Here is a 56,184-nt window from a genome sequence, read left to right as displayed (position 1 = left end):
GATCGATGGTCTCGCGGTTGATGCGCATATGGCCCGCCTCGATCTTCGACATGTCGAGAATATCGTTGATGACGTTGAGCAGGTGTTTGCCGCTATCGTGAATATCGCGGGCATATTCGGAATATTTCGGCGAGCCGACCGGTCCGAACATTTCGTTCTGCAGGATGTCGGAAAAGCCGAGGATGGCGTTGAGCGGCGTGCGCAGCTCATGGCTCATATTGGCGAGGAATTCGGATTTCGCCCGGTTGGCGGCCTGCGCGCGTTCTTTTTCGGCGAGATAATTGGCGTTGGCGTCGGAAAGCTCCGTCTTCTGCCGCTCCAGCTTGTGCTGCGAGGCGGAGAGATCGCCGATGGTGGCCATCAGCCGGCGCTCGGAATCGCGCAGCCGTTCCTGATGGCGCTTCAGAAGGGTGATATCGGTGCCGACCGAGACGAGGCCGCCATCGCGGGTGCGGCGTTCGTTGATCTGCAGCCAGCGGTCATCGGCAAGCTGCACTTCCGTGGTGCGCGACAGACCGGACTGGTCCGGATCGGCAACGCGACGTTCAACGACGGGACGGGCGGCCGCGGCATAGACGGTGCTTTTTTCCGTGCCGGCCACCAGCACGCTGTCTGGCAGGCCATAGGCCTTCTGGTAGTGGGTATTGCACATCACCAGACGGTCGTTCTTGTCCCACAGCACGAAGGCTTCCGAGGTGGATTCGATGGCGTCGGCAAGGCGCTGGTCGGCCTCGGCGTAGCGTTGTGCAAGGCGGTGCTGCTCGGTCACATCCATGGCGATGCCGATGACGCGCGGGCCGTTATTGGTGCGGATGACCTGGGCGCGGGCGCGCAGCCAGACATAATGGCCCTTGGCATGGCGCATGCGGAAGATTTGATCGATCTGGCGCAGGTTGCCGCAGCCGACGGCGCGGGCAAGCTCATAGAGATTGCCGTCTTCGGAATGCATCATCCGCGCCGCGTCGGAGAAGGAGAGCGGTGCGGCCTTCGGCGGCAGCCCGAGAATTTCGTAAAGCGAACCGGACCAGAACATGCGCCGGGTGGAAAGATCGAAATCCCACAACCCGCAGCGGCCGCGAGACAGCGCGGTCTCAACCCGCAGGTTGGATTCGGCGAAGATATCGTCGGCGTCGCGGGCGCGCTTCACCTGCATGTAATAAGCATAGAGCACGACGAGCAGGATCGAGGAGATGCCAGCGAACAGCGTCACGTTCATGGCGATTTCGCTGCGCCAGAAGGAACGGATCGGCTGCAGCGAGCGGGCTGCGATCACCATCGCGCCATCGTCGCCGAAGGGGATCATCGTCGCATAATGCTGCTGGCCGTCAATATTGGTCTCGATGGTGCCGGGCGCGCCGGGGAAGCGCTGCACGATGGCGATTTCCGGAAGCAATGCCGGCAGCGACGTGCCGATATAAAGCATCGCTTCCTTGCCGGCGCCGGCGAAAATGCGGCCATTGCTGCCCGAAAGAAGCACCATCGTACCGTCGGCGAGGCTGCCGGACGGCAGCGCCGCGACGAGGTTGGCTTCGGCACGGGCGCGATCCTGCGCGGTGAAGACGGTATCGTTGTTGAGAAGGGCAGCTTTGGCCGTCAGCGCCGTCAGCGCCGTGGAATGGCGGGCGGCCTCTTCCATGCGGCTATATTCGGCAACGATGCCCAGCATGCGCGAGGCCGCGACGACGACGAGAAAGGCGAGGATGAGAATGGGGATCAGGCGTTTCAGCAGGGTCTCGACCTGCGGCATCGGGCGGTCGGAGCCATTCATCAAACCCATCAGGTCGCTGGAAAGCCTTTCGCCCCAGGCCGCAAGATCAGAAAATTTGGCATACGGCCGCTCATCGCCCGCAGTCGCCCGCCGCACGTTCGTCATTGTCCCGCCTTCAAGATGTCCCCAGTGATTCGAAGCGCCGCCGCTCGAATATGACTAGTGAATCAAATGCGATTCGCCGTGTCCAGAGGCAAAAGTTAAAAGAATTTTAACCCCTTGAACCGACTCCGTATTTTTTCGGGACGGTCTGTTTCCGCTTTGGCGGAGGCGGGAATTATGAACGAAATCAGTGAGCCGGCAATCCGATCCGGTTGTTGCGGAACGCGGGAGAAACAGGCTTCATGCTCCGTCGAAGACGGTAAGAGCGGGGCCAAGCGCGCTGATCACGCCATTGCCCGCAGCGGGAAGACCGGTCAGCACCGCGCTGATGATATCGTCACGGCTTGCGCCCCGCACCTTGGCTTCCATCACGTGAAAGGCGAGGCCGCTTTCCAGACGCAGGGCGGCAAGAATGCCGATATAGATCAGGCTCTGCGTCTTCACGTCGAGCGTGGACGCCGCCCCTAGACCCTGCACGGCCTGAAACCATGCCGCCTTGTGGGCCGGAGCATCGGTCATGAAGCGCTGAAACGAAGCGCTGGTCTTGGACATGTCCGTCATCTGAAATTCCTTTCCGGTCTTCAGCCGTTCCCGGCCTCTCGCGCACCATCATGTCGCGCAACGCAATACGCCGCCTTGATGGCGATCAAGACGGCGTATCGGCATTGTCCGGAGTTTTGGCGGGGCGGTCAGCCCTTCAGGATGCGCCCGACGATGTCGCTTACATCCGTCGACAGTCCCTTGGCGTCGGCGATCGTCGAAAGCGCCGCCTTGGCGTGTTCGGCGCGGCTTGCCTCCAGCGACCGCCAGGAGCGCATGGATGTGAGAATGCGGGCGGCAAGCTGCGGATTGCGCTTGTCGATGGCGATGATCTGCTCGGCCAGGAACCGGTAGGCCGCGCCATCGGCGCGGTGGAAACCGGTCGGGTTGGCAAAGGCAAGCGTGCCGACGAGCGAGCGTACCCGGTTCGGATTGGTGGCGATGAAATGTTTCGATTTCATCAGCGCCTTGATCCGGTCGAGCGCACCGTCGCCCGGAATGGCGGCCTGCAGCGAGAACCACTTGTCGAGTACCAGCGCATTGTCGGCAAAGCGCGTTTCGAAGGCGGCAAGCGCTTCCTTTGTTTCCGTGCTTTCCGGGAAACGCTGGGTCAGCACGCTGAGCGCATGCGCAAGATCGGTCATGTTGGTGGCGTCGGCAAAAGCCTTTGCCGCGCGGGCCGGCGTTTCCTCGGCAAAGGCGAGGAAGGTCAGCGCACCGTTACGCAGCGAACGGCGTCCCGCACTTGCCGCATCCGGGCTGTAGGCCTCGCCGTCAGCCGTGCTGTCGGCAAGCCGCCGCAGCGTTTCGAGCCCGGCTGTCGCAATGGCCTTGATGGTGGCGTTGCGCGCCTTGTGGATGGCGTCCGGATTGTTGTCGCCGCCCATTTCACGGGCGATATCCGTTTCGCTCGGCAAGGCGAGAGCCTGCGCCCGGAAGGCGGGCTCAAGCGCGTCGTTGCCGATGATTTCGATGAGCGTTGCGGTCAGTTCCGCATCCGTTTGAACATCCTTGCCACCCTGAACGGCCCTGGTGGCGGCAATCAGCGCCGGCAGGGCAAGATCGGTCAGCGCCTGGAAGCGGGCGAACATATCCGTCTCATGCCGCGCGATCTGCACCAGATCGGCCGCATTCTGCTCGAAATCCAGATTGATCGGTGCCGAGAAGCTGCGGTTGATCGACAGCACCGGCCGCGAGGAAATGCCGGAGAAAGAGAATGTCTGGTTGCGTTCGGTCAGGTGCAGCACGCCGTCGCGATAGTCGCCACCTTCGACGGTCTGCGGTTCGGCGATCTGGCCATTGTCGAGGATCAGCGCCAGCGACAGCGGAATATGACGCGGCTGTTTCACCGGCTGGCCGGGTGTCGGCGCGGTCGTCTGTTCCAGAGTGAGTTTGAATGTGGACTTGCCCGCATCATAAGCCGAGGAGACGGAGACGAGCGGCGTGCCCGCCTCGGTGTACCACAGCGAAAACTGCGAAAGGTCACGGCCGCTGGCGTCCGCGAAGCTCTTGACGAAATCCTCGACGGTGGCGGCTTCGCCGTCATGGCGCTCGAAATACAGGTCCATGCCCTTCTTGAAGTCGTCCGCGCCGAGGATCGTGGCGATCATGCGGGTGACTTCGGCACCCTTTTCATAAACGGTCGTCGTGTAGAAATTGTTGATTTCACGATAGGTATCGGGGCGCGGCGGATGCGCCAGCGGGCCGGAATCCTCGGGAAACTGCTCCGATTTCAGATGGCGCACATCGGCGATGCGCTTGACCGGGCGCGAGCGCATGTCGGCGGAAAATTCCTGATCGCGATAAACCGTCAGGCCTTCCTTCAGGCAGAGCTGGAACCAGTCGCGGCAGGTGATGCGGTTGCCGGTCCAGTTGTGGAAATATTCATGCGCGATGATGCGCTCGATATTGGCGTAATCCGCGTCGGAGGCGGTTTCCGGGTCGGCCAGCACGAATTTGTCGTTGAAGACGTTGAGACCCTTATTCTCCATCGCGCCCATGTTGAAATCAGACACGGCGACGATCATGAAAATATCGAGGTCGTATTCGCGGCCGAAGCGCTCTTCGTCCCACTTCATCGAACGCTTCAGCGCGTCCATGGCATAGGCCGCACGCGGCTCCTTGCCGTGCTCGACGTAAATCTTCAGCGCCACGTCGCGGCCGGATATGGTGGTGAAGGTATCTTCCACCACGCCGAGATCGCCGGCGACGAGTGCGAAGAGATAGCTGGGCTTCGGATGCGGATCGAACCATGCCGCGAAGTGACGGCCTTCGTCGTAATTGCCGCCGCCGAGGAAATTGCCGTTCGAGAGCAGCAGGGGATTGCCTTCCTTCGCCGCGATGATCGTCACCGTATAGGGCGCCAGAACATCCGGCCGGTCGGGGAAATAGGTGATGCGGCGGAAACCTTCCGCCTCGCATTGGGTGCAATAGACGCCATTGGTGCGGTAAAGCCCCATAAGCTGCGTATTGACCTGCGGATTGATATAATTGGTGACGCAGATTTCGAAGGGCGCCTCCGCCGGCAGGTCGCGGATGGTCAGGCTCTCCGGCGTTGCCTCATATTGACCGGCGGGAAGTTCCACCTGGTCGAGCAGCAGGCTGGAAAGCTTCAGCTCGTCGCCATCCAGAACCAGCGGCGCCTGCCGCTCAGCACCTTCGCGCCGGTGAAAGATCAGACGGGCTTCGACCTTGGTATTCTTAGGGTCGAGTTCGAAGGTGAGATCCACCCGCTCCAGAACGAAATCGGTGGGGCGGTAATCTGCCAGGTGAACGATCTGGCCCGTGTCTGTTCGCATGACTGTCCCTGAATAACTTTGCGTGGTCTTCCCGGCATCATGTCGTCATAAGGCCCGGATGTAAAATGGGTAGAATATTCGTCACGTTCATGTGCGCGTCGGAGGACGTTCTGTCCCGCCATGGAAGGCTTTGCCGGCCATGCAGACAATCCTCCCGCCGCCGGACCTGTGGACCATGGCAGCAAATGTTGAACGATTGCTGAAATTATATTTTATTTTCTTCAAATTTTAGCGCGCGTCGCTTTTGGTTTGCATCATTTCCGCAGCCACGAAAACAATACCTCCCCAAATCAACGGAATTCACGGGTAAATCACATTTTTTGTTGTAAAGCGCCGGGGGAATGCTCTAGCCTTGCGCAAATCCAATTCCCCTGCGTCGTCCTCCCCGCATGAAAAATCTTCCGATGGCGTGTTTGCGCAGCCGATATGAGTAGTTGCCAATGAACGCCGAACCGATGAATCCCTTTCGCGGGATTAGCCTGAAGCTGATTTCGGTCGGCTTTTTTCTTGTCATGCAGACCTGTATCAAGGCCGCAGGCGATGTGCCTGCCGGCCAGATCACCTTCTTCCGTTCTGCTTTCGCCATTCTCCCGATTGTCGTCTATCTGGCGTGGCTGCATGCGCTGACCAGCGCGCTGCACACCAATAATCTTTTCGGCCATTTCAAGCGCGGTTTTCTGGGCATCCTGTCCATGGCCTGCGGCTTTTACGGGCTGACCATGCTGCCGCTGCCGGAATTCATCGCCATCGGTTATGCCTCGCCGCTTCTCGCGGTCGTTTTTGCCGCCGTCATCCTGCATGAAAAGGTGCGCATCTATCGTTGGAGCGCGGTCTTCGTCGGTATGACGGGCGTGCTGGTGATTCTCTGGCCGAAGATGACGCTGCTGAGGGAAGGCGGTTTTGCCGCCGGTGAGGGGCTGGGGGCCATTGCCGTATTGTGCGGTGCGGCGCTCGGCGGTCTGGCGATGATCCAGGTGCGGCAACTGGTGGAGACGGAAAAGACGCCGACCATCGTGCTCTATTTTTCGCTCACCGCCACCCTGCTGTCGCTCGTCAGCGTGCCCTTCGGCTGGAGCGCGCTGAGCATGCCGCAGGCCATGCTGCTGATCACCAGCGGCATCTGCGGCGGGGTTGCGCAAATCTTCCTGACGGAGAGTTATCGGCACGCCGAAGTCTCGGTCATCGCGCCCTTCGAATACAGCTCCATCATCTTCGGCATCGCCGTCTCCTACATTCTGTTCGGAGATATTCCCACGGTGACGATGCTGATCGGCACGGCGATCGTTATCCTCGCCGGCATCTTCATCATCTTTCGCGAGCATCAGCTGGGTCTGGCAAGACGAGCGGCCCGCAAGGCCTCGACGCCGCAGGGGTGAGGGAACCCAAATCTGCGTGTCTTGCCTGTTTCCAGGACAAGCGCGCGGCATTCTCAACCACCGAATTTCACGAAAAATGCTTCTCCTCCGTCATTCCGGCCTTGAGCCGGGATCCAGCCGATGCGGCTCTCACGCGGCGAGAAGAGTCTTTTCAGCCCAAGGACTTGGGCTGGCTGGATTCCGGCTCAAGGCCGGAATGACGGATTGGATGACGCATGGTGGAAGACAAGATTGAGCGTGCCGTTTTTCGCCTCAACCGGCGTTAACGGAAGAAGGGGCGGCTGGGCGCGCACTACAACCTTGTGACTCGGTTCAAGACTTCGTCGCAGCCTTTCGTAAAAAAACCACGCAAAAGCAAAAGGCGCCTTCCCGAAGAAAGACGCCAGCGCGCAATCATATCTGTGGACCAGCGCTAGACTGGCCTGAGTACTTCTCAGCGCTCGCGGAAATCCGCGAAGACTGCCGAGGGACGCGTCACGCGGACCTGCTGCATGGCAGCGCGTGCGGTCATCTGTTCGTTTGCGGCAGCGCCGAAACGATGGTAGCCCTGACTGGAGCGAGGGCCGAGGCCCGCCAGGCGGAGCGTTTCAAAGCCGGAATGTACCGGACGGAAGCGAGTGGTCATTGCCTTGGTTCCTTAAACCTATTCCTCCCAAGACATGGGGCCTATATCGCAGCGCAGCATGGATTCGGCAAGCTGAGCAAATGCGCCGCTGTTATGCGCATTGTGCATGGCTTTTTTCATAATTCATTTACATTGAGCAAGAATAAGGCAATCAGCCTTCGGCAATCTTTGCCTGAAAAGCCGATAAATCCTGCCATGCCAATGACTTGCTGGCCGGCGCATTCAAAAGTTCCTGCGGATGCAGGCTGGCCAAAGCGGGCAAAATCAGGTGTCCGGCTGCGACATCACGCCACTGTCCGCGCAGCGTATGGATCGTGCCGGTGCCGCCAAAGAAGAAACGTGCGGTAAAGTTGCCGAGAAGCAACAGGTGTTTCGGCTCCGCAAGGGCGATCTGACGCTCGATGAAGGGGCGGCAGATATCCATTTCGGCCTGAGTCGGCGGGCGGTTGCCCGGCGGCCGCCAGGGCACGACATTGCCGAGCATGATGGTACTGCGCTCAAGGCCGATGGCTGCCAGCATGCGGTCGAGCAACAGCCCGGTCTTGCCGGCGAAGGGCAGGCCCTCGCGGTCGTCATCGGCATCCGGCATCGGGCCGATGACCATGATGGCGGAGGCGGGGTCGCCTTCGGTAAAGATCGTATTGCGCGCGCTGTTCTTGAGGTTGCAGCCGCTGAAACTGTCGAGTGCGGTTTTCAGCTCGGCAAGCGACCGCGCGCTTTCGGCTGCAAAACGCGCCGCCGCCACGGCCTGCTCGTCCGGCATGGCGACATTCTGCTGAATGGCGGGGGCCGCCGGTGCGCCGCGCGCCGGGGCGTTGCGCGTCGCCGCCTGCCGCTGAGGCGCATCGGCACGGTGGTCCGCCGGCCTTTCCATCTGGCGCGAAGCTGCTGCGGCCTCCTGCGCAGGCGCGGATCGGGCCGGGCGGGCGGCGGCAAATTCGGCGAAACGATCAACCGGCTGGTCCTCCAGCAACCAGTCCACGCCCGCATCCGCATGGAAATGCAGGAGGGCGGCGAGTTCGGCCGGGGAGAGGTCGTGAGCGGCGATCATGGGCGGAAATTACCCCATGTTCCCCGCCCGGGAAACCCGCAAATCACACTGTCCAGCGCTGAATGTCGCCGCTTTCGCCGATCATGGCGAGACCATGGGCAATCGAGAGCAACTCGCCGCCGCTTTCGATGCGGTCGGCGTCGAAACGGCGGGTGAAAAGCTCCCGAACCGCCGGCACGAAGGAGGTGCCGCCGGTCAGGAACACCTTGTCGATGGCATCGGGCGCGACTTTCGTCTTTTCCAGAACCTCGTCGAGCGCTTCTTCTATCTTGGCGAGGTCTTCGGCGATCCAGTTGTTGAAATCGCTGCGCTTCACCATCTTGCGGCCGGCCTTGCCCAATGGCGCGAAGTTGAATTCCGCTTCTTCCGCCGAGGAGAGCGCCATCTTGGTGGCGGAAATCGCCTGATAGAGCGGGTAACCCTCGTCATGTTCGACCAGATCGATGAAGAGTTCGAGCTTTTCCGGCTCCAGCGCCGAGCGCACCAGCGATTTGAGGTCGGTGAACTCCTTCGAGGTCTTGAAGATCGACAGCTGGTTCCAGCGGCCGAAATTCACGTAATAGCCGGAGGGCACGTCCAGTACCTTGTCGAAGCTCTTGAACTTGCTGCCCTTGCCGATTTCCGGCGAGACCAGATTGTCGATCATGCGGAAGTCGAAATGATCGCCCGCCACGCCGACGCCGGAATGGCCGATGGGGGTGGCGGAAAGCTTGCCGGCATGGGTTTCGAAGCGGATCAGCGAATAGTCCGTGGTGCCGCCGCCGAAATCCGCCACCAGCACATTGGCGTCCTTCTTCAGGCTCTGGGCGAAATAATAGGCGGCCGCCACCGGCTCATAGACATAGTGGATTTCCGGGAAACCAGCGCGGGTGAGCGCCTCGTTGTAACGGGCGAGCGCCAGTGTTTCATCCGGATTGCTGCCGGCGAAACGCACCGGCCGGCCGGCGATGACGGTGGAGACGTCCCCCGGCCATTCCTCGCCCGCATAGGCCTTCAGCTTGCGCAGGAACACGTCCATCAGATCCTCGAAGCTCTGGCGCTTGGCGAAGATCAGCGTGCCCTGAAACAGCGGCGAGGCGGCGAATGTCTTGATCGATTGCAGGAAACGGCAGTCACCGGCATTGTCGATGAATTGCCGGATGGCGGCATGGCCGGCTTCCACATGCAGGGCGGCCGCACCAAGGCCGGCATCCTTCATGAAGGAGAGCGCCGTGCGCATGCTGTCATCCGTGCCCGCGCTGCTGGTGAAGCGCATGGAACGGCTGGCGCCGCCCGTGTCGGAAAGAGCCATGACCGTGTTGGTCGTGCCGAAATCGAGGCCGAGAGCCCGCTTTTGCGTCATCGCCATATCCTTGTTGCCGATAGAAACACCCGCCCGGCCTGAAAGGCGGCCCGGCGTGAAAATAAGGGATGCCTTTGGCACCCCGATGTCAGAGGAGGGCGGTTGATTGCACAGGGCAGACGGAATGGCAAGCGTCGCCGGTCTTTTTTAAGCGCTCGCCGGCAACCGCCACGCAGGCCGCAACGTTGCGGCAATCTTGGCGGTTGACGGTAAATGGCAAGATCATTCTCTCATAAAGGGCGATAATGCCGTGTGGCGGCTTTAAGCCATTTTGTGCCGCGCCTTAATTCGACTTCGCCGCGCCGCCATCCACCCGCAGCATCGTGCCGGTGATATAGCTTGCCGGAACCGAGCAGAGGAAAGCGCCGGCGGCGCCGAATTCCTCGACCGTGCCGAGACGGCCGGCCGGAATGCTCTTGACGGAAGCCTCGCGAATTTCCTCGACGCTTTTGCCCAGACGCTTGGCGTTGGCGCCATCGAGTTCATCGATGCGGTCGGTATGGATACGGCCGGGCAGCAGCAGGTTGGAGGTGATGCCGAAGGAGGCCACTTCGGAGGACAGCGTCTTGCTCCAGCCGACCAGTGCGCCACGCAGCGTATTGGACAGCGCCAGATTGGCGATCGGCTCGAACACGCCGGAGGAGGCGACGGTCAGGATGCGGCCGAAACCCTGTTCCTTCATCTGCGGCAAAAGCGCATTGGTAAGCGTGATGACGCGCATCACCATCGACTGGAAGAAGGTATCCAGCTTGTCGGCCGTCATCTCCTGCGCAAGGCCCGGCGTCGGGCCGCCGGTATTGTTGACGAGAATATCGATGCCGCCGAGCTTTTCCCTGACGGCCTGAACCATGGCCTCGACGAAATTGTCCTCGGCCAGATCGCCCCAGACCCAGTCGGCCTTGCCCTTGCCGAGCGCATTGATCGCCTTGCAATTCGCTTCCAGCTTTTCGCCGCTTCTGCCGACAAGAAGGACATGTGCGCCTTCTTTCGCCAGCGCGGTGGCAATGCCCAGCCCAAGGCCGCGAGAGGAGGCGAGAACGAGGGCGCGTTTGCCGGAAATGCCGAGATCCATGGGTTTTGTCCTGTCTTGTGAGTGCTCAATGTGCTGTTTATAGAGCATTTCCAAGAAAAGTGGACCCCGGTTTTCCGCCTGGAAATGCTACAAAACAAAGAGTTAGAGCGTTTTCTCGATTCGAGGAAATTCGAGGAAAAGAGAAAACGCTTCGAGCAAGGCAGCGTCCGGTTTCGAAGGTAAAATACACGTCATGACAGAACAATCCCTGCTCAAATTCTCCATTGCCGTCACGGTTCTGCTGGCGCTCTTCGGCATCGGCGCAGGCCTGTTCTCCGGCTCCTTCGCCGTGGTTTTCGATGGTATCTATGCGCTGACGGATGCTTTCATGACGGTGCTGGCGCTGCTTGTCGCACGGCTGATCGCCGCTTCCGCCGCGCCCAAACCCGGCGGTCGGCTGGTGGAGCGTTTCACCATGGGCTTCTGGCATCTGGAGCCGATGGTGCTCGGGCTTAACGGCACGCTCCTGATGGGGGCGGCGATCTACGCCCTCATCAATGCCGTCGACAGCCTGATGGATGGCGGCAGATCGATCGAGTTCGATTACGCCATCGTCGTCACCTTCGTCAGCTTCGCCGTCTCGCTCGCCATGGCATGGTTCGTCAAACGGCAGAACCGCCGGCTGAAATCCGCCTTTGTGGCGCTGGACGCCAAAAGCTGGCTGATGAGCGCGCTTCTGAGCATGGCGCTCTTCGTCGCCTTCGCCGTGGGCTATGGGCTTACGGGAACGGCGCAGGCATGGCTCGCACCCTATATCGACCCGGCCGTGCTGGCGCTGGTCTGCCTCGTCATCATTCCCATGCCGCTCGGCAATGTGAAACAGGCGCTCGCGGACATTCTTCTGGTCACCCCGCTGGAATTCAAGCAGCATGTGGACCGGGTGGCGGCCGAGACGGTGGAGAAATTCGGCTTCTCTTCCCACTACTCCTATGTCGCCCGTGTCGGCCGCGGCCGTCAGATCGAACTCTTTTTCATCGTCCCGAAGAACTGGCCGCCCCGGCGTCTGGAGGAATGGGACGCGATCCGCGACGAGATCGGCGATGCGCTGGGCGGCGAGGGGAGCGACCGCTGGCTGACGATTGTGTTCACGACGGATGAGGAATGGGCGGTTTGAGTGGGGAATTCTGAGGGGCGGGGTTGCAGCCCCTTTGCGTCAACCGGGTATGAGCAGCTACCGATCCATCGCGCAAAGCCCGTCGCAATTCTGGTTCATGAAGAGCGATTTCAGCGCCTGCGCCTTATCGCGTTCAAGCCCGGACAGTTCCGGCAAAATCGTGTCGATCTGGGTGGCCATGGCGGTTCGGTCGGCAAGGGAGGTCGCGGCGACCACGGGAATGGCGCTGGCATTGAGGGCGTTCAGCAAAATGAGCCGGTTCTCGGATCGCAAATTCGGTGAGCGCAGCATAAGGGTCAGTCCGGTAAACTGCTCCATGATGCCAAGGCGCATCTGGTGCAGGCCATCGCGGCGCGCCTTGTTCATCTGATCGGCAGGAAGCACGGCGACAAAATCGGCAATCGCCTCCAGCTGAGCCGCCTGGACATGTAATAGATAGGCTCCGGCGCGTGCGATTTCGTCCTGGTATTTGAACGTATTTGCCGCTGTGTCCGGAAGACTGCCGTTCTGTGGGGTAAACAGTGCATAGGTTTTAAGAACGGCGCCCGCATTCGCGCCGATGGCGATGAGCGCCGGAACATCGGCGGACCGGTATGGCTGCCTGCCAAGGGTCCCCTCCACATTCCAGAGCCGGTCCAGCACCTTCGCATGAGCGGGGTTGGACAATCGCGGTAAATCTCCCTGCGCGCGCGTTTCCCGTGCGAGCGTGTCGAGGCCCTGAAATGCTGCGGCCGATTCGTTTTGATTGGCGGAAGAGACATCGGCCTTTGCCACCAAGGGCATCGCGCCAAACCATGACAATAGCAACAGCGCGGGAATCAATCGCTTCAAGGTGGCGTTCTCCTCAATTGAACTGACGTTCTTTTTCATGGTGCATGACAGGTTTTATGGTGCCCGCAACTCGAGCGCAACATCAGGTAGCAATTCCGACGGCCTGCCGGCCGGTTATCGTGGCCTGTTTTGCCGCTATAGAAGTTCGACAAAGGCGTCCTGCTTTATGAGGACAGGATCCGGTAACTGCGATGTGGCGAATGGCTTGCGCCCCTTGCTGCGAATCGCGCAACCCGCTAGCTTTCAACCACAGGCTAGACCCAAGCCTCCCCCCTCCTTTCGGGAAAGCATCGCACATGCAGGGTGACGCCAAATCATCGAACCATCTGTTCGAGCATCGCATGAGGAGGGGTTGCGTTTCGGCTCGCAATGGAGGTCTTTGATGAAACTTTCTGCACCGATATTTCAGCTTAAACGCCGTGCAAAGCTCATGGCGCGAAACAATGATGTTCCACTGAACGAAGCGCTGGATCAGATCGCGCAAGAAGAGGGCTTTGCAAGGTGGAGCATGCTGTCGTCCCGGATGTCTTCCGGGCCACTTTCCGAAACGGTACTTTCCCGTCTCGATGCCGGCGACCTGTTATTGCTCGCCGGCCGACCGGGGCAGGGCAAGACCATGCTTGGTCTTCAGCTTCTGATCGATGCGGCCCGGGACGGCCGCAAGGCGTTTCTGTTTACGTTGGAATTGACCGAAAAACAGGCGGGAAAATATCTCCAATCGCTTGAAAGGGAGACTGGCGGCTTCGCCAACCAGGTTCAGATTGTCACTTCCGATGAAATTAGTGCGGACTATATCATCGATCGGATGTCGGGGTCGCGACCGGGAACAGTCGCGGTGATCGACTATCTCCAGGCGCTGGATCAACAGCGGAGCAAGCCCGTTCTTTCCGAGCAGCTACGAGCCCTCGGTGATTTTGCGCGACGGTCAGGTTGCGTTCTGGGCTTCATTTCGCAAATCGACAGATCGTTCGATCCGGAAAGCAAGCGGCTTCCCGACATCCGCGATATTCGTCTTCCCAACTTCGTCGATCTCGGCCTTTTTAACAGGGCGTGCTTCCTCCACGACGGCGAAGCGCAACTTCAGGACGTCGCCTGATTGCCTGCCGCGACTTGACGGGTCGCGGCAGTCACTCTCCTGAAATCTGGTTGCGACATAGCGCGGACAGGTACGTGAAACGATGAGAAGACGGCAGCAAAATGCCACGTCGCTGTAGAAGCAATGTGAAACAGGCGCTGGCGGGCATACTTCTGATGGCCCGCTGGAATTCAGGCAGCATGTGGACCGGGTGGCGGCCGAGACGGTGGAGAAATTCGGCTTCTCCTCCCACTATTCCTATGTCGCCCGCGTCAGCCGCGGCCGTCAGATCGAACTCTTTTTCATCGTGCCGAAGAAATGGCCGCCCCGGCGTCTGGAGGAATGGGACACGGTCCGCGACGAGATCGGCGATGCGCTGGACGGGAGGGGAGCGACCGCTGGCTGACGATCGTGTTCACGACGGATGAGGAATGGGCGATCTAGCAGAAGTATGGGTTGGTTAAATTTATCAAAGACTAAATGCGGCCCCCCCTGATTTCAGTGCTTTGGAAGAAGCGCACAATTCAATCAGGGCAGCAAAAGCAGTCGTTAAACCGCAATCAGTCTAAAAAATTTCGTATCCTTGCCTAGTGCTGATAATATCTCAAAAAGTGTATCGCCAAACTCATATGATTTTTGAACCCAATCTTTGCTGTTGCTTTCAAAAAGCTCTTTGAGCTTTTCCTTTGGCTGATCCATTCTCTTTAAAAAGTCACCGTATTTTTCAAGAAGATCCGAAATCTTATCATGGACGTCACTGAAAGATTGCTCCTGTAGAAGCCATTGCAAACGATCAGTGGGTGTCATTTTCGTCATTTCTTTGGCTCGTTCCGGAGAAACTGTGCCATCCAATTTATATACTGCTAGAAGAAAAAGTAGTGCAGAGTAGCACGTTAACATTCGACTATGTTTTAGCTTGTGGTTCTTGATTTTTGCGTTGCCCTTCTGCGAGCGGCGGCCGGATTCGTAGTTAACGCAGAAAGTTCGCCAGAGTCGGAGGATATCATTTGTAAGAAAAGCGGGAATGAAATCAGAGGAATGATCTCCGTAGTCACCCCAATATGCAGCGATCACTTCATCGATGATTTCCTCATACACTTCTTCACCAATAAGGGGGCGACTCTCGAGGAAAAGAAGCAATCGTCCAGTTAGGGTGTTGCGATAGTCGTCTTCTGCCGTACCCAGATGCGCTTTGAGATCATGGATCGAATGACTTGCGAGATATTTTCCGTCTGCATCGAATTTCGGCATATTTAGCGTATTGATAGCCTTAATAAGTTCGGCCTTCACAAGAATAGTATCAAGATTAGACAGCTGATTAAACATAAGCTTTTTGTCGTCTCGATCAATTTCTGCCGTCTTACTCACTATGAAAACATCTAAGTCGCTTTGCTCACCTGCTTCGAGGCGGCCAAAAGAGCCTGTAGCATAGACACAGGCGGTCCCCGATAATATTTCACTCGCTTTCGTCAGATGTGTCTGTAGTTCGGTGAAGCGTTCTACTGTGGCTTTTTTTCTTTCGCTAATATAACTCATTCGTTTCCACTCTCGAAAATATTTGCAAATATCTCTGCCTGCTCTATCGCGTCATCGACGGCGTGGTGGGTATGCGGTCGATCGGAAGTGAAGCGAATGGGAAGCTTTGTTCTGCTGGATGAGCTAATGGTTCGACCGGTTTTGATGGCAACCGCAGTTTTTAGATCGAAACAGCGCGAATGCCCAAAAGGCGAGCCGCGCTTAGAATATCGAATAAAATACCAATAGAGCCACGTCCAGTCGAAGGAGAGTGGATAGGCTACCAGCACCGGCTTTCCTGCACCGGAGAATTCCTGAATCCAATCAAAAGCTTCATCCATCGCTTTATCGGGTGACGCGCCATGTAGTAAAAGTTGTGTTCGATCAAGGCCATTGATCGCTAAGGCTTCGGGGTCGAAAGCGTCTGAAATGGGTTTAAGTTCGCGATAGAAGGAGCGCGTAAATTCTTGGGGGCGGGAGAACGTGTTGCCGTCATACGTCCCGGCGTAAACTAAGGCGAAAGACAACATAGAATAGGGACCAGGAATGGCGCCATCTGTTTCAACGTCTGCCGAAAAGAAAACATCCACCATATTATCCTATCAATCTGTTGCAAAGATTAGGGCGTGCCCATTAGGTGCCTGTCTGACGTTCCCGACTGATGAATCATCAGTGCGCTTTGGACCTTGCCCAAGCCTTACATACAGGCTGGCCCAAATCTGTCTACCCTTTCCAGATTGCAGGGCGCGCCATGGTCTCGGTCTTCAAGCCAAAGAATGCATAGAGTAATCCGGGCCTGTTTCTGACCGTAAATGGAAGTTCTGATTGATATTGGAAAACGCTCTCAATACGGGGTCACTATTTAATATCGAATACAGACGCGGCCCCAAATATCCACAACCCTTGACGCTTTTCTTTCCCAGTTATATTATAAATCTTACGTGAACGTAAAAGTAATAAAGCAATCATCAGGTTGTCTGACAATTGACTGGCGTGCGACATGTTTTGCCGCTATAGAAGCTCGACAAAGGCGTCCTGCTTTGCGAAGACAGGCGCTGGGATGCGGTGTCGCGGATGGTTTTTTGACTGGCGCGGGCGATGCGCCGGGAATGCCGGAAAGCGGATATAACAACAGCCGGATGGGACCGGCGATGCGGAGAGGATGAGATGACGGAAGCGATGGAACTGCCCGAACGCGAAGCGATGGAATTCGACGTTGTGATCGTTGGCGCGGGTCCCGCGGGCCTTGCCGCCGCGATCCGGCTGAAGCAGGTGGAGCCGGAGCTTTCGGTCGTCGTTCTCGAAAAGGGTGCCGAAGTCGGCGCGCATATTCTCTCCGGTGCGGTGGTCGATCCGATCGGCATCGACAGGCTGCTGCCGGGCTGGCGCGAAGAGGAGGGGCATCCCTTCAAGACCGAGGTCAAGGACGACCAGTTCATGTTCTTAGGCCCGGCCGGCTCCATCCGCCTGCCGAATTTCATGATGCCGCCGCTCATGAACAATCACGGCAATTACATCGTCTCGCTTGGGCTGGTCTGTCGCTGGCTGGCGGAAAAGGCGGAAGGGCTCGGCGTCGAGATCTATCCGGGATTTGCCGCAACTGAAGTGCTCTATAATGACGAGGGCGCCGTCATCGGTGTCGCCACCGGCGATATGGGCATCGAGAAGAACGGCGAGCCGGGCCCGAACTTCACCCGCGGCATGGAGCTGCACGGCAAATATGTGCTGATCGGCGAGGGCGTGCGCGGTTCGCTCGCCAAGCAGCTGATTTCCAAATTCGATTTGTCCAGGGATCGCGAGCCGCAGAAATTCGGCATCGGCATCAAGGAACTCTGGCAGGTCAAGCCGGAGAAGCACAGACAGGGTCTCGTGCAGCATTCCTTCGGCTGGCCGCTCGGTTTCAAGACCGGCGGCGGTTCCTTCCTCTATCATCTCGAGGATAACCTTGTCGCCGTCGGCTTCGTGGTGCACCTCAACTACAAGAACCCCTATCTTTATCCCTTCGAGGAATTCCAGCGCTTCAAAACGCATCCGGCCATCCGCGAGACCTTCGAGGGCGGCAAGCGCATTTCCTATGGTGCGCGCGCCATCACCGAAGGCGGCTACCAGTCGGTACCGAAGCTGACTTTCCCCGGCGGCGCGCTGATCGGCTGTTCCGCCGGTTTCGTCAACGTGCCGCGCATCAAGGGCAGCCATAATGCGGTGCTGTCGGGCATGCTGGCGGCGGAAAAGATCGCCGCAGCGATTTCCGCCGGCCGCGCCCATGACGAGGTGGCGGAGATCGAGGCGGAATGGCGCGACGGCGATATCGGCAAGGATTTGAAGCGGGTCAGAAACGTCAAGCCGCTGTGGTCGAAGTTCGGCACGCTCATCGGCGTCGGTCTCGGCGGTCTCGACATGTGGACGAACCAGCTGTTCGGCTTCTCCTTCTTCGGCACGCTGAAGCATGGCAAGACGGATGCGGAGAGCCTTGAGCCGGCCGCAAAGCACAAGCCGATCGCCTATCCGAAACCGGATGGTGTGTTGACCTTCGACCGGCTGTCGTCGGTGTTCCTGTCCTCCACCAACCATGAGGAGGACCAGCCGGTGCATCTTCAGGTGAAGGACATGGCGCTGCAAAAACTGTCTGAGCACGATGTCTTTGCCGGTCCTTCGACGCGTTATTGTCCGGCCGGCGTTTACGAATGGGTGGAGAAGGACGGCGAAGAAGTCTACGTCATCAACGCCCAGAACTGCGTGCACTGCAAGACCTGCGACATCAAGGACCCCAACCAGAACATCAACTGGGTACCGCCGCAGGGTGGCGAAGGGCCGGTTTACGCCAATATGTGATGGCGATTACGGGCGGAGCCTTCTCTTCCGTCATGCTCGGGCCTGTCCCGAGCATCTGCAACGGATTGATTTTACGATACGTGGATAGATCCTCGGGACAGGCCCGAGGATGATGCCGAGCGTGGGAAGATCGCTCGCAATCACTCTCAGCCATTGTGTCATGCGGCCGGGAGTGACGACATGTGCGGAACGGGCAGACTTCTGATCGAAGGGCTCATTTCACACGACGCAGACGCGCCGTTGCCGGTTGCCGGGTCAAACCCGACATGAGGAAGAGCAGCGTCCAGAGCCCGTCTCCCCGTCAGTATTTGTGGATTGCTCTTCGATTTCTTACATATAGGATGTTGGGGTGTTGCATGGTCGCGTGGCCCGTGGATTGTGGTTCAGCGATGCGGTAACGCCTTGAATGTGCATATGGTCCTAAGTGCCGTCGCCCGACGACAGGGAGTGAAGGAATGTCCGGCTTTCAAAGGCTGAATATCGTGCGGAAGACAGGGTTCGTTGCCGGTGTGGCGGCGCTTGCGATGATTGCCGTTTCTTTCAGCGGCGGTCCGCTGGTGGCTGCAAGCTGCCGTACCGATGCCATGGCCGGCATCGACTGGCGCGAATGCAACAAGCGTCTGCTGATGCTGGGCGGCAGCAATCTCGATTCGGCAATGCTTTACGGCACGGATTTCACCTATACCGACCTGCGCGGTTCGTCGCTGAAGGGCGCCAATCTCGAGAAGGCCAAGCTCATCCGCACGGCTCTTGGCGAGGCGAACCTGCAGGGCGCCAATCTGACCAAGGTGGAAGCCTATCGCAGCGATTTTTCCGCCGCCGACGCCACCAACGCCAAATTCGTCAATGCTGAAATGCAGCGGACCAAATTCGAAAACACCAAGCTGGACGGCACGGATTTCACCAAGGCCGAACTCGGCCGCGCCGATTTCGAGGGCGCGACGCTGAACGGCTCGAAATTCTCGCTGACCAATCTGTCACGCGCCCGTTTCGGCGGCGCCAAGCTCGGCGGTCCGGTGGATTTCACCAGCGCATTCCTGCTGCTGACGAGGATCGAAGGACTCGATCTTTCCATGGCCACCGGCCTTGATCAGAAGCAGATCGACATTGCCTGCGGCGACGCCAAGACCAAATTGCCGAACGGCCTCACCGCGCCGGCCTCCTGGCCGTGCCCGGAAGATCCGGACGACGACTGACAGGAATAGCCGCGCGGTCTTGCGCTCGGCCCAAACATCTCCATAAGCGGAAGAGAAGCGTCCGCGATGCGGACGCCTCACCGGCGATCAGAAGCCCGAAAGCACGATCTTGCCCTTGGCCCTGTTGCTCTCGATCAGCGCATGCGCCTTGATGAGATTTGCGGCATTGATGGTGCCGAAAACCTCCGTCAGCGTCGTCTTGATCTTGCCGGCATCGACTAGTTGCGCGACATGGTTCAGCAGCCTGTGCTGCTCGATCATGTCAGGCGTCTGGAAGACGGCGCGGGCGAACATCATTTCCCAATGGATCGATACGCATTTGCGCTTGAAGGCCATGACGTCGAAGCCGCCGGCCGGATCGTCGATCAGCGCGAAACGACCCTGCGGCGCGATGGTCGCCACGCTGTCGGCGGCATGAATGTCGCTATGGGTGGTGGAGAAGACAAAGCCCGGCGCACCGAGGCCGAGCGCTTCCACCTGCGGGGCTATCGGCTTGCTGTGATCGATGACGTGATGTGCGCCGAGTTCCTTCACCCACGCAATCGTCTCGGGCCGTGAAGCGGTGGCAATGACGGTGAGGTCGGTCAGCGCCCGCAGAAGCTGGACGGCGATGGAGCCGACGCCGCCCGCGCCGCCGATGACCAGAATGGCGTTGGCCGCGCCCGGAACCGGCTCCTTCACCCGCAGCCGGTCGAACAGCGTCTCGTAAGCGGTGATGGCGGTCAGCGGCAGCGCGGCGGCCTCCTCGAAATTCAGGGATTTCGGCTTTGCACCCACAATGCGTTCATCGACCAGATGGAACTCACTGTTGGAGCCGGGGCGGTTGATGACACCGGCGTAAAACACCTCGTCGCCCGGCTTGAACAGCGAGACCTTGTCGCCGACGGCCTTCACCACGCCCGCCGCATCGAAGCCGAGCACGCGGGGTTCGCCGTTTTCCGGCGACTGGTTGCGGCGCACCTTGGTATCGACGGGGTTGACCGAAACGGCCTTCACTTCCACCAGAATATCATGCCCCTTCGCTTCCGGCTGGGGCAGGTCGATATCGACGAGGGCGTCTTTCGCGGTGATGGGCTGGCTGGTCCTGTAACCGATGGCGCGCATGAACAGTCTCCTTTGCTTGTTTGCGTGCCTCTTACTTGATACATATGAACATCGATCGCAAGAATGCACATTTTGTGATGATACATACAAAAAGGATACTGTGATGTCGCGACCGCGCGCCAAGCTCACCGGCAACTTTCCCGGCTGCCCGGTGGAATCGGCTTTAAGTTTCCTCGATGGCAAATGGAAGGGCGTGATCCTCTATCACCTCATCAATGAGGGCACGCTGCGCTTTAACGAGCTGCGCCGCCATATTCCCAGCGTCACCCAGCGCATGCTCACCAAGCAGCTGCGCGAACTGGAAGAGGCCGGCCTGATTTCCCGCACCGTCTTTCCGGTGGTGCCGCCGCGCGTGGATTATGCGCTGACGCCGCTCGGCGAGACGATGATACCGGTGATTTCGGCGCTGAAAAGCTGGGGCGACGCCCATGTCGTGTGCAAGAACGGCGAGAAATATACCCGCCTTCCCGAGGCGAAGGAAAAGGCCGCCTGAAAAATCACGGGTAAAAGCGCACCCCTTCGCGCGCCTTTTTCATGGTGCGATGCAACATGTATTTGCCCCGATTGATGCATAATGCTGCGATCTCGATTCGCAGCAGGGACATCAGGACACATGAGCATCGGTTGGTTGGAGGCCGCATTTCTCGGCTTTTTGCAAGGGCTTACGGAATTTCTTCCGATTTCTTCAAGCGCGCATCTGAGGATCGCCGGGGAGTTCCTGCCCTCCGGTGCGGATCCGGGAGCCGCCTTCACCGCGATTACGCAGATCGGCACCGAAGCGGCCGTGCTGGTTTATTTCTGGTCGGATATCATGCGCATTGCCATCGCCTGGCTCCGGCAGAACTTTCGCCTCGGCGAGTATAACAAGGCTGATGCCCGGCTCGGCTGGCTCATCATCATCGGTTCCGTGCCGATCGTCTTTCTTGGCCTGTTCTTCAAGGATGCCATCGAGCACTCGCTGCGCAACCTCTACATCACCGCCGTGATGCTGATCGTCTTCGGCATCGTTCTCGGCGTTGCCGATAAAATCGGTGAGAAGCGTTACAAGCTGAACCAGCTTATCTGGCGCGATGGCATCCTGTTCGGTTTCGCGCAGGCCATGGCGCTCATCCCCGGCGTTTCGCGCTCGGGCGGCACCATCAGTGCCGGCCTGCTTTTAGGCTATACCCGCGAGGCGGCGGCGCGTTACTCCTTCCTGCTCGCCGTTCCCGCCGTCTTCGGCTCCGGTTTCTACCAGCTTTTCAAGAGCATCGGCGAGGACAATCCGGTCGGTTGGGGACCGACGGGGCTCGCGACACTGATCGCCTTCGTGGTCGGCTATGCCGTGATCGTCGTGTTCCTCAAGCTCGTCTCCACCAAGAGCTACATGCCCTTCGTCTGGTACCGCGTGGTCATTGGCGTCATTCTTTTGGGGCTGCTGGGAACGGGCGTGATCAACGCGGGTGGGTGATTAGGGCTTTGTCGATTGAAACGACGCTTTTGGCAAAGTTGCATCATCCGCACTCCGTCACCCCCGACTTGATCCGGGGTCCAGCGCGATCAAGTCTTTGATCGCAATAGACTCGTTTCTCACGGCGCAGACGCGCCGTGGCTGGATGCCGGATCAAGTCCGGCATGACGGAGGAGAGATTATTCTGTGCCCTAAAAAGTTGAAGGCCCGCTCTTCCGAGCGGGCCTTTCGTCTTTTAGAGCAACGTACCGCTCAAGATCACCAGCGCCACCGAGAAGTAGATGATGAGCCCGCTGACATCCACCAGCGTCGCGACGAAGGGGGCAGAGGCGCTGGCGGGATCGAGCCGCAGGCGCTGCAGCACGAAGGGCAGCATGGAACCGGCGAGCGAACCGAAGGTGACGATGCCGACAAGCGCCGCAAAGACGGTTGCCCCCACCAGCAGCCAGTGCTCGCCATAGTCATAAAAGCCCGCCTGCTGCCAGACCGTCAGACGCAGGAAGCCGATAGCGCCCAGAATGCAGCCGAGCGTCAAGCCCGTCGGGATTTCCCGGAGCAGTACCCGCCACCAGTCGGAAAGCTTCAGCTCGCCAAGCGCCAGCGCCCGGATGATGAGCGAGGTGGCCTGCGAACCGGAGTTGCCGCCCGACGACATGATGAGCGGAATGAAAAGCGTCAGCACCACTGCCTTTTCCAGCTCGCCCTCGAAATGCTGCATGGCGCTGGCCGTCAGCATTTCGCCGAGGAAGAGCGCTGCGAGCCAGCCGGCGCGCTTGCGGATCATGTCCGGAAAGCCGATCGTCATATAGGGCTTGCCCAGCGCTTCCATCCCGCCGAACTTGTGGGCGTCTTCCGTCGTGTCGGCGATCATGGTGTCGATCACGTCGTCAACGGTGACGATGCCGAGAATATGCGAACGGTCATCGACGACGGGCAGGGCCAGAAGGTCGTGCTTGCGGATCAGCCGGGCGACATCCTCCTGCGACATCAAGGGGCTGGCGCAGACGATGCCTTCCTTCGATGCGACGGAGAGGATGGAGGCGCCGGCTTCGCCGGTCAGCAGGCGGCGCAGCGTCACGACGGTGGAAAGCGTTCCGTCCTCAGCCAGCACATAGATGGCATAGACCGTTTCACGCGACCGCTCGACGACGCGGATGTGCGAAAGGGTCTGTTCCACCGTCCAATTGTCCGGCACGCTGACGAATTCCGTGGTCATGATCGAGCCGGCGGTACGCGGCGGATAACCCATCAGATGCTGGATGGAGAGCGCCGTCGTGCGGTCCAGCCGGGAAAACAGCTTTGCCCGCGGTTCTTCCGCCATTTCCGCCATGACGTCGGCAACACGGTCGTCGGACATCAGGTTGACGAGGCGGGCGGCCTGTTCGACCGGAATATCGGCGATGATGGCGGCTGCGCCATGCAGTTCGGGCCGGTCGAGAATGGCGACGGCCTTTGCCTGCGGCATGGCGAGGAGGGCGGTTACGGCCTCGGCGACATCCAGCGTGTTGAGGTGCTCGACGCGTTCGGCAATGGTGGTGGAGGAACCGGCGTTTCCGCTACGAAGAAGACGTGCGGCCTTGCTGGCCCTCTGGGAGAGGTTGTGGAAGTTCATGATTGCTCACCTTTCCGTCGATTCGCCGATCACGGCGAACGCGGTGGTGAGCCGACAGCGGTCGGATCAGTTCACGTTCGCCGGTCTCGGCAAAGGCAATCGACTGCTACTGTCGCTAGACATCCAATGATGCTCCGTTGAAATCCGCGCCGTGCCGGTTGGCCTGCGCGTAAGGCCGTGTTGCGCCTGAAACCGAAAAGAGTCAAGCACCCGATCATGAAATTTATGCAAGGTTCTGCACCGTGGCGAGGGGCGGCGGCGCAGGCTGTAAAAAAGGCGGCTTCAAGCCGCCTTTTCGCGCCGTTCGACGGTGACGGAAACAAGGAAAACGCCAAGCCCGAGAAGGGAAAGAACCGCGCCGACATAACCGGTGGAGGCGTAACCGAAACCCATGGCGATGACGAGGCCGCCGAGCCAGGCGCCGAGCGCATTGGCGATGTTGAAGGCCGAATGGTTGGAGGCGGCGGCCAGCGTCTGCGCATCCTGCGCCACATCCATCAGCCGCGTCTGCACGGCCGGACAGGCGGCGAAACCGCAGCCGATCAGGAAGACGCAGAGGCAGAGCATGAAAGGATTGTCCGCCGTCATGCCGAACACGGTCATGACAAGCACGTTGAAGGCCAGCATGCCGCCAATCGTGCCGTTGAGCGAGATATCGGCCAGCCGCGAGCCGACCACATTGCCGACATTCATGCCGATGCCGAACAGCGCCAGCACCATGGAGACGGTGGAAACCGGCATCATCGCCACATCGGTGGTGGTCTTGGCGATATAGCTGAAGACCGAGAACATGCCGCCGAAGCCGACAGCGGCGATGGCGAGCGTCAGCCATACCTGCACGCGGCGGAAAGCGCCGAGTTCGCGCCAGACGCTCGCGCCTTCCTCCACCCTGTCACGCGGCTGGAAAAACCAGAGCAGAGCCACCGTCAGAAGCGCGATGCCGCCAACCAGCATGAAGGCCGCGCGCCAGGAAAGCAGCTGGCCGAAGAAGGTGGCGAGCGGGGTGCCTAGCAGGGTGGCGATGGTGAGGCCGAGCATGACGCGGCCAACGGCGCGGGCGCGCTTGTGGATCGGCGCCATGGAGGCCGCCACCAGCGCCGCAACCCCGAAATAAGCTCCATGCGGCAGGCCGGTGATGAAGCGCAGGACGGTGAAGCTCAGGAAATCCGGTGCGACGGCGCTCAAGATATTACCGGCCGCAAAAAGCCCCATCAGGCCGAGAAGCAGGGTGCGGCGCGTCATGCGCGCGGCGAGAACCGCGATGATCGGCGCGCCGATGACGACGCCGAGCGCATAGGCCGTGATGACATAACCCGCCTGCGGAACGGTGACGCCATAGGTGGTGGCGACGTCAGGAAGCAGGCCCATGATGGCGAATTCGCCAGTGCCGATGCCGAAGCCGCCGGCGGCAAGCGCCAGTTCGATGAGCGCGATGGCAAGCGGGGAGAGGGCCACGGCAGGTGCGGCCGTGTAAACGGTTTCATTCTCCGCGCCAGGGCGGGCTTCGGAAATATTCGACTGGCTCATCGTGACCTGAAAAACGGGAAGGGCCCACAGAAAAAAGGGCAAGACCGTATGGGAGCGGTCTGCCCTGACTGGAGATGCGCGGTCATGAAAATGACCTTAAGTGATCCCTAACATGAAATGATGCGTTGCGGTAGAGCGATTCTCGGCAAAAGAGCATCTTCACGCGATGGTGTTCGGAACCCTATATAGGGTCAGGCATTTACGCGCGGCTGCCTCACTGGATCGGGTTGGAAACATGAAGCTCATTGCAATTTTCAATCGTGACGGCGGCACGTTTCGCACCACCGACATGGAGGCCTATTGCGACCATGCCCGCGAGGTCTTCACCCGCGCCGGCCACGCCATCGATTGCCGTCTCGTCTCCGGAAAGGATATCGTCGAGGAAATGGAGCGCGCCGCCGATGAGCCGGGCATTGAAGGCATCATTGCCGGCGGCGGTGACGGCACGATTTCCGCAGCAGCCGCCATCGCCTGGAAACACGGCATCGCGCTCGGCATCGTTCCGGCCGGCACCATGAACCTCTTCGCCCGCTCGCTGAAGCTGCCGCTCGATATTCGCCAGGCGCTGGAAACGCTGGCGAATGGCGAGATTGCCAGTGTCGACATTGCCAGCGCCAATGGCCGGCTCTTCGTCCACCAGTTTTCCGCGGGCCTGCATTCGCGCATGGTGCGCTATCGCAACAATCTCGCTTTTGCCTCCCGCCTCGGCAAGATCAAGGCGAGCATCCGCGCCGCCATCAGCGTCATCCTCAATCCGCCGGTCTTCGAGGTGGAATATACCGTTAACGGCAAAACGCAGCACCGCAAGGTCTCGGCCATTTCCGTCTCCAACAATGAATTCGGCCAGAGCGCATTGATGGTCGCGGACAATGTCTCGGGCGGCCATCTCGGTTTTTATCTCGCCGATCCGTTGCGTCCTTCCGGCGTCGCGAAACTCGCTTTTGATATTCTGCGCGGCAGGCTGAAAGAAAACGCCGCCGTAACCGCCATGACCGTAACGGATGTGGAGCTGCATTTTCCGAAGAAACGCCATGACCTGCGCTGCGTCATCGATGGCGAATTGCTGCCCATGGAGCGGGATGTGGCGCTGGAGGTTCACGCCGGCGAATTGAAGGTGCTGGTGGGGCGGTCGTTTTTCGCATAGCGCAACTGACTGCGAATTGGCGGTTGCCGCTTGTTTCTTCTCCCCGAGGGGGAGAAGTCCGCGGCAGCGGGATGAGGGGGCAAGCGTCGAGATATTCGGAGAGCTAGCCCCCTCATCCGACCCTTCGGGCCACCTTGTCCCCGGCGGGGAGAAGAAACAAGCGGCGATGTCGCGCCCTCAATACCCCCTAAAAAACGCCAGCCTTGCCAAATCGAAGCCGCCCGGCCATGTTCGGCAGGCGCGGCAGCGTGAGCGCCGTCGCCTTTATGGGAGTGCGATCTGTCATGAATGAAGTCTCCAAGCCGATGTCCAATCTCGCCGCCATCGATGCCGCCCATCACCTTCACCCCTTTTCCGACATGGGCAAGCTGAATGCTGCCGGCACCCGCATCATCGAGCGCGCGGAAGGGGTTTTCATCTATGACAGCACCGGCAGGAAATATCTCGACGCCTTTGCCGGCCTCTGGTGCGTGAATATCGGTTACGGACGCCGCGAGATTGCCGATGTCGTGCAGCGCCAGATGAACGAGCTGCCCTACTACAACGCGTTTTTCGGCACCACCACGCCGCCCGCGACGCTTCTGGCGCAGAAGATCGCCTCGCGCGCCGGGCCGAAGATGAACCATGTCTTCTTCACCAATTCCGGTTCGGAAGCCACCGACACCTGGTTCCGCATGGCGCGCGTTTACTGGAAGGCGCTCGGCCATCCGACGAAAACCAAGGTGATTGCCCGCCGCAACGGCTATCACGGCTCGACGGTGGCCGGTGCATCGCTCGGCGGCATGAAATGGATGCATGAGCAGGGGAACCTGCCGATCGAGGGCGTGGCCCATATCGGCCAGCCCTATTGGTATGCCGAGGGCGGCGATCTTTCGCCGGCCGAATTCGGCCTGAAGGTGGCGCGCGAACTGGAAGCGAAGATCGATGAACTCGGCGAGGAAAATATCGCCGCTTTCGTGGCCGAACCCATTCAGGGCGCGGGCGGCGTCATCGTGCCGCCGGAAACCTACTGGCCGGAAATCGCCCGCATCTGCAAGGCGCGCAACATCTTGCTCGTCTCCGATGAGGTGATCTGCGGTTTCGGCCGTCTCGGCTCCTGGTTCGGTTACCAGCATTTCGGCGTGGAGCCGGATTTTGCGCCCGTCGCCAAGGGCCTGTCTTCCGGTTACCTGCCGATTGGCGGCGTCATCGTCTCGGATCGGGTGGCGGAAGTGATGTTGTCCGAGGTCGGTGACTTCAACCACGGTTTCACCTATTCCGGCCATCCCGTCTGCGCTGCCGCCGCCCTGGAAAACCTCCGCATCATCGAGGAGGATGGACTGGTGGAACGGGTGCGCGACGATATCGGCCCTTATTTTTCCGAGGGCTGGAAAAGCCTGACGGATCACGAACTGGTCGGCGAGGCGGTGAATGTCGGCCTGATGGGCGGCCTGCAGATAACGGCCGACAAGGCGACGCGCCGGCGTTTCGCCAAGCCGGACGACATCGGAACCGCCGTGCGCAACCATTGCCTGGCAGATGGCCTTGTGATGCGCGCCACCGGCGACCGCATGCTGGCCTCACCGGCGCTGACGATCAGCCGCTCGGAGGTGGACCAGATCATAGAAACGCTGCGCAAGGGGCTCGATCACTTGCGCGATACGCGAGAGCATTTCTAGGAAAAGTGGACACCGGTTTTCCGTTAGAGAATGCGAAAAAAGTTTCCAAGGGAGGAATAATCAGATGGCAGGACAGGAACATCATTACGCCGTGCAGGTGAAATGGACCGGCAATCGCGGCAAGGGCACATCCGGCTACCGCGATTATGAACGCGACTACACGATTTCCACTTCGGGAAAGGCTGACATCGCCGGCTCCTCCGACCCCGCCTTCCGCGGCGATCCCTCCCGCTGGAACCCGGAAGACCTGCTGGTCGCCTCGCTCTCGGCCTGCCACAAGCTGTGGTACCTGCATTTCTGCTCGGTCAATGGCATCATCGTCGAAGACTATGTCGACAATGCCGAAGGCACGCTGGTGATGGAAAAGGATGGTGCGGGGCAATTCAGCGAAGTGGTGCTGAAACCGGTCATCACCATTTCGAAAGGCGATCCGGCCAGAGCGGATGAGCTGCACCATGATGCACACGAAAAATGCTTCATCGCACGCTCGGTGAATTTTCCCATCCGCGTGGAGGGGACGGTGAAGGTGGTTTGAGGCGGATGTGGCGCGCGATCCGCGCGAGCGGACCGCGGCGGGCGACTTCGCAAAGAGCATCTCCAGTAAAAATGCGTAGCAGTCTTACTGGAGATGCGTAAAAATAAAGAGATGGAGCGCTTCCAAAGATCTCGTTTTTGCCTGAAGCACTATAGGCTCAGGCATAATCGTTGCTGTCCGCTAAATGCGCTATTTTGCTATGGTCGTCTGTTTTCTCCCCGTCATTCCGGCCTTGAGCCGGAATCCAGTCAGCCCAAGTCCTTGGGCTGAAAAGACTCTTCTCGCCGCGCAGACGCGCGTAGGCTGGATTCCGGCTCAAGGCCGGAATGACGGAGGTTATGTTCTTTGATGGCAATGAGAGCATTGAGTGCGTCGATTAGGACTCATCCGTTCTCCAGCTATCGCGGACTCCACTGAGATTGCCTTCCCGGCCGAGGCCCCGTAGCTCCCGGTGTCTCCGGATAAATTCTCTCAGGGCCATTTCAACCGCTGCTTCTGCGTTGGAAACTCCAGTAATTTCTATGACCTCTGCGATCAGCTCGTCATCAAGGCCGATCGTCACACGCATTCCGATGCCTCAAGGTGTATGAGCCAACATCAGCACCTTGAGGGCGAAGATGCGCGATCTTACTGGAACGCCGTCTCGTAAAAGCTTCGAAGCTTGCGCGAGTGCAGCGTCTCCGTCGGCATGGCGGCCAGCTTCTGCACGGCGCGGATGCCGATCTGCAGATGCTGGGCGACCTGGGTGCGGTAGAACTCCGTCGCCATGCCCGGAAGTTTCAGTTCGCCATGCAGCGGCTTGTCGGAAACGCAGAGCAGGGTGCCGTAGGGCACGCGGAAGCGGAAACCGTTGGCGGCGATGGTGGCCGATTCCATGTCGAGCGCTATGGCGCGCGATTGCGACAGACGCTTGACGGGGCCTGCCTGATCGCGAAGTTCCCAGTTGCGGTTGTCGATGGTGGCGACGGTGCCGGTGCGCATGATGCGCTTCAGCTCGAAGCCCTCGTAGCCGGTAACTTCCGCGACGGCGCCTTCCAGCGCCACTTGCACTTCGGCCAGAGCCGGGATCGGCACCCAGACGGGCAGGTCGTCATCAAGGACGTGATCTTCGCGCACATAGGCATGCGCCAGAACATAGTCGCCAAGCCGCTGGCTGTTGCGCAGGCCGGCGCAGTGGCCAACCATCAGCCAGGCATGCGGGCGCAACACGGCGATGTGGTCGGTGATCGTCTTGGCGTTGGAGGGGCCGACGCCGATATTGACGAGCGTGATGCCGGCATGGCCCTTCTTCTTCAGGTGATAGGCGGGCATTTGCGGCAGGCGCGCGAGCACGGCATCCGTTTCCGGCTTGTCGCAACCGGCAGGGGTGACGATATTGCCCGGCTCCACGAAAGCGGTGTAACCCTCGCCGCCATTCTTCATCAACTGCCGCGCCCATGCGGCGAATTCATCGATATAGAACTGGTAGTTGGTGAACAGCACGAAGTTCTGGAAATGGCTGGCGCTCGTTGCCGTATAGTGGCTGAGGCGGGCCAGCGAATAATCGATGCGCTGCGCGGTAAAGGGCGCGAGCGGTGCCGGTTCGCCCGGCACCTGATCGTATTCGCCATTGGCGATGAGATCGTCGGTATTGTTGAGGTCGGGCGTATCGAACAGATCGCGCAGCGGCACGTCGGACAGCGAAGAAGCCGCCGCCGCCTCGACATAGGCGCCTTCGCCGAAAGCGAAATGCAGCGGAATGGGCGTGGCCGATTCCGACACCGTGACCGGAACGCCGTGGTTCTTCATCAGAAGCCCGAGCTGTTCCTTGAGGTAATGGCGGAAAAGCTCCGGCCGGGTGATGGTCGTCGTGTAAACGCCGGGGGCGGTGACATGGCCGTAGGAGAGACGCGAATCGACATGGCCGAAGGTGGCGGTCTCAAGGCTCACCTGCGGATAGCAGGCGCGGTAACGGCCAGCAATCGGCGCGCCCTTGGCAAGCTCGGTGAAGGAATTGATCAGGAACGCCGTATTGCGTTCGTAAAGCGCGGTCAAAGCCGCCACAGCTTGTTTCGGGTCCGTGAATGTCTGCGGCGCGAAAGGCTCAGGAGTGACGAAGGTGAGGGGCGGAATCGTTGGTTTTGCTATTGTCATGGCCCATTATAAGAGGGCAATTTCGACAGGCAAGCGACAGAAATACGAAGAAACTGAAAAGAAACGCAAAAAGGCAGTTCGAATAACAGCGGGTCGGCGGAAATTTCAGCCGAGCGCGCCACGCTGCAGGCTCATCAAAAGCACGAAGCCGGCGCCCTTGGAGGCGGGGCGGGGATCGGCCTTGTAAACCGCAAGTCCCGCGACCGGACCGAGAAAGATCGAGGCCATCAGCACCAGCCGCAGCGCGGAAAACAGGCCGTTGGAAAAACTTGTCGTCATCGGCCTGTCCTCACAACACGACGGGGCAATTGGCGGCGGGCGAGGGGCTATGCTGGCAGGCGATTGCCGCGCCGGCATTCACCCGCTGGAAACTGCGGTTCGGATTAACGACGAGCGAGGCGAAGGACATGGCGAAGATCGCCATGAGAAACGCGAAGATTGCCAGTCGGCTGATCAGCTTTGCCATGTCCATTCCCCTTATTGGAGTTGATGGACAGAGTTTTGCCACACTCGGACTGAACGGACCCTGAGACCCCGGTTCATATGGCATTCAGGGATGTTAACGGGTGGTGACATGACAGATTGATGCCGCAATGGCGCCGGGCATCTCGCGGGCCACCCGCTTTTCGATCAGGACAGAGGGGCTTCCGCACGTGCCGCAAGATCGGTCACGAGGGTCTCGAACGCCTGAGGCTGCGTCACATCGACAACCGGCACGCGGTGCTCCTGCGCGGATGCCAGCATGTCCGTGTTTTCCCGCAACGAACGCTCGATGAAGGCGTCGATGATCCGCCGCCTCTCAGCCGCTGCATCTTCATAGCGGGCGTGAGAGCGCATTCTCTCGAGAAGAAAATCATTGCCGGCATGGAGAAAGACACCGGCGACCTCGCCGCCAAGCAGGGGCGAAATCAATTCCGGCCGCAGGGCCGCGCCCTCGAAGATTGTGGAACCGCCGGCGCCGGACCTGCTGTCGATCATCGTGCGGATCAGCGGCCAGATGTTCTGATGATGTATCTTCAGGAACCAGTGGATCGTTTCCGCCGAGAGCCGTGCGTAGTATTCTTCCACCGGTGCCGGAATGCCCGGCCATGGCCTGCCCGGATGGCGGGCGAGACTGTCGGTCGATATTGCCTCGCAGCGCAGCCTTTCGCTCAGCAGGCCGGCAAGGGTGCTCTTGCCGACATGCGAGGTGCCCGCAATCAGGACTGTGGAAAGGGTGGGGCGCATGCGTCGCTCTCGTTGGTGTTGGGCGCAACGATACATCAACGGATATATGGCTTCCATGCGGCGTGCGCCCGCAGTCTCGGAGGCAATCCTTGGCAGCGCACCGTGGCCGTCAGGTGCGGGACCGCAGGCGGCAGGACAGAAGCCCGCCCGCCGCCCTGTCGATTAAAGCCGTGTCCAGGTCTGCGATTTGCACAGAACCTTCAGCACGCAGCCCTTCATGCTCAGCGAGTTGCCGGAAACGGTGCCGGAGCCGCTATAGGTCTTGTCATTGGCGGGATCGGTGATTTCACCCGAATAGCTGTTTCCCTTGCCGGAAAGCTTGCCGATCTGTTTTCCGGCGTGTTTGCCGGTCTTCAGCGTCACGCAGAAGGCGCCGCCGCAGGGGCCGATCACGGCGGTTTCGCCACTGGCGGTCTTCCAGTTGCCTTCGATTGCCTCGGCGGCGAAGGCAAGGTTGCCGCTCAGCATGAGGGCGGCGGCAATCGTCATTATACGCTTCATAAAATTCCTCCCGAAATTCGCGCAGGCTTTCTGGAGCCAGCGGCCCAAAGACGCGATGCGCAGATCAAACCCTTTTGGCGTGCGAATGCGCCATCTCTGGCCCAAGCCGCCTGCGGCGCAACGATTGCTCCTTGCACCGCGCTATCCTGTGCCCGTTTCATCCTCATGACGGGCAGGGCGGATAGTATTTGACGTTCACGTAAAAGGAAACAGAAATTTGCGGCCTCGGCGCGGCATTTGCAGCGACGGGGGGAGCGAAAGAGGGAGAATTGGAAAATCGCTGTTTTGATCGTGGTGAAGGAAGGGTTTAAATCCAATTCTAAACTTTTCGTAAAATTCGCCGCAAAGTCCTTAATTTCCGCGGCTCGTGATATTTAACGAAAACCCAATTTTACCAATCGTTTGCAGTTTGTTTGCGGCGCATTAATCATGCCTTTTAAGCGACCGTTGAAGGCCCCGTGGCATAGTGAACTCATCAAAAGCGCAGGGAAAACCTGCCGGACGAAAGGACAAAAAAGCCGCAAAAGACGGCAGGTCCGGACGATGGCCTCGACAAGAAGGCGAATGATGAAACAGGCAGAAGGACAGGGATTAAAACAATGGCACGCTTTGAAATTCGCGATATCGAAATGGCTGCCGGTGGCGAAACCCGCGCCGACACTCTTTGCAATCTCGGCCTGGTCTATGCGACCGGCCGGGGCTGCAAGGTGGACCTGATCGCCGCCCATAAATGGCTCAACATCGCCGCGATCCGCGGATCGGAAAGAGCCGCTTCGCTGCGCGCCGATCTCGCCCGCAACATGACGAAATCGGAACTGGCCGAAGCGCTGCGCGCCGCCCGCGACTGGATGACGATGCACTGATTTACCCAAGCCTTATTGAGATTTCCGGTCCGGTTCCCTCCAGTCCCGATGACCGGCGCAAAGGAAAGTAAACCCGAAGGGGAACGCGGCGAGGGCTTTGAAAAGGGCTTTTGCGCTGACACATCAAACCGCGACCGGCAGGAACAAGGCCGGCGCGGTTTTCTTATGTTTGGCGATGTCTCTTCGCCGGAAAACGATTCGCGGGCAGGGGCTTGCGGGAGGATGTTGAATCGATGCGTGCAACGCGCGGCACTTTCCAACCCTCATTCCTGTGCTTGTCACAGGAATCCAGCCGACGCGCGTCTGCGCGGCGAAAAGAGTCCTTCCAGCCCAAGGACTTGGGCTGACTAGATTCCTGTGACGAGCACAGGAATGAGGGTGGGTTGGGAGCTTACCCGATCGCCTTGAGGACCTTCGGCAGCGCCTGCTCGAACAGATCGAGCTTGTCACCCGGCCCCACGCTCACACGAATGCAGCGGTTGAGCGGGGCGACGCCCGGCATGCGGATGAAGACGCCGTGTTCCATCAGCCCATCGACGATGGCGCGGGCATAAGCCCCGTCGCGATGGCAATCGATGGTGACGAAATTGGTGGCGGAGGGGAGCGGTGAAAGGCCGTTATTACGCGCGACTGCCGAAATGCGCTCACGGGCGTCAGAAATTTTACCAACGACTTCATGCAGATAGGCCTGATCCTTCAGCGCCGCCAAAGCGCCGGCGACCGAAATGCGCGCCATGCCGAAATGGTTGCGGATCTTGTCGAAGGCTTCGACATTGCCGAGCGTGCCGATGGCGTAACCCACACGCGCACCCGCCAGCCCATAGGCTTTCGAGAAGGTGCGCATGCGCAGAATGTTCGGCTGGCCGATCAGCGCGTCGATGGCCGGCACGGCGCTGGCCGGCGCGGTTTCGCAATAGGCCTCATCCAGAATGAGCAGGCAGGTCTCCGGCAGGGCGCGGGCAAAGGCGACGACTTCGCTCGCTTCCCACCAGCTTCCCATCGGATTGTCGGGATTGGCGAAATAAACGAGCGGCGCATTTTCCCGGATGACGAGATCGAGAAGCCCGTCAAGGTCTTCGTGGTCGTCGACATAGGGCGTGGTCACGAGTTTCCCGCCAAAACCGTTCACATGGTAATTGAAGGTGGGGTAGCCGCCAAAAGAGGTGACGACAGGCGTGCCCGGCTCGACGATCAGCCGCGCGATCTCACCCAGCAGCCCATCGACGCCGCTGCCGATGGCGATATTGCCGCGTGCAACGCCATGGTGGATGGCAAGCGCTTCCTTCAACTCGTAATTTTCCGGATCGCTGTACATCCATGTCTCCGCCGCCGCATCGCGCATGGCCAGAAGCACGGAAGGGGCGGGGCCGAAGCCGCTCTCATTGGCGCCGATACGCGCTTCAACCTTCAGGCCGCGGTTGCGCTCGATGGCTTCGGGGCCGACGAAGGGAACGGTTGAGGGAAGCGAAGCGGCAAGCGGCGTGAGGCGGGAAAAGGCTGACATTGGCTGAGAGTTCCGGTACCTGTGTTTAAAACCCGGCTCACAATAGGTGCAAAAAAACCGGACGCAAGGCGCAGCCGGTTGCGGCACGACTGTTTTGGAACAGAATTTTACGTCCCGGCGAGGAGACGGAAAAGCCATTGGCCCGTTATGTCGGGGTCACGCGTTGGTCTCGAAGCTCAGGCGTCGCACATGGTGCAGGAACTCCGCATCGATCAGCATATTGAAGCCGATCGTCACTTTTTCCTCTTCGCGGCGGATCAGCGTGCAGCCGATCTCGTCGCGGATACCGAGAATTTCCAGATAGAAATTGGCCGGCATTTCCAGATCGGGACTGACATCCAGTTCCGCGCCGTAAAGGGAAATGGTCCGCACCAGGCAGCGCATGGTGTCCTTGGCGCTGAGATGATGCCCGATGAAGGTGATCTTGCCGGGCCGGTCGATCTGAAATTTCTCGTACATCTCGTCCTGGGGGACGTTCTGACGGGGATCCATATGCAAAGCCATGACAACCTCCCGGATTGCCTCTTTTGATGCCGATTTTAACGCCGCTTCCTTGCCAGGGCATGAAGGAAATGCGCGCAATTGTCTGTTCTCTGTCTCGATCTCGACCAATCTTCCCTTCGGAAGCCGATGTTTCCGCTATGGAAATGCGCTCGGTCCCATCCGGTTGCAGCCTGTGCTGATACTGCGCCACGCTTGCACGGGGCTGGTGTTGACTGGGGCCGTACTTGGCGTTACGCCTGAGCCTTGCAATATCGCTTCGCGAGGCCCGGCAGGACCGGCGCTTCGTGATTCTTCTGGGAGTGGACTGTGACGGGAAGGCTGGTAATCGTCGGGGCGGGGCAGGCCGCTTTCGCGCTGGCGTCGAAGCTTCGGGCGCTGAAGGACGAGCGCCCCATCACCATCGTCGGTTCCGAGGATGCCTATCCTTACCAGAGGCCGCCGCTCTCCAAAAAATACCTCCTCGGCGAGATGAGCTTCGACCGGCTGATGTTCCGGCCGGAAGAATGGTACGCGGAGAACAATGTCGATATCCGGCTTTCCACCTGGGTGGAGGAGATAGACCGCGCCGCCAAATCCCTGCGCATGCAGGATGGCAGCACGCTTTCCTATGACAGGCTGGTGCTGGCGACCGGGGCGGCTCCCCGCCTGCTGCCCGCCAGTATCGGCGGCGATCTGGAAGGCGTCCTGACCGTTCGCGACAAGCGCGATGCCGACCGGCTTATGGAGGAGATGAAGCCGGGCCGCAGGCTGCTGGTAATCGGCGGCGGCTATATCGGTCTCGAAGCAGCGGCCGTCGCGCGCAAGCTCGGCCTCGAAGTGACCTTGATCGAAATGGCCGACCGCATTCTCCAGCGTGTGGCGGCGAAGGAAACCGCCGATATCATGCGCGGCATCCATCAGGCCCACGGCGTTTCCATTCGCGAAAAGACCGGCCTTGTGCGCCTTGTCGGCATGGATGGCCGGGTGGCCGCTGCCGAACTCTCCGACGGCTCGACGCTGGATGTGGACTTTGTGATTGTCGGCATCGGCGTGACGCCGAATGATCGCCTCGCTCGCGAATCAGGCCTTGATGTCGGCAATGGCATCGTGGTGGATGACCATACCCGCACCTCCGACAGCGCCATTCATGCCGTGGGCGATTGCGCGCTGCTGCCCTGGCGCGGCCAGCATGTGCGTCTCGAATCGGTACAGAATGCTGTCGATCAGGCCGAGGCGGCCGCTGCCGTGCTCACCGGGGCTGAAGTCGCCTATGATCCGAAGCCATGGTTCTGGTCGGATCAATATGACGCCAAGCTGCAGATCGCCGGTTTCAACCTGGGTTACGACGAGACGATGCGGAGGCAGGGCGCGCGTGAGGGCAGCTGGTCCGTCTGGTATTTCCGCGATGGGCGATTCGTGGCGGTGGATGCCGTCAACGATGCCAAGGCCTATGTCGCGGGCAAGAAACTGCTCGATACCGGCGCGGAGCCGGATCGCGCCATCCTGGCGGATGCTTCCGCCGATCTGAAATTACTGCTTTCCTGAGGATATCATGCCTGCTCCCGAAAACCGTTTCAAAACCGCCATCCATGCCGGCAAGCCGCAGATCGGCCTCTGGCTCGATATGGGCGAGGCCATCACGGCGGAAATCGCCGGTACGGCGGGGTTCGACTGGCTGGTGATCGACGGCGAGCATGGGCCGAACGATCTGCGCAGCATCATCGACCAGTTGCGCGCCCTTGCCACATCGCCTGCCGAACCGGTGGTGCGCGTGCCGGTCGGCGAAAGCTGGATGATCAAGCAGCTTCTGGATGCGGGTGCGCGCACGCTTCTGGTGCCGATGGTCGATTCGGCCGATCAGGCGAAGGATCTGGTCAGCGCCATGCATTATCCACCACGCGGCATTCGCGGCATGGGCGCTGCCGTTGCCCGCGCTTCCGCCTTCAACACGATAACCGACTATGCCGACAGCGCCTCGGATAGCGTCTGCCTGCTGGTGCAGGCCGAAACGCGCGCGGCGATCAACGATCTCGACAATATTCTTGCGGTGGAGGGCGTGGACGGCGTCTTTATCGGCCCGGCGGATCTGGCCGCCGATATGGGCTATCTCGGCAGGATAGACGAGCCGGAAGTGCAGGCGGTGATTGAGGCGGCCATCGTCAAGATCGTCAAGGCGGGCAAGGCCGCCGGCATTCTCACCTTCAACGAAACCTATAATCGCCGCTATCTCGAACTCGGCGCGTCCTTCGTGGCCGTCGGTGCGGATGTCACGGAATTCGCCAGTACCCTGCGTGCGCTCTCGGCCCGTTACAAGGGCGGAGCAGCGCCTGCGCCATCCCGGTCTGGCTATTAATTCAGTCGTCGTTGCTGGCGTTCAGCTTTTCCGGCGGAATGCCTTCTTCGCCGGAGGCGAGATAACCGGTGTTGATAAGGGCGGCGCGAATGATGCGCTGGATGGCCTCATCCCTGTCGACACCGTGATCCCTCGCAAAATCCGACAAAGCCGCTTCAAGATCGTCGCTGAACCGCATATCCGCCCCCATTCATCACATTTCAAATAAATACGAAAAGGCAAGGCAGGGTAGACCCGCCTTGCCTTAATTTTAATTCGATGCGGCGATCAGCGCCAGCGATAAAGGCTGCTGTTCGACGAGTTCTGCTGCGTGCTCGCGCCAACCGCATAACCGATGGCAAAACCGAGTGCGCCAACGATCGTCAGCAGGGAGGTCGCCGTGCCGGGATTTTCCTTGACGGCTTCCACGACATTCTGGCCCTGGGCGCGGACATTATGCGCGGCCTTGCGAACGCGTCCGCGCGCCTCATCCAGAAATTCGGAAGCATCCTCGCTCACACCTTCCGCGCGGGCGGATACGGATTTGGAGAGGGATGCGATCTGCGAACGCAACTCCGCAATTTGGTTTTCGATCGTGTCTTCGACAACATTCAGTTTGGTCTGAGCCATTAGAACACCTCTTTTGTTACCGAAGGCAGAACGTGCCGGCCTGCAAGAAGTTCCCGAAAGGCCCGCAAAGTTTCGCAGGAGGATGTTCAGCCAACAGGTTTTTGTGCTTCTTGGCGAAAAAGCCTTGCAATCATTTTTTTTACGCAATAATCAGGCCGCACCGGAGAGGTGGCCGAGTGGTCGAAGGCGCTCCCCTGCTAAGGGAGTATACGTCAAAAGCGTATCGTGGGTTCGAATCCCATCCTCTCCGCCACTTCGGCACAAGACCGGAAAATCCCAGCCCCATCGATCCCTCCGTTCCAAGCTACCATCGGAGCGCTTGGCGACTGTCTGCGCATGCCGCTTGCGCTGCCGTCTGTTTCGAATCGGTACGCGCGGCAAATCGGCCGCTGCTGATAATAGCCAAACGCGACCTAACGTCATCAAATCAGCTCTCCAGGCGAGCCGGATTGGCGGCGGCGTATCGGTATCGTAACTGATACGAAGCGAACCTTTCGAATCGTTATGCGGGGAATCGGGCGGCAAACGGCAGGGGTTTTTCCATCGTTTCTCCATGTGCGCCATGAAGGCGTGTCGGGTGCAGGGATGTGAGGAAGCAAAAGTTTCCATCATCCTTGCCCGGCGAGGCAAGGTTTCGCCGAAAAAGCCAGTAGTTTAGAAAGGCCTTGTTAACCTCGCTAACTAACGGATTTTCAAGCAATTTCTTAACGCATGGTAAAGCCGCGTGCGGGCCGGCTGCGCACTGTGTGTTGTTTCCGCAACAAACCGAAATGAAGCATATACGTAAATGCTATTTATCGGATGTTGGCGATTGCAAGCGGCGAAACCTTTTGTATTTTCACCACCAGAAGCGAGGCGGTGGATCGTTTGGCTTCTAAGAACACGGGAATGGGGCAGGGAATGCTGTCCTTCAGCGAAAGTACCCAGACCCACTTAAAAACTTTGACTGGAGGTCAACCATGAACATCAAGAGCCTTCTGATCGGCTCCGCTGCGGCTCTCGCAGCAGTATCCGGCGCTCACGCTGCCGACGCTATCGTCGCTGCTGAGCCTGAGCCCCTGGAATACGTTCGCGTTTGCGACGCTTTCGGCACCGGCTTCTTCTACATCCCCGGCACCGAAACCTGCCTGAAGTTCGACGGTTACATCCGTTTCCAGACCGACTTCGGCCGTAACAAGTCCGGCACGTCTGACTGGGATTCGTTCACGCGCGCTCAGTTCAACATCGACACCCGCACCGACACCGAGCTCGGCGCTCTGCGCGGCTACATCGGCTTCCGCGGCCAGGCCGACAACGACAGCAACCGTGGCGTTGTTGTTGACCAGGCTTTCATCGAACTCGGCGGCCTGAAGGTCGGTTACTACTACAACTGGTGGGATGATGGTCTCTCCGGCGAAGTTGATAGCCTTTCTTCGAACGCTACCCGTCTGAACGCTATCCGCTACACCTACGACGCTGGCTCCTTCTACGTTGGCGTTGCTGTTGAAGAGCTGGAAGGTCAGCGCGGCACCTCCAACATCTCCAACGACCTCATCAAGGGTGGTTCGTTCGAAGCAGCGAACAACGTTGGCGTATCCGCTATCGTTGGCGCCAAGTTCGGCGGCGTAAACCTCAACGTCCTCGGCGGCTACGACACCGACCAGGAAGAAGGCGCAATCCGCGCTATCGTAACGGCTGACATCGGCCCCGGCACCCTCGGCCTCTCTGGCGTTTGGGCTTCTGGCGCAAACAGCTACTACGAAGAGTCTGAGTGGACGGTTGCTGCTGAATACGCCATCAAGGCAACTGACAAGCTGACCATCACCCCCGGCTTCCAGTACTTCAACACGATCGATCTCGGCGCCGATAACGACTGGGTTGGCGATCGCGATGCATGGCGCGCTGGCGTAGCTGTTGGCTACAAGATCACCCAGGGCCTCTCCACGCTCGTTTCGGTTAACTACCAGGACGTCGACGGCACCGAAGGTGTAAACGGCGGCGGCGACAGCTGGGTTGGTTTCGTTCGCCTTCAGCGCACGTTCTAATCTGATCTGACATTGTCAGTGATGGAAAGCCCGGCTCTCGAGCCGGGCTTTTTTGTTTGAATGGTATCTTGATAGGGCGGACATCGCGATGGGTAGCGAGATCGTGGCGACGTTCCGATTTTCTGTAGCGTTATCCGCGGAACAGACCGCTACGCATGCCTATCGATTCGCTCGGCATCGGGAGCCTTGAGTCGTTTAAGGAATCCGAAGCTGTGGGCTTTTGCTTTTCGGTCAGTTTTTTCTTGCAGAAGTAGGGTCCCCTGCACATTGCAATCGTCTTTTGAACAATTTCCAGTGGCCTGATCGTGTCCAGATTCAGGTGATCGCGTGGGTTTCCTCACAGCGGATTTTTCGAGCCTCTTGTTAAGCGCCTGAAAAGTATAAGTTATTAACGATTTTTTAACGAATGGGGTCCCGTCTGTTAGAATTGTAGCTATTTCGCAACAATGAAAAACTAAGGACACCTTACTGTCTTCCTTCTGTCACGATTGCGATTGCCTGTGCGACCGGTTTTGGCTCTAATCATCTCCATAAGCGGCACGCATTTCTGAAGTGCTTTCCCACCCGCTGCTTAGAAGATTAAGCGTTTGACTGGAGGTCAACCATGAACATCAAGAGCCTTCTCATCGGCTCCGCTGCAGCACTCGCTGCAGTATCGGGCGCACAGGCCGCTGACGCTATCGTCGCTGCTGAGCCCGAGCCCCTGGAATACGTTCGCGTTTGCGACGCTTTCGGCACCGGCTTCTTCTACATCCCCGGCACCGAAACCTGCCTGAAGTTCGGCGGTTACATCCGTTTCCAGACCGACTTCGGTCGTAACGAATCCGGCACGTCTGACTGGGATTCGTTCACGCGCGCTCAGTTCGAAATTGACACCCGTACCGACACCGAGCTCGGCGCTCTGCGCGGCTTCATCGGTTTCCGTGGCGAAGCTGACAATGACAGCAACCGTGGCGTCAACGTCGACCAGGCTTTCATCGAACTCGGCGGCCTGAAGGTCGGTTACATGTACACCTGGTGGGATGACGATCTCTCCGGCGAAACCGACATCCTGTCTTCGAACTCCACCCGTGCAAACGCTCTGCGTTACACCTACGATGCCGGCTCCTTCTACGCTGGTATTTCGGTTGAAGAGCTGGAAACCCCGCTTGACGACGTTTCGAACCTCGGCATTGCCAAGGGCGGCTTCATCGAAGGCCCGAACAACGTTGGTATCAGCGGTATCATCGGTGCCAAGTTCGGCGCGGTCAGCGCAAACCTGCTCGGCTCCTACGACACCGACCAGGAAAACGGTGCGCTCCGTGCAATCGTAACGGCTGACATCGGCCCGGGCACGTTCGGTCTGTCTGGTGCATGGGCTTCCGGCGCAAACTCTTACTACGAAGAGTCTGAGTGGACTGTTGCTGCTGAATACGCAATCAAGGCAACTGACAAGCTGACCATCACCCCCGGCGCTCAGTACTTCGGTACGGTTGACATCGGTGCTGACAACGACTTCACCGGCGACCGCGACGCATGGCGCGCTGGCGTGACGTTCGACTACCAGATCACGCAGGGCCTTGCTACCAAGGTTGCTGTTAACTACCAGGACGTTGACGGCACCGAAGGTGTTGACAACGGTGCTGGCGACCAGTGGACTGGTTTCGTTCGCCTTCAGCGTTCGTTCTAATCTGATCTGACATAGTCAGTGATGGAGACCCCGGCAGAAATGCCGGGGTTTTTCTTTTGGAAGACTAGATGGGACTGTAGGTCGTCGGGCATCGCGTCGGCTTTGAAGCATCGGCCAGCGGGCCTCTCGCTTATCGGCAAATCTGCCCAAGCCGTCGGCGTCATCCCCGGGCTTGTCCCAGTGATCCAATCATGTCGCATGAAATCTAAACGTTGCAGATGCTCGGGACAGGCCCGAGCATGACGCAAGGGAACTTAAGGCTTTTCAGCGGTCTAGAGCGCTCGCCGGCCAGTGCTTGAATGCTCCGCTCGTCAGCCGAGGAAGCCGCCTTTACCCCGCACGCCCATGGCGCAGGTCGTCAACGATATCGGCCTGTTGTCCGAGCCTCGTTTTGTAGACCTGATAATTCTCCATCACCCGCTGCACGTAATTGCGGGTTTCGGGGAAGGGGATGCGCTCGATCCAGTCGACAACCTCGTCGATCGGCTTGCCACGCGGATCGCCATAGCGGGCGATCCATTCCGGCACGCGCTTTGGCCCGGCATTATAGGCGATGAAGGTGAGGATATAGGAGCCGCCGAAACTGTCGATCTGCTCACCGAGATAATGCGCGCCGAGCGTGGCGTTATAACCCGCATCGGTGGTCAGCCGTGCCTGAGTGTAGGGCAGGCCATGGCGTCCGGCCACGCCCTTGGCGGTTCCGGGCAGCAGTTGCAGCAGGCCGCGCGCATTGGCGGCGGAGACGGCGGCCGGGTTGAAGGCGCTTTCCTGCCGGGCAATCGCATAGGCAAGCGCCTTGCCGGAGCCGGCAATATTGGCGCTGGCGGGAATGACGCCGAGCGGATAGGCGAGTGCGGCCGCATCGATGCCGCGGCTGAAAGCCGTCTTGCCGATTTGCAGCGAAACCTGATGGTTGCCGTTGCCCTCTGCCCTTGCCGCCAGAATGGCAAGCTCGCCGGGACTGTCGAGCTGTTCCGCCAGCGACCGGTAAAGACTGTCGGCCCGCCAGCCGTAGCCGGCTGCTTCGAGCCGGTCGATGGCGCGCACGGCTTCGCGGCCGGCGAAACGTTCGCGGTCACCGCTGCTGGGGCTCGGATAGGTGACGTTCAGTGTCTTGGCGCCGATTCGCGCAGCGGCGAGCTGGCCATAAAACGTGCCGGGATGAGCGGCGGCTTTGGTGAAAAAGTCGCGGGCATCCCCCGGTCCGCCCGCTTCAGCCGCCCGCCCGAGCCAATAATAGGCGCGCGACGCCGAAAGCGGCCGGTTCGAAGTCTGAAGCAGCGTGTTGAAGTGACGCGAAGCCGTGGCCGGATCGCGCAGCGCTCTTAGCGCATACCAGCCGGCATGGAATTCCGCATCGGCGGTATCGACGGCGGAGGTGGCCGAATGATTGGCGACGATGCGATAGGCCTCGGCGAAATCGCCGAGATCGGCGACGCCGCGCGCGATGATGCGCCGCTCGTTCCACCATTCGCCCGGATTGACGAGCTTGGCCGCTTCCTTCGGCGCCTGCCGCAAAAGCACGGCGGCTTCGGGATATTTCTGCTGGTTGCGCAGGTTTTCCACCCGCGCGAAAAGATAGGCGGGGTCGCTGCGCCAGGAGGCGTCGACCTTGCCGAGCAGCGCAGTCGCAGTAGTGGATCGCTGCAGCACGGCTGCCCAGGCATTGTAAAGCGACTGTGCCTTGCCGAGATCGCCGAAACGCTTCGCCTGGCTGATGCGGCTGCGATACATCAGATAATCCATGCGCGCCTTATGATCGGCGGGCGTCAGATAGGTGGGAAACTCGGCAAGAACACGGTCTTCCATGTCCTTGTCCATGCCTTCGCTCACCCAGAGCTGGCGAATGAGACTTTGCGATTCCGCACCCTTGCCGGAGGAGGCGAGCGCCTTGGCGAGCACCACGTTGCCTTCCGCGGTTTCCGGCCGGCTATTGCCGAAGGCGGCAAGCACCTGCGACGCCGGCGGATCTTCTCGGTAAAGCGCTTTTTCCGAATTGGCGCGCAGGGTGGCGGCACCCGGCCAGCCGGAGAGCTCGCGCTGGGCGGCGGCGATTTCGGCGGAGGCGACGTCCTTCTGGCCGGAAACGGCGATTGCCCAGGTGAGGATATGGCGGTCGAGACTGCCGGTCGGCATGGTGTTGCGCAACGCAATCGCGCGGGCCGCATCGCGGCTGGAGAGCGCGTCGAGGCCGGCCTTCAACTGGCTTGTATCGTCGGGGCGGTCGAGGCGCGGTATGGCGCCGGTGATCTCGGGCGAGGCCGGCATGAAAGCCGGAACGGTCGGCGCATTCGGCTTGACATAGGGAAGCGGTGCCGCACCTTCCGGCAGCGGCCCAGCCAATGCGTTCCAAACGGTTGCGGCAAGGCCCGCCGCCATCAATCCCCAGACTGTCTTTTTCATGCCGTTCTTCATCGTGTAACGGAGTTGCCGACTTTCTTGTAATATCATTTCATTGCAGCGGGATTGCCGAAAACGGTCTGATGTCCCACCCGGAAATCTTGGGATTTCAGGCTTAATGAAATGTTAATCGCCGCCCTGCAATTCAATCAACTTTTATTCACCGTCCCGCGAGCGGCGTCTCATTTCGACGCCTGCTTTTTATGCTTGCCGATTGCAGCCCGGAGACTGTCACACTTCCGACAATTTCGGACAAAATACCCTGCCTTTGCGCTTGTCGGCGCCAAGGGCTGGCACTAATGTGTGCCGGTTTTAACCATCGAATGCGGCCGAAGCATGAACCGGCTCGGCGCCAGGAGCTTTGCATGTTCAAGGGATCAATTCCCGCCCTCATTACCCCGTTCACGGACAATGGCGCCGTGGACGAACAGGCATTTGCCGCCCATGTGGAATGGCAGATCGCCGAAGGCAGCAACGGACTTGTGCCCGTGGGCACGACGGGGGAATCTCCAACCCTCTCCCACGACGAGCACAAACGTGTCGTCGAGCTGTGCATCGAGGTAGCGGCGAAACGGGTTCCGGTCATTGCGGGCGCTGGCTCCAACAATACCGATGAGGCGATCGAGCTTGCGCTGCATGCGCAGGAAGCCGGCGCGGATGCGCTCTTGGTGGTCACTCCTTATTACAACAAGCCGACCCAGAAGGGCCTGTTCGCCCATTTCTCCGCTGTCGCCGAAGCGGTAAAGCTGCCTATCGTCATCTACAATATCCCGCCGCGCTCGGTGGTGGATATGTCGCCGGAAACCATGGGCGCGCTGGTCAAGGCGCACAGGAACATCGTCGGTGTGAAGGATGCAACCGGCAAGATCGACCGCGTTTCCGAACAGCGCATTTCCTGCGGCAAGGACTTCATCCAGCTTTCGGGTGAGGATGGCACGGCGCTCGGTTTCAACGCCCATGGCGGTGTCGGCTGCATTTCCGTCACCGCCAATGTCGCGCCGCGCCTCTGTTCGGAGTTCCAGGCGGCGATGCTCGCCGGCGATTATGCCAAGGCGCTGGATTATCAGGATCGCCTGATGCCGCTGCACAAGGCGATCTTCATGGAGCCCGGCGTCTGCGGCACCAAATATGCGTTGTCGAAGACGCGCGGTGGCAACCGCCGGGTCCGCTCGCCCTTGATGAGCACGCTGGAACCGGCAACGGAAGCGGCCATCGATGCGGCGCTGAAGCACGCCGGCCTGATGAACTGAGACAGGCCCGAAAGCGTTTAAGGCGCGCCATGAACCGCTTCGTAACAGAAGCAGTTCGGCGCGCCTTTTCTTTTCGCGGCGACAACATTAAATAGGGGTTCGAAAACCGCTCTCGGCGGTAAGCCGAAGGCGCAATAAGAAAAACAAGGGATTGAAATATCATGGCCCCCAAAGGCAGCCAGCGCGTGGTGAACAAGATCGTTGCGGAAAACCGCAAGGCTCGCTTCAACTACGAAATCATCGACACCTATGAGGCAGGGCTCGTGCTGACCGGCACCGAGGTCAAGTCGCTGCGCGAAGGCAAGGCGAATATCGCCGAATCCTACGCCTCGGACGAAGGCGATGAAATCTGGCTCATCAATTCCCACCTGCCGGAATATCTGCAGGCCAACCGCTTCAACCACGAGCCGCGCCGCCGCCGCAAGCTGCTCCTGAGCAAGCGCGAGATCAACCGCCTGCGCGCCGGCATCAACCGTGAAGGCATGACGCTGGTGCCCTTGAAGATCTATTTCAACGACAGGGGCCGTGCGAAGCTGGAGCTGGCGCTCGCCAAGGGCAAGAAGCTGCACGACAAGCGCGAGACGGAGAAGGAACGCGACTGGAACCGGCAAAAATCGCGGTTGCTGAAGGGTGGCAACGCCTGAGCGGCAGGAGATTTCGCGGCGTAGAGGGTAGCGGCCTTTCGCCACTTGTTCTTCCGTCATGCCGGACTTGATCCGGCATCCAGCCACGGCGCGTCTGCGCCGTGGAAAGAGTCCTTTCAGCCCAAGGACTTGGGCTGGCTGGATCCCGGCTCAAGGCCGGGATGACGGGGTGAATGTAGTCTTATCGTGGTTCAAGCCGCCCGGTACGTCCGCTCCACATGCGCCTTCGTCGTCGAAACGCTGAACCGGCTGACAAGCGCCGCCAGATTGGCGCTGACATCGCTCAGATTATGCGTTGCCGCATTCGTCTCTTCCACCATGGCCGCATTCTTCTGGGTCAGATTGTCCATGCTGTTGATGGCGGCATTGATTTCCTGAATGCCGACGGACTGTTCCTGCGCCGCCTTGGTCAGCGAGGCGATATGTTCCTGGATATGATCCACCTTGTTGCCGATCGTATTCAAGGATTCGCCCGTCTTGTTGACCAGCGAAACACCCTGCATCACGTCTTCGGAAGACTTGGCGATCAGCGTCTTGATTTCCTTCGCGGCGGTGGCGGAGCGCTGTGCGAGTTCACGCACTTCCTGGGCGACGACGGCGAACCCCTTGCCGGCCTCGCCGGCGCGCGCGGCCTCCACGCCGGCATTCAGCGCCAGAAGGTTGGTCTGGAACGAAATCTCGTCGATGACGGAGATGATCTGGGTGATCTTCTGCGATGAGTCCTCGATGGCCCCCATTGCTTTCACCGCTTCCGTCACCACATCGCGCGAGCGCGCGGCTTCAACGGCCGAGCTTTCGACAATGGCCTTCGCCTCTTCGGAACGCTGCGCCGACAATTTGGAAATGGTGGTGATTTCCTCGACGGCGGCGGCGGTTTCCTCAAGGGCGGCGGCCTGCTGCTCCGTGCGGCGGGCCATGTCGTCGGTCGCGGAAGTCAGCTCGCGCGTATTGCCGGAAATCTTGTTCGCCTCTTCGACGATCTGCGTAAATGCGCCGGAGAGATTGCCGACCGCAGCGTTGAAATTGGCGACCAGCCCTTCGAATTGCGGTGCGGTCTTTTCGCCGATGCTGGAGGTGAGGTCGCCATTGGCCAGCCTGTCGAGGGCGCTGTTGAGCAGTGCGAGAACGTGCTCCTGTTCCTTCTTCATCTGCGCCTGTTCGGCTTCCACCTTCTGCCGCTCGGCGGCCAGCACGTCGAGATAGACGGAGATCGAATAATCCATGTCGAGAAGGGCAGCTTTGATGGTGGCCGACAGGGCGTCCTTCACCTTCTTGGCCTTCTTTTCCATGAAAAAGCCCTTCAATTCGGACTCGATCAGGGCCTTGACGATGCCGTCGAGCATCAGGGCATAACCGCCGATGTACCATCTCGGCTCCAGCCCCAGCCTCGCATGGGTGCGGCCGATGGCGGTTACGGCATCGGTATAATCCGCATTGAATGTGCCGGAGGCGATCCTTGCCCAGTGTTTGAGCTGCATGCCCTTGGCGTGCTGCACATGCGCGTCGTTGGCGAAGAATTTCGCCGTCTCCGGCACCGAGCGAACCTTCGCGTAAAAACGATCCAGAGATGCATCGAGAGAGCCGGTGATGACGCCCTTCATGTCTGAAAGATTTTGCCGTTGCTCGTGACCGAGCCCCAGAAAATTCAGTCTTTCATCGAGCTGTCGGTCGGTTTTTGTCTGGCCATGCATGTCTAGTCATCCTGCTTTGACACCCAAATCACGTCGCTGGTGCCGTTGCGTGATTTAGACACGTCTAAAATTAACCAAGATATAATTTCGACTGGCCGGATTTGACGGTTGTTAATTCCAGGGGGAATTTTTGCCCTGCCGGCAGGGTGTCAAACAAAAACGCGCCCGTCTTTGCGACGGGCGCGTTTCTGGAATATCAGCGATGCGAAAGCTAGGATCAGATCGTTTCCGGGCTTTCGGCGTGCCGGGCAGGGCGCTCGTTCGGGTCGCGCCCGATCTCGGCCTTCAGCGTCATCAGATCGATGAAGTGATCGGCCTGACGGCGCAGGTCATCGGCGATCATGGCGGGCTGCGTGGCCATGGTGGAAACCACGGAAACCTTGCGGCCCTTGCGCTGCAGCGCGTCTACCAGCGTGGTGAAATCGCCATCGCCGGAGAAGAGCACCAGATGATCGACCGTCTCGGACTGTTCCATGGCATCGACTGCCAGTTCGATATCCATGTTGCCCTTGATCTTGCGGCGGCCGAGAGCGTCGGTGAATTCCTTCGCCGGCTTCGTCACGACCTTGTAGCCGTTATAATCCAGCCAGTCGATCAGCGGGCGGATCGAGGAATATTCCTGATCCTCGATGAGCGCGGTGTAATAATAGGCGCGCAGCAGGTATCCACGCTTTTGAAACGCCTTCAGGAGCTTGCGGTAGTCGATATCGAATCCCAGGCTTTTCGATGCTGCATAAAGATTGGCTCCGTCTATGAAGAGCGCAATTTTCTCCCGTGGATCGAACATTCCATCCCATTCCTTTTTTTGGAAAGGCCATTATCTGGCTTTTATATCCGGTCGATAACGCAAAAAAACATGTCGTATCAACGAGCTTTGCGTATCGCCGTTGCGTTTTAAGTAAGCTACCTTCCCCCTTATTCCAAGACAATTCTTCTAGACATTTTGTTCATCAGACGCCAAAGGTGGGCAATAAGGTGCCAAAAGACGCCAAAGACAGGAAAAACTTGAATTCCGCGGCCAATGGCTGTATCGGAAGCTGGAAAGCGTCGTCGCGAGAAATCTTGAATGTTTTTCGCAAGGCACGAAGCGCAGATTCAATAGGTTAGAGCAACCCTTGTGCACCCCGAACATCGCACGGCGCTCTGATCCACGACATTAAGACCCGCAAAGGACAGGCAATGGCCCGCGTCACAGTTGAAGATTGCATTGATAAAGTAGACAACCGTTTCGAGCTGGTGCTTCTCGCCAGCCACCGTGCGCGCCAGATTTCTCAAGGGTCCTCCATCACGGTTGACCGCGACAACGACAAGAACCCCGTCGTGGCGCTGCGCGAAATCGCCGACGAGACGCTATCTCCCGACGATCTGAAGGAAGACCTGATCCATTCGCTGCAGAAGCATGTGGAAGTGGACGAGCCCGAGCCCGATCCGGTCACGCTCGCCGCCTCCGCCATTGCCGATGGCGAAGAAGACGACCAGCCGGAAACCGTTACTTTCGACCAGATGTCGGAAGAAGAACTGCTGGCCGGTATCGAAGGCCTTGTGCCGCCGGAAAAAAATGACGACTATTGATAGGATTTTATGATGCCTTTGGCAGGCGGCGGTTACCGTCTGTCAATAGTTGCCGTCATAATCTGATCCCTATTGATGCAGCATTGTGCGCCGACCCCAAGGTTGGCGCGCTTTCTTTTTGTGGAATATCGCATGATGCGGCAATACGAACTCGTCGAGCGGGTTCAAAAATATAAACCGGATGCGAATGAGGCCCTGCTGAACAAGGCCTATGTTTACGCCATGCAGAAACACGGCCAGCAGAAGCGGGCCAATGGCGACCCCTATATTTCGCATCCGCTCGAAGTTGCCGCGATCCTCACCGAAATGCATCTCGACGAATCGACCATCGCGGTGGCGTTGCTGCACGATACGATCGAGGATACCACCGCCACCCGCGCCGAAATCGACGAGCTGTTCGGCGAAGATATTGGCCGGCTGGTGGAGGGGCTGACCAAGCTCAAGAAGCTCGACCTCGTTACCCGCAAGGCCAAGCAGGCCGAAAACCTGCGCAAGCTGCTGCTCGCCATTTCCGATGATGTGCGCGTTCTTCTGGTGAAGCTCGCCGACCGCCTGCACAACATGCGCACCATGGAATATATGCCGGCCGACAAGCGCAGCCGCATTTCCGAAGAAACCATGGAAATCTATGCGCCGCTCGCCGGCCGCATGGGCATGCAGGATATGCGCGACGAGCTGGAGGACCTGTCCTTCCGTTATCTCAACCCAGAAGCCTACGAGACGGTGACCAACCGTCTTCAGGAACTGGAAACGCGCAATGAAGGCCTCATCAAGAAGATCGAGGACGAGTTGCGCGAGCTTCTCGTGGCGAACGGCCTCATCGGGGCCAACGTCAAAGGGCGTCAGAAGAAGCCCTATTCGGTGTTCCGCAAGATGCAGTCGAAGTCGCTCTCCTTCGAGCAGCTTTCCGATGTCTACGGTTTCCGCATTCTGGTGGACGACATTCCCTCCTGCTACCGGGCGCTGGGCATCGTGCACACCCGCTGGCGCGTGGTGCCGGGCCGCTTCAAGGATTACATCTCTACCCCGAAGCAGAACGATTATCGCTCCATCCACACCACCATTGTCGGCCCGTCGCGCCAGCGTATCGAGCTGCAGATCCGCACCAAGCGCATGCATGAGATCGCCGAATTCGGCATCGCCGCCCATGCGCTCTACAAGGATGGCGAGAACGGGGAGGGCGATCTGCTCTCGCCGGAGAGCAACGCCTATTCCTGGCTGCGCCACACCATCGAATCGCTGGCCGAAGGCGACAGCCCGGAAGAATTCCTCGAGCACACCAAGCTCGAGCTTTTCCAGGACCAGGTGTTCTGCTTCACGCCGAAGGGCAAGCTGATTGCGCTGCCGCGCGGCGCGACGCCCATCGATTTCGCTTATGCCGTTCATACCAATATCGGCGACACCACGGTTGGCGCCAAGATCAACGGGCGGATCATGCCGCTCGTCACCCGCCTGAACAACGGCGACGAGGTGGAGATCATCCGCTCCGGCGTGCAGGTGCCGCCTGCCGCATGGGAAGAGGTGGTGGTGACGGGCAAGGCCCGCTCGGCCATTCGTCGCGCCACCCGCATGGCCATCCGCAAGCAATATTCCGGCCTCGGCTATCGCATTCTGGAACGCACCTTCGAGCGCGCCGGCAAGGCCTTCTCGCGGGAAGCGCTGAAGCCCGTACTGCATCGCCTGGCGCAGAAGGATGTGGAGGACGCCATTGCCGCCGTCGGCCGCGGCGAGGTTTCCTCACTCGATGTGCTGCGTGCGGTTTATCCGGATTATCAGGATGAGCGCGTGACGGTGAAGATGACCGGCGACGACGGCTGGTTCAACATGCGTAGCGCCTCCGGCATGGTCTTCAAGATCCCCGGCAAGTCGCGCTCGGTGCTTGAGGACGACGGTGCGGCCGAAATGCTGGATGGACCGGACCCGCTGCCCATCCGTGGCCTTTCCGGCAATGTCGACGTGCATTTCGGTGCCGCCGGCGCCGTTCCGGGTGACCGCATTGTCGGCATCATGGAAAAAGGCAAGGGCATCACCATCTATCCGATTCAGGCGCCGGCGCTGCAACGCTTCGACGACGAGCCGGAGCGGTGGATCGATGTGCGCTGGGATCTCGATGAGGCGAACAAGTCGCGCTTCATGGCGCGGGTGATGATCAATGCGCTGAACGAGCCGGGCACGCTCGCTTCGGTGGCGCAGTCCATCGCCACGCTGGACGTCAATATTCGCGGCCTCAACATGGTCCGCATCGGCACGGATTTCTCCGAGCTGGCGCTGGATGTCGAAGTCTGGGATCTCAGGCAGCTGAACCAGCTTCTGTCGCAGCTCAAGGATCTCGATTGCGTCTCGACCGTGATGCGTGCCTTCGATTGAGGCATTTTTGATCCTTTGCAAATACTAAAAGGCCGGTGTTATGCATTGAGTGCATGGCAGCGGCCTTTTCCTGTCTCTGGTGGTGGAGGCGGTTTGCGACTATTTTCTTGTCAGAAATTGAAGAGAAGGAAACGCGGCGTGCCGGTGGATGAACACCGATGAGAAACGCCAGTTCCAAACCGAAAGGACCGAAAATCATGTTTACTCCGCTTCGCAAGATCGCCCGTGCCGTTCGTGGCAAGACCACCCAGGAACGCGAATTCGAATATCTCAGCGCTTCGGTATCGAATGTCGACCTGGAATTCCGCCAGCGCGAAATCGACCGCGGCCTGTTCCGCCGGTAATGCACTCAGCGCATGGCAGCCCGTCGCCGTGCGTATGGAGCCAGCAGATGCAGCCGTATCGGCCTGTGTATTGCTGTGTCTCGCAAAACTATGTGAATGCGCGCTTCAAGCGGTTGTCCACCGCTGTCCGGTCTAAATGACAGGACACGTTGCTTTTGAAGCGAAGTTGACGGCGAGAGGGTGCGTATTTCCCCGACGTCATCCTTGGGCTTGTCCCAAGGATCTAATCACGTCGAATTAAATCAATCGGTTGCAGATCCTCGGGACATCCTCGGACTTGTTCCGGGGACCAAGGATGACGTCAGAGTGTCCGGCAAGGTTCGTATTCATCTGGTGACGCCGCGCAGTATCGGCGGAATGCCAGCTCAAGGCCGGAATGACGGAAGAAAATACACCTGCAAAAGAAATCCCTGCGTCATCTATGATGCTCTTGGCGCAGCCGGGGCGATGAAATAGACTGCCCCCATGCCGTTTCGCCGCCGTGAACCCGTTGGTTTTTCAGAGAAGATTCGCGACCTATTCTGGCCGCGCACGGGTTTTTCCCGTTCGTTGCGCTATATGAAGCTGCGCCTTCTGCGGCTTTCCGCCTCTCCGCATTCGGTTGCCGCCGGTGTTGCTCTCGGTGTCGGCGTGGCGTGGACGCCGTTTCTCGGCGTTCATATCATCATCGCCATGGCGCTCGGTTTTCTCATGCGCGTCAATCTCGTGGCGGCGGCGCTTGGCACCACCTTCGCCAATCCACTGACATTTCCGTTCATCTGGGCATCCACCTGGGAGCTGGGGCACTTCATCCTCGGTCGACAGACGACGGAAAGCGCTGCACATGTGGATTTCGTGGCGCTGTTCAGCCATCTCGAATTCCGGCAGATATGGACGCCGGTGCTGGAACCCATGACCATCGGCGCGCTGCTTCCTGCCGTTATCAGCGCGGTCATCGCCTATATCGCCGTCTATGGTCTCATCAGCGGTTTCCAGCGCCGCAAGATGGAAAATCTCGCGCATCGCGCCGCCAACAAGAATGCTTCTCTGGAGATGCTGAAATGATCATTGGATTGGGTAGCGACCTGATCGACATCCGCCGCGTTGAAAAATCGATCGAACGTTTCGGCGAGCGCTTCACTCATCGCTGTTTCACCGATATCGAGCGCGCCAAATCCGATGGCCGCAAGAACCGCGCCGCTTCCTATGCCAAGCGTTTCGCCGCCAAGGAAGCCTGTTCCAAGGCGCTGGGAACCGGCCTTGCGAACGGCGTTTTCTGGAAGGATATGGGCGTCGTCAATCTGCCGGGCGGCAAGCCGACCATGGTGTTGACCAATGGGGCAGGGGAAAGGTTGGCGGCGCTGCTGCCCGCCGGCCACCGCGCCAATATTCACCTGACGATCACGGACGATTTTCCTTACGCTCAGGCATTTGTGATTATCGAGGCGCTTCCCGTGAACGGGTAAGACCCGGTGAAGCCGCATTGGCGTCCTATTTGCGGACGTGTCACAGAAGCGCTTCCCTTCGGGCTGGAAAGGTTCTAGAGAAGTCGCAGAAATATGAAAGCGTTGCCGGCTGCGTGAAACCGCTTCACCCGCCGCAGGCGCGACAAACCACGGCCCGGAAGCCTTCGTGAAGCCGAAGAAGCCGGGAAACAATCAGGCAGGTCTTTAAGTGTCGGAAAAAGCTGAAAAGAAGCAGAACGCCCTCTGGGAGAACGTCAAGGTCATCATTCAGGCGCTGCTGCTGGCCATGGTCATCCGCACCGTGCTGTTTCAGCCCTTCACCATCCCGTCCGGCTCGATGATGCCGACGCTTCTGGTTGGCGACTATCTTTTCGTCAACAAGTTCTCCTACGGCTATTCGAAATATTCGCTGCCTTTCTCGCCGAACCTGTTTTCGGGCCGCATTCTCGAATTCAGCAAGCCGAAGCGCGGCGATGTCGTGGTCTTCCGCCTGCCGCCCAATCCTGAAGTCGATTACATCAAGCGTCTGGTGGGCCTGCCGGGCGACCGTATCCAGGTGACGAACGGCGTGCTGTTCATCAACGGTCAGCCGGTGCCGAAGCAGCCCGATGGCACCTTCACCTCCGATTACCGCGCCGATCCGGGCGCCAACGTGCCTGTCTTCCGCGAAACGCTCGACAATGGCGTCACCTACGACACGCTCGACCAGTCGCCCGACTCGCGCGGCGACAACACCCGCGAATTCGTGGTGCCGGAAGGCCATTATTTCATGATGGGCGACAACAGAGACAATTCGCTCGATAGCCGTTTCGATGTCGGTTTCGTACCGGAAGAAAACCTGATCGGCCGCGCCAGCGTCATCTTCTTCTCGCTGGGCAATGACACGCCGTTCAGCCGCATTTGGGAATGGCCGGCCAACATGCGTTGGGACCGCCTCTTCAAGGTTGTGGAATGAGCAAGACCAAGCCGCTTTCGGCGGACGAGATTTCCCGTCTGGAAGCGTTGATCGGATATGAGTTCAAGGAAAAGGCCCGGCTCGACCGGGCCTTGACCCATGCCAGCGCCCGCTCGGCGGCGGCCGGCAATTACGAGCGGCTGGAATTTCTAGGTGACCGTGTCCTCGGTCTCTGCGTTGCCGAATTGCTGTTCTCCACCTTCCGCAACGCCACCGAAGGCGAGCTTTCGGTCCGTCTGAACCAGCTCGTCAGCGCCGAATCCTGCGCCGCGATCGGCGACGAGATGGGCCTGCATAATTTCATCCGCACCGGCTCGGATGTGAAGAAGCTGACCGGCAAGGCGATGCTGAACGTGCGCGCCGATGTGGTCGAAAGCCTGATCGCCACCATCTATCTGGATGGCGGGCTGGAAGCATCGCGCAAATTCATTCTGAAATACTGGCAGGGCCGCGCGACCAGCGTGGATGCCGGGCGACGCGACGCCAAGACCGAGTTGCAGGAATGGGCGCATGCCAGATTTGCGACCACGCCCTCTTACCGGGTTGACGATCGCTCCGGACCGGATCACGATCCCCGCTTTACGGTGACTGTCGAAATTCCCGGCGTAAAGCCGGAAACCGGCGTCGAGCGCTCCAAGCGCGCGGCCGAGCAGGTGGCGGCAACAAGATTGCTGGAACGCGAAGGCGTCTGGCAGAAGACCTCCACCCGGAACTGAGCGCCCGGCGAACCGGGTGCTGAACATCGAGCGCATGGCGGACCCTTTGGCCGCATGTTGAATACCTCTGACCTTGAATGGATATCATGACCGATCACGAAAACCCCGCCATGACTGGCGAAGATGCCGCCCTTCCGACCCGCTCCGGCTTCGTGGCCCTCATCGGCCCCACAAATGCCGGCAAGTCGACGCTGGTGAACCGGCTGGTGGGCGCCAAGGTTTCGATTGTCAGCCACAAGGTGCAGACGACGCGCGCCGTCATGCGCGGCATCGCCATTCACGACAATGCCCAGATCGTTTTCATGGACACGCCCGGCATCTTCAAGCCGCGCCGCCGGCTGGACCGCGCCATGGTCACCTCCGCCTGGGGCGGCGCGAAGGATGCCGATCTCATCCTGCTGCTGATCGACAGCGAACGCGGCCTGAAGGGCGATGCGGAAACCATCCTCGAAGGTCTGAAGGATGTTCCCCAGAAGAAAATCCTCTGCCTCAACAAGATCGACCAGGTGAAGCGCGAAGACCTGCTGAAACTCGCCGCCGCCGCCAATGAAACGGTCGCCTTCGACCGCACCTTCATGATCTCGGCGACCAACGGTTCGGGCTGCGAGGACCTGATGAACTATCTGGCCGCCGAACTGCCGGAAGGCCCGTGGTATTATCCGGAAGACCAGATTTCCGATCTGCCGATGCGCCAGCTCGCTGCCGAAATCACCCGCGAAAAACTGTTCCTGCGCCTGCATCAGGAGCTTCCCTACGCCTCGCATGTCGAGACCGAAAAGTGGGAAGAACGCAAGGACGGCTCCGTGCGCATCGAGCAGGTGATCTATGTCGAGCGCGACAGCCAGAAGAAGATCGCGCTCGGCAAGAACGGCGATGCGATCAAGGCCATCTCCACCGCCTCGCGCAAGGAGCTGTCGGAAATCCTCGAGCAGCCGGTGCATCTCTTCCTGTTCGTCAAGGTGCGCGAGAACTGGGGCGACGACCCCGAGCGCTTCCGTGAAATGGGACTGGAGTTCCCGCGGGGTTAACGCGCAGGCGCGATATGCGCGATGCGGAAACACACCCGCTTCCGTCATTCCGGCCTTGAGCCGGAATCCTGTGTATTGGATTTGTGCTATGTAGAGTGCGGGCGGAAGGCCGTCGGAATCCTGGTCGTTAGAGACCGCC

Annotated in this window: 51 protein-coding genes, 1 tRNA gene and 1 pseudogene (1 of these 53 only partly in view); 27 read left to right on the top strand and 26 right to left on the bottom strand. The window is 59.5% G+C overall.

Features of this window, described 5'->3' with window-relative positions:
- The 3 genes from ACQZ5N_RS18060 to pepN all read right to left on the bottom strand — a co-directional run.
- Positions 1 to 1,873: the 5' portion of a PAS domain-containing sensor histidine kinase gene (locus ACQZ5N_RS18060; RefSeq protein ID WP_448733683.1), read on the bottom strand. The gene continues 464 nt to the left of window position 1, outside the view; the window shows 1,873 of its 2,337 coding nt (coding positions 1-1,873); it begins with the start codon at positions 1,871 to 1,873; its stop codon lies beyond the left edge, outside the window.
- A gap of 237 nt (positions 1,874 to 2,110) precedes the next feature.
- Positions 2,111 to 2,431 carry a carboxymuconolactone decarboxylase family protein gene (locus ACQZ5N_RS18055; RefSeq protein WP_448733682.1) on the bottom strand — a complete coding sequence of 107 codons (321 nt, stop codon included), beginning with the start codon at positions 2,429 to 2,431 and terminating at the stop codon, positions 2,111 to 2,113.
- 128 nt (positions 2,432 to 2,559) lie between these two features.
- The gene (pepN, locus tag ACQZ5N_RS18050) at positions 2,560 to 5,208 is read right to left on the bottom strand and encodes an aminopeptidase N (RefSeq protein ID WP_448733681.1); all 2,649 of its coding nucleotides are present in this window, start codon (positions 5,206 to 5,208) and stop codon (positions 2,560 to 2,562) included.
- Between the two features lie 440 nt (positions 5,209 to 5,648).
- Here pepN and ACQZ5N_RS18045 point away from each other — a divergent pair, with 440 nt between their 5' ends.
- Positions 5,649 to 6,584: a DMT family transporter gene (locus ACQZ5N_RS18045; protein ID WP_020808650.1), complete on the top strand. Its 936-nt coding sequence runs from the start codon at positions 5,649 to 5,651 to the stop codon at positions 6,582 to 6,584.
- 433 nt (positions 6,585 to 7,017) lie between these two features.
- Here the strand turns inward: ACQZ5N_RS18045 and ACQZ5N_RS18040 are convergent, their stop codons facing one another.
- The 4 genes from ACQZ5N_RS18040 to ACQZ5N_RS18025 all read right to left on the bottom strand — a co-directional run bounded on the left by ACQZ5N_RS18040 (position 7,018) and on the right by ACQZ5N_RS18025 (position 10,674).
- Positions 7,018 to 7,209 carry a hypothetical protein gene (locus tag ACQZ5N_RS18040; RefSeq protein ID WP_003509784.1) on the bottom strand — a complete coding sequence of 64 codons (192 nt, stop codon included), beginning with the start codon at positions 7,207 to 7,209 and terminating at the stop codon, positions 7,018 to 7,020.
- 151 nt (positions 7,210 to 7,360) lie between these two features.
- Positions 7,361 to 8,260 (bottom strand): uracil-DNA glycosylase, encoded by a 900-nt coding sequence (locus ACQZ5N_RS18035; protein WP_448733680.1) that lies wholly within the window; start codon positions 8,258 to 8,260, stop codon positions 7,361 to 7,363.
- 43 nt (positions 8,261 to 8,303) lie between these two features.
- Positions 8,304 to 9,602: an Hsp70 family protein gene (locus ACQZ5N_RS18030; RefSeq protein ID WP_448733679.1), complete on the bottom strand. Its 1,299-nt coding sequence runs from the start codon at positions 9,600 to 9,602 to the stop codon at positions 8,304 to 8,306.
- Between the two features lie 283 nt (positions 9,603 to 9,885).
- Positions 9,886 to 10,674 carry an SDR family oxidoreductase gene (locus tag ACQZ5N_RS18025; RefSeq protein WP_174056539.1) on the bottom strand — a complete coding sequence of 263 codons (789 nt, stop codon included), beginning with the start codon at positions 10,672 to 10,674 and terminating at the stop codon, positions 9,886 to 9,888.
- A gap of 193 nt (positions 10,675 to 10,867) precedes the next feature.
- On the opposite strand from ACQZ5N_RS18025, the gene ACQZ5N_RS18020 reads away from it, so the two are divergent.
- Positions 10,868 to 11,788 carry a cation diffusion facilitator family transporter gene (locus ACQZ5N_RS18020; protein ID WP_448733678.1) on the top strand — a complete coding sequence of 307 codons (921 nt, stop codon included), beginning with the start codon at positions 10,868 to 10,870 and terminating at the stop codon, positions 11,786 to 11,788.
- A gap of 57 nt (positions 11,789 to 11,845) precedes the next feature.
- Here ACQZ5N_RS18020 and ACQZ5N_RS18015 read toward each other — a convergent pair whose 3' ends face one another.
- Entirely contained in the window at positions 11,846 to 12,658 is an 813-nt protein-coding gene (locus ACQZ5N_RS18015; protein ID WP_448733677.1) for a hypothetical protein, read from the bottom strand.
- A 343-nt stretch (positions 12,659 to 13,001) separates the two neighbouring features.
- Between ACQZ5N_RS18015 and ACQZ5N_RS18010 the strand changes: the two genes are divergently transcribed.
- Positions 13,002 to 13,715 carry a DNA helicase gene (locus ACQZ5N_RS18010; protein ID WP_448733676.1) on the top strand — a complete coding sequence of 238 codons (714 nt, stop codon included), beginning with the start codon at positions 13,002 to 13,004 and terminating at the stop codon, positions 13,713 to 13,715.
- A gap of 122 nt (positions 13,716 to 13,837) precedes the next feature.
- Positions 13,838 to 14,138, top strand: a pseudogene (locus ACQZ5N_RS18005) (cation transporter); the annotation flags it as partial.
- Positions 14,139 to 14,243: 105 nt separating this feature from the next.
- Here the strand turns inward: ACQZ5N_RS18005 and ACQZ5N_RS18000 are convergent.
- The gene (locus tag ACQZ5N_RS18000) at positions 14,244 to 15,230 is read right to left on the bottom strand and encodes a nucleotidyltransferase domain-containing protein (protein WP_142778936.1); all 987 of its coding nucleotides are present in this window, start codon (positions 15,228 to 15,230) and stop codon (positions 14,244 to 14,246) included.
- Positions 15,227 to 15,799 carry a 3'-5' exonuclease gene (locus ACQZ5N_RS17995; protein ID WP_448733675.1) on the bottom strand — a complete coding sequence of 191 codons (573 nt, stop codon included), beginning with the start codon at positions 15,797 to 15,799 and terminating at the stop codon, positions 15,227 to 15,229. Before ACQZ5N_RS17995 ends, ACQZ5N_RS18000 begins: the two co-directional genes overlap by 4 nt.
- A 577-nt stretch (positions 15,800 to 16,376) precedes the next feature.
- Between ACQZ5N_RS17995 and ACQZ5N_RS17990 the strand changes: the two genes are divergently transcribed.
- A complete protein-coding gene (locus tag ACQZ5N_RS17990; RefSeq protein WP_448733674.1) occupies positions 16,377 to 18,041 on the top strand; it encodes an electron transfer flavoprotein-ubiquinone oxidoreductase in 1,665 nt (554 codons plus the stop codon).
- Positions 18,042 to 18,496: 455 nt separating this feature from the next.
- Positions 18,497 to 19,237, top strand: a complete 741-nt coding sequence (locus ACQZ5N_RS17985) for a pentapeptide repeat-containing protein (RefSeq protein WP_020808663.1) — start codon at positions 18,497 to 18,499, stop codon at positions 19,235 to 19,237.
- Between the two features lie 87 nt (positions 19,238 to 19,324).
- Here the strand turns inward: ACQZ5N_RS17985 and ACQZ5N_RS17980 are convergent, their stop codons facing one another.
- Positions 19,325 to 20,341 (bottom strand): zinc-binding alcohol dehydrogenase family protein, encoded by a 1,017-nt coding sequence (locus tag ACQZ5N_RS17980; protein WP_448733673.1) that lies wholly within the window; start codon positions 20,339 to 20,341, stop codon positions 19,325 to 19,327.
- 103 nt (positions 20,342 to 20,444) lie between these two features.
- Between ACQZ5N_RS17980 and ACQZ5N_RS17975 the strand changes: the two genes are divergently transcribed.
- The gene (locus ACQZ5N_RS17975; protein WP_448733672.1) at positions 20,445 to 20,834 is read left to right on the top strand and encodes a winged helix-turn-helix transcriptional regulator; all 390 of its coding nucleotides are present in this window, start codon (positions 20,445 to 20,447) and stop codon (positions 20,832 to 20,834) included.
- 120 nt (positions 20,835 to 20,954) lie between these two features.
- Positions 20,955 to 21,791: an undecaprenyl-diphosphate phosphatase gene (locus ACQZ5N_RS17970; RefSeq protein WP_080817340.1), complete on the top strand. Its 837-nt coding sequence runs from the start codon at positions 20,955 to 20,957 to the stop codon at positions 21,789 to 21,791.
- Between the two features lie 235 nt (positions 21,792 to 22,026).
- On the opposite strand, the gene mgtE is transcribed toward ACQZ5N_RS17970, so the two are convergent.
- Both mgtE and ACQZ5N_RS17960 read right to left on the bottom strand, forming a co-directional pair.
- Entirely contained in the window at positions 22,027 to 23,403 is a 1,377-nt protein-coding gene (gene mgtE, locus ACQZ5N_RS17965) for a magnesium transporter (protein WP_448733671.1), read from the bottom strand.
- Positions 23,404 to 23,685: 282 nt separating this feature from the next.
- Positions 23,686 to 24,930: an MFS transporter gene (locus tag ACQZ5N_RS17960; protein WP_051671853.1), complete on the bottom strand. Its 1,245-nt coding sequence runs from the start codon at positions 24,928 to 24,930 to the stop codon at positions 23,686 to 23,688.
- 235 nt (positions 24,931 to 25,165) lie between these two features.
- Between ACQZ5N_RS17960 and ACQZ5N_RS17955 the strand changes: the two genes are divergently transcribed.
- The 3 genes from ACQZ5N_RS17955 (at position 25,166) to ACQZ5N_RS17945 (ending at position 28,267) form a co-directional block, all read left to right on the top strand.
- Positions 25,166 to 26,074, top strand: coding sequence for a diacylglycerol/lipid kinase family protein (locus ACQZ5N_RS17955; RefSeq protein ID WP_174056547.1), 909 nt, complete (start codon positions 25,166 to 25,168; stop codon positions 26,072 to 26,074).
- Between the two features lie 284 nt (positions 26,075 to 26,358).
- On the top strand, positions 26,359 to 27,732 hold the full coding sequence (locus ACQZ5N_RS17950; protein ID WP_448733670.1) for an aspartate aminotransferase family protein: 1,374 nt from the start codon (positions 26,359 to 26,361) through the stop codon (positions 27,730 to 27,732).
- A 64-nt stretch (positions 27,733 to 27,796) separates the two neighbouring features.
- Positions 27,797 to 28,267, top strand: a complete 471-nt coding sequence (locus tag ACQZ5N_RS17945) for an OsmC family protein (protein ID WP_080852422.1) — start codon at positions 27,797 to 27,799, stop codon at positions 28,265 to 28,267.
- A 376-nt stretch (positions 28,268 to 28,643) separates the two neighbouring features.
- Here the strand turns inward: ACQZ5N_RS17945 and ACQZ5N_RS17940 are convergent, their stop codons facing one another.
- From ACQZ5N_RS17940 to ACQZ5N_RS17915, 6 genes are all read right to left on the bottom strand, one after another.
- Positions 28,644 to 28,835, bottom strand: coding sequence for a type II toxin-antitoxin system VapB family antitoxin (locus ACQZ5N_RS17940; protein ID WP_448733669.1), 192 nt, complete (start codon positions 28,833 to 28,835; stop codon positions 28,644 to 28,646).
- A gap of 59 nt (positions 28,836 to 28,894) precedes the next feature.
- The gene (gene amn, locus ACQZ5N_RS17935; protein WP_196379411.1) at positions 28,895 to 30,400 is read right to left on the bottom strand and encodes an AMP nucleosidase; all 1,506 of its coding nucleotides are present in this window, start codon (positions 30,398 to 30,400) and stop codon (positions 28,895 to 28,897) included.
- Positions 30,401 to 30,505: 105 nt separating this feature from the next.
- The gene (locus tag ACQZ5N_RS17930) at positions 30,506 to 30,679 is read right to left on the bottom strand and encodes a hypothetical protein (protein WP_003509979.1); all 174 of its coding nucleotides are present in this window, start codon (positions 30,677 to 30,679) and stop codon (positions 30,506 to 30,508) included.
- A gap of 10 nt (positions 30,680 to 30,689) precedes the next feature.
- Positions 30,690 to 30,872 (bottom strand): hypothetical protein, encoded by a 183-nt coding sequence (locus tag ACQZ5N_RS17925; RefSeq protein ID WP_020809511.1) that lies wholly within the window; start codon positions 30,870 to 30,872, stop codon positions 30,690 to 30,692.
- 158 nt (positions 30,873 to 31,030) lie between these two features.
- Positions 31,031 to 31,627, bottom strand: a complete 597-nt coding sequence (locus ACQZ5N_RS17920; protein ID WP_448733668.1) for a hypothetical protein — start codon at positions 31,625 to 31,627, stop codon at positions 31,031 to 31,033.
- Between the two features lie 162 nt (positions 31,628 to 31,789).
- The gene (locus ACQZ5N_RS17915) at positions 31,790 to 32,128 is read right to left on the bottom strand and encodes a DUF2147 domain-containing protein (protein WP_003524108.1); all 339 of its coding nucleotides are present in this window, start codon (positions 32,126 to 32,128) and stop codon (positions 31,790 to 31,792) included.
- Positions 32,129 to 32,727: 599 nt separating this feature from the next.
- Between ACQZ5N_RS17915 and ACQZ5N_RS17910 the strand changes: the two genes are divergently transcribed.
- The gene (locus ACQZ5N_RS17910) at positions 32,728 to 32,991 is read left to right on the top strand and encodes an SEL1-like repeat protein (RefSeq protein ID WP_003524109.1); all 264 of its coding nucleotides are present in this window, start codon (positions 32,728 to 32,730) and stop codon (positions 32,989 to 32,991) included.
- A 391-nt stretch (positions 32,992 to 33,382) separates the two neighbouring features.
- Here the strand turns inward: ACQZ5N_RS17910 and ACQZ5N_RS17905 are convergent, their stop codons facing one another.
- A complete protein-coding gene (locus ACQZ5N_RS17905) occupies positions 33,383 to 34,495 on the bottom strand; it encodes a pyridoxal phosphate-dependent aminotransferase (RefSeq protein ID WP_020809513.1) in 1,113 nt (370 codons plus the stop codon).
- Positions 34,496 to 34,651: 156 nt separating this feature from the next.
- On the bottom strand, positions 34,652 to 34,999 hold the full coding sequence (locus ACQZ5N_RS17900) for a hypothetical protein (RefSeq protein WP_035240153.1): 348 nt from the start codon (positions 34,997 to 34,999) through the stop codon (positions 34,652 to 34,654).
- Between the two features lie 306 nt (positions 35,000 to 35,305).
- On the opposite strand from ACQZ5N_RS17900, the gene ACQZ5N_RS17895 reads away from it, so the two are divergent.
- Positions 35,306 to 36,523: an NAD(P)/FAD-dependent oxidoreductase gene (locus ACQZ5N_RS17895; RefSeq protein WP_269830714.1), complete on the top strand. Its 1,218-nt coding sequence runs from the start codon at positions 35,306 to 35,308 to the stop codon at positions 36,521 to 36,523.
- 7 nt (positions 36,524 to 36,530) lie between these two features.
- Positions 36,531 to 37,331 (top strand): aldolase/citrate lyase family protein, encoded by an 801-nt coding sequence (locus tag ACQZ5N_RS17890; protein WP_127758296.1) that lies wholly within the window; start codon positions 36,531 to 36,533, stop codon positions 37,329 to 37,331.
- Position 37,332: 1 nt separating this feature from the next.
- Here ACQZ5N_RS17890 and ACQZ5N_RS17885 read toward each other — a convergent pair whose 3' ends face one another.
- Complete coding sequence (locus ACQZ5N_RS17885; protein WP_003524115.1) at positions 37,333 to 37,509, bottom strand: hypothetical protein; 177 nt, start codon at positions 37,507 to 37,509, stop codon at positions 37,333 to 37,335.
- 89 nt (positions 37,510 to 37,598) lie between these two features.
- Positions 37,599 to 37,940 (bottom strand): hypothetical protein, encoded by a 342-nt coding sequence (locus tag ACQZ5N_RS17880; protein ID WP_020812132.1) that lies wholly within the window; start codon positions 37,938 to 37,940, stop codon positions 37,599 to 37,601.
- 162 nt (positions 37,941 to 38,102) lie between these two features.
- On the opposite strand from ACQZ5N_RS17880, the gene ACQZ5N_RS17875 reads away from it, so the two are divergent.
- From ACQZ5N_RS17875 to ACQZ5N_RS17865, 3 genes are all read left to right on the top strand, one after another.
- A tRNA-Ser gene (locus tag ACQZ5N_RS17875) sits at positions 38,103 to 38,193 on the top strand.
- A 706-nt stretch (positions 38,194 to 38,899) separates the two neighbouring features.
- The gene (locus ACQZ5N_RS17870) at positions 38,900 to 39,964 is read left to right on the top strand and encodes a porin (RefSeq protein WP_448733667.1); all 1,065 of its coding nucleotides are present in this window, start codon (positions 38,900 to 38,902) and stop codon (positions 39,962 to 39,964) included.
- A 604-nt stretch (positions 39,965 to 40,568) separates the two neighbouring features.
- On the top strand, positions 40,569 to 41,633 hold the full coding sequence (locus tag ACQZ5N_RS17865; RefSeq protein ID WP_448733666.1) for a porin: 1,065 nt from the start codon (positions 40,569 to 40,571) through the stop codon (positions 41,631 to 41,633).
- A 330-nt stretch (positions 41,634 to 41,963) separates the two neighbouring features.
- Here ACQZ5N_RS17865 and ACQZ5N_RS17860 read toward each other — a convergent pair whose 3' ends face one another.
- Complete coding sequence (locus ACQZ5N_RS17860; protein WP_448733665.1) at positions 41,964 to 44,036, bottom strand: lytic transglycosylase domain-containing protein; 2,073 nt, start codon at positions 44,034 to 44,036, stop codon at positions 41,964 to 41,966.
- Between the two features lie 362 nt (positions 44,037 to 44,398).
- Between ACQZ5N_RS17860 and dapA the strand changes: the two genes are divergently transcribed.
- Positions 44,399 to 45,283, top strand: coding sequence for a 4-hydroxy-tetrahydrodipicolinate synthase (dapA, locus tag ACQZ5N_RS17855; protein ID WP_003524121.1), 885 nt, complete (start codon positions 44,399 to 44,401; stop codon positions 45,281 to 45,283).
- A gap of 161 nt (positions 45,284 to 45,444) precedes the next feature.
- A complete protein-coding gene (gene smpB, locus ACQZ5N_RS17850; protein ID WP_003524122.1) occupies positions 45,445 to 45,927 on the top strand; it encodes an SsrA-binding protein SmpB in 483 nt (160 codons plus the stop codon).
- Positions 45,928 to 46,118: 191 nt separating this feature from the next.
- On the opposite strand, the gene ACQZ5N_RS17845 is transcribed toward smpB, so the two are convergent.
- Together ACQZ5N_RS17845 and ACQZ5N_RS17840 are read right to left on the bottom strand one after the other, a co-directional pair.
- Positions 46,119 to 47,618: a methyl-accepting chemotaxis protein gene (locus tag ACQZ5N_RS17845; RefSeq protein WP_448733664.1), complete on the bottom strand. Its 1,500-nt coding sequence runs from the start codon at positions 47,616 to 47,618 to the stop codon at positions 46,119 to 46,121.
- Between the two features lie 217 nt (positions 47,619 to 47,835).
- Positions 47,836 to 48,405, bottom strand: a complete 570-nt coding sequence (locus ACQZ5N_RS17840; protein ID WP_003521125.1) for a LabA-like NYN domain-containing protein — start codon at positions 48,403 to 48,405, stop codon at positions 47,836 to 47,838.
- A gap of 392 nt (positions 48,406 to 48,797) precedes the next feature.
- Here ACQZ5N_RS17840 and rpoZ point away from each other — a divergent pair, with 392 nt between their 5' ends.
- The 8 genes from rpoZ to era all read left to right on the top strand — a co-directional run bounded on the left by rpoZ (position 48,798) and on the right by era (position 56,045).
- Positions 48,798 to 49,190 carry a DNA-directed RNA polymerase subunit omega gene (gene rpoZ, locus ACQZ5N_RS17835; protein ID WP_035262680.1) on the top strand — a complete coding sequence of 131 codons (393 nt, stop codon included), beginning with the start codon at positions 48,798 to 48,800 and terminating at the stop codon, positions 49,188 to 49,190.
- Between the two features lie 132 nt (positions 49,191 to 49,322).
- Positions 49,323 to 51,557, top strand: a complete 2,235-nt coding sequence (locus ACQZ5N_RS17830) for a RelA/SpoT family protein (protein ID WP_448733663.1) — start codon at positions 49,323 to 49,325, stop codon at positions 51,555 to 51,557.
- 197 nt (positions 51,558 to 51,754) lie between these two features.
- Positions 51,755 to 51,901 (top strand): DUF3563 domain-containing protein, encoded by a 147-nt coding sequence (locus ACQZ5N_RS17825; RefSeq protein ID WP_162180472.1) that lies wholly within the window; start codon positions 51,755 to 51,757, stop codon positions 51,899 to 51,901.
- 465 nt (positions 51,902 to 52,366) lie between these two features.
- Entirely contained in the window at positions 52,367 to 52,945 is a 579-nt protein-coding gene (locus ACQZ5N_RS17820) for a DUF2062 domain-containing protein (RefSeq protein WP_174056563.1), read from the top strand.
- Complete coding sequence (acpS, locus tag ACQZ5N_RS17815) at positions 52,942 to 53,346, top strand: holo-ACP synthase (protein WP_003521129.1); 405 nt, start codon at positions 52,942 to 52,944, stop codon at positions 53,344 to 53,346. The genes ACQZ5N_RS17820 and acpS overlap by 4 nt, the downstream gene beginning before the upstream one ends.
- A gap of 208 nt (positions 53,347 to 53,554) precedes the next feature.
- The gene (gene lepB, locus ACQZ5N_RS17810) at positions 53,555 to 54,301 is read left to right on the top strand and encodes a signal peptidase I (RefSeq protein ID WP_003496938.1); all 747 of its coding nucleotides are present in this window, start codon (positions 53,555 to 53,557) and stop codon (positions 54,299 to 54,301) included.
- Positions 54,298 to 55,017 (top strand): ribonuclease III, encoded by a 720-nt coding sequence (gene rnc / locus ACQZ5N_RS17805; RefSeq protein WP_035218055.1) that lies wholly within the window; start codon positions 54,298 to 54,300, stop codon positions 55,015 to 55,017. The genes lepB and rnc overlap by 4 nt, the downstream gene beginning before the upstream one ends.
- Positions 55,018 to 55,094: 77 nt before the next feature.
- On the top strand, positions 55,095 to 56,045 hold the full coding sequence (era, locus tag ACQZ5N_RS17800) for a GTPase Era (RefSeq protein ID WP_162936692.1): 951 nt from the start codon (positions 55,095 to 55,097) through the stop codon (positions 56,043 to 56,045).
- Positions 56,046 to 56,184: the final 139 nt, after the last annotated feature.

This window comes from Agrobacterium sp. 22-221-1, assembly GCF_053522445.1.
The sequence above is the reverse complement of the archived record's forward strand: the minus strand, read 5'-3'. Positions and strand labels throughout refer to the sequence as shown.

Bases quoted from the DNA above. Each gene is read 5' to 3' on its own strand.
- ACQZ5N_RS18055 (WP_448733682.1), bottom strand. From the start codon at position 2,431: ATGACGGACATGTCCAAGACCAGCGCTTCGTTTCAGCGCTTCATGACC.
- pepN (WP_448733681.1), bottom strand. From the start codon at position 5,208: ATGCGAACAGACACGGGCCAGATCGTTCACCTGGCAGATTACCGCCCC.
- ACQZ5N_RS18045 (WP_020808650.1), top strand. From the start codon at position 5,649: ATGAACGCCGAACCGATGAATCCCTTTCGCGGGATTAGCCTGAAGCTG.
- ACQZ5N_RS18040 (WP_003509784.1), bottom strand. From the start codon at position 7,209: ATGACCACTCGCTTCCGTCCGGTACATTCCGGCTTTGAAACGCTCCGC.
- ACQZ5N_RS18035 (WP_448733680.1), bottom strand. From the start codon at position 8,260: ATGATCGCCGCTCACGACCTCTCCCCGGCCGAACTCGCCGCCCTCCTG.
- ACQZ5N_RS18030 (WP_448733679.1), bottom strand. From the start codon at position 9,602: ATGACGCAAAAGCGGGCTCTCGGCCTCGATTTCGGCACGACCAACACG.
- ACQZ5N_RS18025 (WP_174056539.1), bottom strand. From the start codon at position 10,674: ATGGATCTCGGCATTTCCGGCAAACGCGCCCTCGTTCTCGCCTCCTCT.
- ACQZ5N_RS18020 (WP_448733678.1), top strand. From the start codon at position 10,868: ATGACAGAACAATCCCTGCTCAAATTCTCCATTGCCGTCACGGTTCTG.
- ACQZ5N_RS18015 (WP_448733677.1), bottom strand. From the start codon at position 12,658: ATGAAAAAGAACGTCAGTTCAATTGAGGAGAACGCCACCTTGAAGCGA.
- ACQZ5N_RS18010 (WP_448733676.1), top strand. From the start codon at position 13,002: ATGAAACTTTCTGCACCGATATTTCAGCTTAAACGCCGTGCAAAGCTC.
- ACQZ5N_RS18000 (WP_142778936.1), bottom strand. From the start codon at position 15,230: ATGAGTTATATTAGCGAAAGAAAAAAAGCCACAGTAGAACGCTTCACC.
- ACQZ5N_RS17990 (WP_448733674.1), top strand. From the start codon at position 16,377: ATGACGGAAGCGATGGAACTGCCCGAACGCGAAGCGATGGAATTCGAC.
- ACQZ5N_RS17985 (WP_020808663.1), top strand. From the start codon at position 18,497: ATGTCCGGCTTTCAAAGGCTGAATATCGTGCGGAAGACAGGGTTCGTT.
- ACQZ5N_RS17980 (WP_448733673.1), bottom strand. From the start codon at position 20,341: ATGCGCGCCATCGGTTACAGGACCAGCCAGCCCATCACCGCGAAAGAC.
- ACQZ5N_RS17975 (WP_448733672.1), top strand. From the start codon at position 20,445: ATGTCGCGACCGCGCGCCAAGCTCACCGGCAACTTTCCCGGCTGCCCG.
- ACQZ5N_RS17970 (WP_080817340.1), top strand. From the start codon at position 20,955: ATGAGCATCGGTTGGTTGGAGGCCGCATTTCTCGGCTTTTTGCAAGGG.
- mgtE (WP_448733671.1), bottom strand. From the start codon at position 23,403: ATGAACTTCCACAACCTCTCCCAGAGGGCCAGCAAGGCCGCACGTCTT.
- ACQZ5N_RS17960 (WP_051671853.1), bottom strand. From the start codon at position 24,930: ATGAGCCAGTCGAATATTTCCGAAGCCCGCCCTGGCGCGGAGAATGAA.
- ACQZ5N_RS17955 (WP_174056547.1), top strand. From the start codon at position 25,166: ATGAAGCTCATTGCAATTTTCAATCGTGACGGCGGCACGTTTCGCACC.
- ACQZ5N_RS17950 (WP_448733670.1), top strand. From the start codon at position 26,359: ATGAATGAAGTCTCCAAGCCGATGTCCAATCTCGCCGCCATCGATGCC.
- ACQZ5N_RS17945 (WP_080852422.1), top strand. From the start codon at position 27,797: ATGGCAGGACAGGAACATCATTACGCCGTGCAGGTGAAATGGACCGGC.
- ACQZ5N_RS17940 (WP_448733669.1), bottom strand. From the start codon at position 28,835: ATGCGTGTGACGATCGGCCTTGATGACGAGCTGATCGCAGAGGTCATA.
- amn (WP_196379411.1), bottom strand. From the start codon at position 30,400: ATGACAATAGCAAAACCAACGATTCCGCCCCTCACCTTCGTCACTCCT.
- ACQZ5N_RS17930 (WP_003509979.1), bottom strand. From the start codon at position 30,679: ATGACGACAAGTTTTTCCAACGGCCTGTTTTCCGCGCTGCGGCTGGTG.
- ACQZ5N_RS17925 (WP_020809511.1), bottom strand. From the start codon at position 30,872: ATGGACATGGCAAAGCTGATCAGCCGACTGGCAATCTTCGCGTTTCTC.
- ACQZ5N_RS17920 (WP_448733668.1), bottom strand. From the start codon at position 31,627: ATGCGCCCCACCCTTTCCACAGTCCTGATTGCGGGCACCTCGCATGTC.
- ACQZ5N_RS17915 (WP_003524108.1), bottom strand. From the start codon at position 32,128: ATGAAGCGTATAATGACGATTGCCGCCGCCCTCATGCTGAGCGGCAAC.
- ACQZ5N_RS17910 (WP_003524109.1), top strand. From the start codon at position 32,728: ATGGCACGCTTTGAAATTCGCGATATCGAAATGGCTGCCGGTGGCGAA.
- ACQZ5N_RS17905 (WP_020809513.1), bottom strand. From the start codon at position 34,495: ATGTCAGCCTTTTCCCGCCTCACGCCGCTTGCCGCTTCGCTTCCCTCA.
- ACQZ5N_RS17900 (WP_035240153.1), bottom strand. From the start codon at position 34,999: ATGGCTTTGCATATGGATCCCCGTCAGAACGTCCCCCAGGACGAGATG.
- ACQZ5N_RS17890 (WP_127758296.1), top strand. From the start codon at position 36,531: ATGCCTGCTCCCGAAAACCGTTTCAAAACCGCCATCCATGCCGGCAAG.
- ACQZ5N_RS17885 (WP_003524115.1), bottom strand. From the start codon at position 37,509: ATGCGGTTCAGCGACGATCTTGAAGCGGCTTTGTCGGATTTTGCGAGG.
- ACQZ5N_RS17880 (WP_020812132.1), bottom strand. From the start codon at position 37,940: ATGGCTCAGACCAAACTGAATGTTGTCGAAGACACGATCGAAAACCAA.
- ACQZ5N_RS17870 (WP_448733667.1), top strand. From the start codon at position 38,900: ATGAACATCAAGAGCCTTCTGATCGGCTCCGCTGCGGCTCTCGCAGCA.
- ACQZ5N_RS17865 (WP_448733666.1), top strand. From the start codon at position 40,569: ATGAACATCAAGAGCCTTCTCATCGGCTCCGCTGCAGCACTCGCTGCA.
- ACQZ5N_RS17860 (WP_448733665.1), bottom strand. From the start codon at position 44,036: ATGAAAAAGACAGTCTGGGGATTGATGGCGGCGGGCCTTGCCGCAACC.
- dapA (WP_003524121.1), top strand. From the start codon at position 44,399: ATGTTCAAGGGATCAATTCCCGCCCTCATTACCCCGTTCACGGACAAT.
- smpB (WP_003524122.1), top strand. From the start codon at position 45,445: ATGGCCCCCAAAGGCAGCCAGCGCGTGGTGAACAAGATCGTTGCGGAA.
- ACQZ5N_RS17845 (WP_448733664.1), bottom strand. From the start codon at position 47,618: ATGCATGGCCAGACAAAAACCGACCGACAGCTCGATGAAAGACTGAAT.
- ACQZ5N_RS17840 (WP_003521125.1), bottom strand. From the start codon at position 48,405: ATGTTCGATCCACGGGAGAAAATTGCGCTCTTCATAGACGGAGCCAAT.
- rpoZ (WP_035262680.1), top strand. From the start codon at position 48,798: ATGGCCCGCGTCACAGTTGAAGATTGCATTGATAAAGTAGACAACCGT.
- ACQZ5N_RS17830 (WP_448733663.1), top strand. From the start codon at position 49,323: ATGATGCGGCAATACGAACTCGTCGAGCGGGTTCAAAAATATAAACCG.
- ACQZ5N_RS17825 (WP_162180472.1), top strand. From the start codon at position 51,755: ATGTTTACTCCGCTTCGCAAGATCGCCCGTGCCGTTCGTGGCAAGACC.
- ACQZ5N_RS17820 (WP_174056563.1), top strand. From the start codon at position 52,367: ATGCCGTTTCGCCGCCGTGAACCCGTTGGTTTTTCAGAGAAGATTCGC.
- acpS (WP_003521129.1), top strand. From the start codon at position 52,942: ATGATCATTGGATTGGGTAGCGACCTGATCGACATCCGCCGCGTTGAA.
- rnc (WP_035218055.1), top strand. From the start codon at position 54,298: ATGAGCAAGACCAAGCCGCTTTCGGCGGACGAGATTTCCCGTCTGGAA.
- era (WP_162936692.1), top strand. From the start codon at position 55,095: ATGGATATCATGACCGATCACGAAAACCCCGCCATGACTGGCGAAGAT.